A 57,671-nucleotide genomic window follows, 5' to 3' on the forward strand; every position below is an offset into this window, starting at 1 on the left:
AGCACGGATCTCCCAACCACACATGCTGATCCCTAAAGTGGCTTCCAAGCTCGGAGCACTCACTCGGACCCATCCTCAATTCGGCATTACCGCGCACCAGGAAGCGCTGTCGGCCAACCAGTTTGGACGGCCGACCAACGCCCGGGTCGCGACAAGAGCGTGTGCCGTCCTTTGTGGCAGTCCTTGTGCTGAGGGCAGCGTGAGCGGACCGAACTCCGTTGTCAGAGAACGGCAATCAGGCGGCCTCAGAATCGGACGTTGGTTTTTCCGGTCCCGATGACGATGTATTCATTCAGTGGATACAACGTCTCGCGCGGCCGACCCGAGGCTGTTTCGCCGACTGCGATCTCGTAGAGGTACTCGGCACCGTACTTCGCCTCCCTGTCAAACACATTCTGGCCGTATGAGAAGCGGCCGCTCCCGCTACCCTCGTCCTTCTCAATCTTGATCAGTGCAGTAACAAGGATCTTCGACGATGTCGAGCTGCCCGCATCGACACCTGCTCTCGAACCAATAACTCGTACCGCTTCCCGATTTCGGTGGCTGGCGCTGTCCCGCCCCCAGTGATGGAGTCCAGGCGGCCACTCGGCAGTTTGTTCAGACTTATGGGGCTGGCAGTCCAACCATCAGTACCGGACACGAAGGTCTCCATGGCAGATAGAAGAGGTGATACGTAGCACTATGGTCGATGATCTACGCGGCGTGCCGAGTTTCTGCAAGTCCCTCTCATCGGCAGTTGCGGACGTTCGGCCGGCCTTGGGATCGCCACGGCCGGTTGATCTTCCGCAGCGCCCTGCTGGCCGGTTCGGTCAGCGCGGTACGCGGCATTTCAGGACGTTCGTACGTGGGCAGCGCTTCTCACACCTCGGCGTCGGCCGTCCATCGCAGGCTGATGTCCGGCTTGGTTTAAAGCCGAAGAGTTTTGCCGAGGGTGTGATCGCGGAATTCGGTCCGAAGCCGTTCCCAACTTGAGGACTTCTCGACAGCCACCGTTCGCACACTGTCGAGTTCGAGATCAGCGAGCCGGTCATTGCCCACTCCCAAAATCAGGCGTACCTGGTCGTGGTCGGGGTGGATCTCCATCTCCACCCATGTATTTCCGCGCTGCAGGCGGAATATAGCAGCTGTGAACAGCCACAACTCCGCTTCGTAACTCGCATCGGAGTACGGACCCGACAACCCCTCGAGGTGCGGCCATCGAGGCTCGGCTTCGAACAGCCAGATGAGGTCAGTAAGGTCTGGCGGCGGATCCATGGTCATGGACATCTGATCCTACTGATGAAGCCGGCCGTGCATCGGGTGCAGATGGGCCGGACCGTTTCGCTCATCGGCAGTTCCGTGTGCTCGGCGGGTCTGGGATGGACGCCGCCACTTGAACTTCCAGCGCCCCACGCTGGCCGATTCGCCCAGCGCGGTCCGCGGCATAGAAAGACGGATGGAGTTGCATCGTCCATCCGAATACGGAGCTTGCTACTTTGTCGGGGTGGATGTTGTCGATGTTGTTCTCGTTGCTTTGCGGCTTCCGGTTTCAGACGAGGTAGCGCGCAAGTGGTGGAACGGCAAGGAGTCGGCGCTTGATGACATGATCATCGACTGCCCCCGTCTGTGGCTCGGCCAGTGCGATCTCCGCAGCGTGGGCGAACCATATCGGCATGACCCAGCAGGTCGGATTTCCGGCCTGCTGTTCCTCAGGGGCACTATTCAAGAATATCGTCTGCCGCAACTCGATATGCCACTGTCATCTGAAATCATGACAGCACTGCAACCTCGGCCAGACGATCTGCCCCTCAGCGTGGCTGCGGAGTCCGACGTCCGAGAGTTTCTGGACAACCATTCCGGCTGGTACCTAGTAACGGAGTAAGTGCCACGCCGAGATCAGAAGCCTTTGATCTCGGGCACATCCCAACTCGGCAAATCAGTGCGTTCGGTCGGCCTCGGATCGACACCGCCGGTTGATCATCCGGCGCACCGCGTTGGCTGGTTCGGTCAGCGCGGTCCGCGGCGATTTAGTGCGTTTGCGAGATCGACTGTCGGCCAGCGTGGGTGGAGACAGCGTCGTAGCGACGCGGGTGTTCGGCGGACGAGGAACCTGCATTTCTGCGGAATGCCTAGCTGACCGAACAGTCGAGGATCCGTCCGTCGACAGTGCCGATCAGCAGCCGCTCTGGCCTGGTGAGTGTGAGCGACAGAGGTACCGCGGGTTGGCCGGCGACTGCCAGGCGCTGCCGCCATCGCACGGTCCCGTCCGAGGTGCATAGGGCCACCAGCTCACCGGAATTCAAGGCGACGTAGACCGTGTTCTCGTCGCCGTCCAGGGCGGTGACGGGGACGTCGGCGGTGAATACCCACCGCACGGCTCCGTTCAGGCCGCTGCGCCGGACAACGAAAACGTTGCCGGGCAGCAGGCCGGCACCGTCGTACACAGCCCCGGCGTGTACCAAGTCCCGGTTCCCCGCACTGCCCACCTCGATGCCGGGTCCACCGAAGAGGTGCCCGGCCCGCTCGGTGTTCCACTCGAGGGGGAACAGCTCCCGCACCGGGGACTCACCGTAGCGACCGGCTGGGTCGACGGCAACGACGCGCTTGTCCTGCGATGGCTTGTCCTCCTTGCCCTGGAGGAGGAGCAGTTGCCTGCTGTGGCGGATCGGAAAAGGATGGTTGAAGAGGTCGAATCCCCCGAATGGCACGCGTATCTCGGGAGTTTCCCCGGCCGGGCCGATCAGCGCGAGCAAGCCCTTGCTCCGGTCCAGGTCCGTGGATCTCAGGGCGAGCCAGCCATCCTCGCGTGTAGTGAGTGTGACCGAAGAGTCCAGATGTAGGGAGGCGAGCACTGTCCCGTCCTCGAGCGACACTCGCACGACCAGCGGTGGCTCGGTGACCCGTTCCCTGCCGACCCAATGCCATCTCCGCCGGTCCAGGTTGACCCAGGCATCGAGTTGACCGACCCGGACCACGAGCTGTCGGCCGCCTTCCTCATCGCGGACGCGCCACTGCAGTCGCCCGTCGGGCAGCCATGATTCGGCCAGAACGCCTTCTGCACAGGCCAGCACCCGCCCGTCCTGCAACTCCTGGACATCCCACACTTGCCGGCGCGGTTCCCACGGCGTCCCGGTCAACGCGGCAAGCAACCCGATACCCCGACTGGCCGCCACTTCTGTTGCGGGGCGCTCGAACTCGACCCGCTGCCCGGCGAGCTCTTCACGCTGCACCGAACCGCCCGCGACATTGCTCCAGTCGAGCCGTTCCAGGACCGCGGAGAACGCATAGGAGTGCGCCGTGGCGTCGTAGTGGCCGTCAGGAAATTCGTCGGATGGAGCCACCACGACCTGCAAAGCTTGATCGCTGACCCATTCGACGTGCAGTACCTCGCGTGCCCCACGCTGCACCGAGGTCGCCTGTCCGGACCGTAGATCGAGGATCAGTAACTCGCCCTCGAAGGCGTATCCCCCGTCGTAGGCCCCGGTCCCCACGGCCACGATCGGCAAGATCGGGTGAAAGGCCATCGAATGTACCGGCCGCTGCGACTCCACCACCCACCGGCACCGAAGATCCTGCGCGCCATAGATTCCCACCCGGTACTGCCGCCACCGGTCATCGGCGGTCCCGCAACCGGACCACCCGAGATACCCCAGATCGCCGCCTACGGCGACAAGGCCACGCTCCTCGTCGACAACGACCGTCGAAGGCTCGCCAATCTCGGCGAAGGGCTGATCAACGAGTATGCGGCGAACGATCAACGAACCGGACATATAGCTATAGCTCCTAGGTATGCCGCAGCCGACGTCCTCGAGTGCGGTTTCGCTGATCCGCTTGCTCGGCGGATAGGTGTTGCCCGACATGGGCATTCGTCGGCGGCGACTCGGGCGTCGAGAGCCTGGACGGCTTTGTCACACTGGTCGCGGTCGAGCAGAAATGGGCCGAACGCGCCGTAGATATCGGCCGCGGGTTGCATACCCGCGCTGATCTCGAAGGTGTCGATGAGATCAGTCAGAGGATGATGGTGCCGATATCGGGGAAGGCCTGGAGAACACCCCCGCTTTGGGGTGGCCCTTCCGGGGGTCACCGGCTGCGGCGCACGGCGCCTTTCCCACGAGAAATGATCACGGCCCAACCGTAATCCGCGATTGCGCATCCCGCAAAAGCAGAACGCTTCAGATCTCAACGCGCCCGCGACTTGACACTGAAATGGAGCCGATATGGTGCGTCCGGCCGACTCCGGATCGGCAGTCTCAGCTGATCTTCCAGGTCCTGGGCTGGCCGGTTCGGTCAGCGCGGGTTGCGGCAGATGAGTGCGCGTCGGGAGCTTCGCTCTTGGGAACGTGTGACCGGTCGTGATTACCTTCCTTCACGAGGAGTACGGCAGTACGGGGAGGTTATGTGGCTGGATTCTCGGTCCGCATCACGAGGATGCCTGATAGCAAGGGGTTGCTCGGTGTACTCGATCCGAACGCCTACAACCCGTCGGTGAACGACCACCGAAACCGGCGATCTGTGTTGTCGCACTTCGATTCCGAGATGAGTCGGCGCAGCCTTCTGCTTTGGGCGACAAGCGCCGAGGATAGCTGGACTATCGATCTGTCGACCTCACCGGTGGATCCGGGTGCGTCGATCCAGATGCAAGCGCGAGGCCCGATCGTCGTGACAGATGGCAGGCTGGTTGTGGTCAACTCCGAGATGTTGGAGATCGTCGCCCAGTGCGAGGCGGACGTGACTGGGCCCCGATGGCGGGTCCACCGGTTATGCGAGTTGTGGCTGTTGCTCGAACTCGGTCGGTGACCATTGCTCACGGAATGCGTTGGGGCTGAGGAAGCCCAGGGATCCGTGTGGCTGGTAACCGTTGTACTCGATGCGCCAGTCCTCGGCAAGAACCTGCACCTCGGTCAGCGAATGAAACACCTCGCAGGTCAGGAATTCGTCGCGGAAACGCCCGTTGAACGACTCGCAGACACCGTTCTGCCACGGGGATCCCGGGTCGATGAACGAGGCATCGACACCGGTGAACCGACACCAGTCGGTCATCGCGTGCGCGGTCATCTCGGTACCGTTGTCCATGCGGATATGCGCCGGACTTCGACCGGTCGCCGCGATGATCTCGTCGAGCACCGAGATGAGCTGATCGGCGGTGCAGGAGCGGAATGCTCTGGTGGCCAGGGCTTCTCGCGTGAACTCGTCGACGATGTTGAGAAACCGGACCTGGCGTCCGTCGACGGTGACATCGACCTGAAAATCCAGCGCCCACATCTGATCCGGGAACGACGCCTTCAACCGCTGATTGCGACCGGGTCCGATGCGGCGTTTCTTGCGGACCCGGCTCGGTCTCTTCAAACCCTCCTCACGCCAGAGTCGTTGCGTCCGTTTATGGTTGGTGACAAGTCCGTCGCCGCGACACAACGCGTGCGCCTTGCGCCAACCCCACCGCGGATGCTTGCCCGAGATCACCCGCAGCCGAGCCCGCAACGCCTGTTCGATCTCGGCGACCGCCGGCCGACGGCGTTGCACCGACCGCGACTGCCCGACCACGCGGCATGCCCGCCGTTGCGACACCCGAAACCGTTGCTGCAGAACCACCACGGCCCTGCGGCGCCGATCCGGGCTCAAAAGTTTCCCCGGTTCACTTCCTTGAGCATGTCGATATCGAGGGCCTGCTCGGCGACCATCTTCTTCAGCCGCGCATTCTCACGCTCGAGCTCCTTGAGCCGTTTGGCGTCGTCGGACTTCATGCCGCCGTACTGGGCTTGCCAGCGATGCCAGGAAGCCTCGGAAATCTCGAGGTGCTTGCACACCTCCTCGATCGAGAACTTCTCCCCGATCAGCTTCTCGCCCTCACGCAGCTTGCGGATGATCTGCTCGGGAGTGTGTCGTCGTCGCGCCATGTCGTGAACCGTCCTCCTGCACCCATTCTGGTGCATCAGAACTCTCACAACCGCTGGACCTGCTCAAAGGGCTCCAGTCAGACGATCTATGGTTTGACTTGAACTGGCATGACAACGGGTTCGAATTGCCGAATGGTTCCTATGTCTGCACGGTCACACTGCTCGACAGCTCACCTGATCGCGCCGAAGCCGACAGCTATCACCTGCAGTTCATTCCAGGTAACGCTCCGGTCTGGCAAGAGCCCGCATGGTTCGAACGATGGCGCTGGTAGAAGCCGACACGCAACGACGGCGGTCGGCGTGGGCGTGCGTCGCCAAGGCTGAGATGATCTTGACGCGTTGATCTTCGAGCCTGCCGCGTGGCCGCTTCGAACCGTGCGGCTCGCGGTAAGAGGGGATGTCGGTTCCGGGGATTGTCTACTTCATCCCGAGGGCGCGGAAGAGCCGATCGTAGATCTCGCGGATCGCCTGCTGCTTGCGTGCGTTGTAGTCCATGACGTTGCCACCTCCGGGGATGGCGGCTCGTTTGGCGTCCTCGTAGAGCGCGCGATCTTCGGGGTGATCGCGCAGCCAGTCGCGGAACATGCGCAGTCGGATGGTCTCTGGACAGTGGGGACCGAACACGTGCAGGTTCACTCGAGGGTCGGCAAGCCGCAGGCACCGATGTTCGTGAAACGACGGTTCCCGGATAGTAAGGTAATAACCGAGGTGTTCGAGCGGGGGGACATATACGCTCTCCTGCCGTGAGTCGGCCACAGTGAGAACGATGTCGATGACATCTTTGGCGGCCAACCCCTCGACGGCAGTGGATCCGACGTGCTCGATATCCAGGACCGCATCACCGAGCGCTGCGCGGATGTCGCCGGCCAAGACCGAAAAACGGCGCGGCCACAGTGGGTCGTACGGGACGATCGTGATCGCTTCCGATGGGGGCGGCCCGTTGACCCAAGGGTTCTCGGTGGGGTCGGGCTCGCGGTGGCGGATGATCTCCTCGAATGTGGGCATCAGACAAAACCTAATGGCGTGGCGAGGGTTCCGACAAGAGTTCAGCCTTGGCGTGGACGCCGGGCGGGCGGCTTCGGCCGGGCGGGCTGCCGCGGGCTCAGCGCGCGTCAATATGGCGGCTGGTGAAAACCCGTCGAACTACCTTTAGATGGACCGAAATGGTGGGCGCCGTCGGGGATTGTCTCGGAGATTTGGTCGGGGGTGGGATGGGGGTGAATGGTTCACTATTGCAAGGGATTCTGGGTGGTGGGTGGGGCTGATACGGTGGCGGGGTAGGTGTGCTGGTAGTCGGGAGGTTGGGTCGGTATGGGTGCGGTCGGGGAAGTGAATCAGCGGTGGGTTCGGCGGTTCAATCCTGATCCGGGGGCGGGGATTCGGTTGGCTTGTTTGCCGCATGCGGGTGGGTCGGCTAGTTATTTCTTGCCGGTGGCTCGGGCGTTGGCGCCGGGGTGTGAGGTGTTGGCGGTGCAGTATCCGGGGCGGCAGGATCGGCGGTTGGAGCAGCCCTTTCAGAGTGTGGGCGAGCTTGCGGATGCTGTTGCCGAGCAGTTGTTGCCGTGGACGGATCGGCCGTTGGCCATTTTCGGGCACAGTCTTGGTGCGCTGGTGGGGTTCGAGGTTGCGGGGCGGTTGGCTGAAAAGGGTTGTGAGCCGGTGGCGCTCATTGTTTCTGGGCGGCGTGCACCGTCTCGGGTGCGGTCGGAGAATGTTCATACTCGAACCGACGCAGGGATTCTCGCGGAAGTGGACGCGCTCGGTGGTACTGATCCGGTAGCGCTGGCCGATCCTGAAATGCGGCAGCTGGTACTCGCCGCGTTGCGCGCCGATTACACCGCGGTGGAGACGTACCGCTACGTCGAGCGCACACCGTTGCGGATGCCGATTTCTGCGCATATCGGTGTGGATGATCCGCGGGTGACGTTGGATGAGGCGCAGGATTGGGCTCGGCACACCTCGGGCGGGTTCGAGTTGCAAGCCTATCCGGGTGGGCATTTCTATTTGAATACCGAGGCGGCTGCGGTGATCGCGAACCTGCGCCGCGTGTTGCGTGCGGCGCAGGCCGGGTCGTAGCGAACCGGATTCACGAAGCGCCGAGCCAGTTGTCGACGGCTCGGGCGACGATTTCGGCGTGCTCTTCCATCATGGTGAAGTGGTTGCCCTGGGCGTCGACGACGGTGTGGGGGAAGTCCCAGGTGGTGTGCCAGTCTTCGCCGTCGGGCCAGGGGCCGGTTGGTTCGCCGGCGCGGACCAGTAGTACGGGGGCGTTCATTTCGGCCAGTTTCCAGCTGGCGAGCAGTGGGGTGAACCAGGCGCCGGCGGTTACGCGGGAGTCGTCCATCGGTGTGTAGGCGCCCTCGCGTTCGAGGGTGCCGAGCATGAGGGCGTCGCTCCATGCCGCCATTACTGGGCTGTCGGGTGAGTAGGTGTCGATCAGTACCATGCGTTGCGGGCCTGCGCCCAGTTCTTCGAGCCGGCGGCAGATTTGGTTTGCCATGAGCCCGCCGGCGGAGTGTCCGACCAGTACGAAGGGTGCGCCGTCGGTGTGGCGCAGGATAGTTTCGGCTTGTAGGCGCACGCTGGCGTCGAGGTTCGCGGGTAGTAGTTCACCGGCGGCGTAGCCGGGGTTGACCAGTGCGTGTACGTCGCGGTGGCCGCGGAAGATCGACGCGAAGCGGGCGTACTCGTGCGCGCCGGACAGTGGGGAGAAGGTGCAGCAGCAGATCAGGCCGGGGCGGGTATCGCCCTGCGCGAGGCGGGTCATTCGAAGTGCGCCGCCGAATTCGGAGGGGTCTTCGAATTTGGGCCGGAATTTGGAGATTTCGACCAGGCTCATGGCGAATTCGGTGGCTTGTCCGACCCGGTTGGCGTCCTGCCAGAGCCGGCCCAGCATGCCACCGGATTGTGGTGTGGCGGTGGCTGTTCCGGTGAACGCGGCGAGCAGGTGCGCGGCGAGCTCGCCGGGTGTGGGGTGGTCGAAGGCCATGCTGGTGGCCAGTTCGAGGCCGGTGGCTTGTGATAGGCGGTCGCGCAATTCGACCGCTGAGAGCGAGCTCAGGCCCAGTTCCAGGAACTCGCGGTCTCGATCGACGGCTTCCGAGCCGTCGTGGCCGAGGACGAAAGCCGCGTGGGCGCGCACCAATTCGAGCATGACCTGTGCGGGTTCGGCCGTCTCGGCCAGTCGTTCGCGTAGCGCGTCGGGTGATTCGAGCGGTGTGGGCGCTGTGCTCGCCTGCACCGAAATGCGGCCTGTTCCAGCATCATCCGGCCAGTAGCGGCGGTGCTGGAAGGCATAGGTCGGCAGGTCGATGCGCCGGCCGCCGGAAAGCAGTTGCCGCCAGTCGATGCCGACGCCGCGGACGTGCAGCTGGGCCAGCGCGGTCATCACGGCCGCACTCTCGCCTCGATCCCGGCGCAGCAGCGGAACGAAGGCCGCCTCGGCAGCCGACGCCACGCAGTCGCGGCCCATTGCCGCCAGCACGGCATCGGGCCCGAGCTCGGCGAACGTGGACACGCCCAGACCGTGCAGCCGCCGGATGCCGTCGAGGAAGCGCACCGGCTCGCGCACGTGCCGCACCCAGTATTCGGCGTCGTAGGAGTCGATGAGTTCGCCGGTCAGGTTGGACACGATCGGGGTTCGAGGTTTCTGGTAGGTCAGCCCTGCGGCCACGCGCCGGAAGTCCGCGAGCATCGGTTCCATGCGCGCGGAGTGGAATGCGTGGGAGACGGTCAGCCGCTTGCCCTTCCGATCGCCGGCGATCTTCGCCACGGCTTCCTCGTCGCCGGACAGCACCACCGCTTGCGGTCCGTTGACCGCCGCGATGCTCACCCCGTCGATCAGCAGCGGCAGTATCTCCGCCTCCGAGGCGCGCACCGCCACCATGACCCCGCCCGCGGGCAGCGCACCCATCAACCGGCCGCGGGCGCTGACCAGCGTGCACGCGTCGGCCAGTGACAGCACGCCCGCGACGTGTGCGGCCGTGATCTCACCGATGGAGTGGCCGACCAGGAAGTCCGGCGTCACACCCCAGTGTTCGGCGAGCCGGAACACCGCCACTTCGATGGCGAACAGGCCCGCCTGGGTGAACGCGGTTTCGTCGAGAGGGCCGTCGTCGGCGAAGAGCACGTCCCGCAGCGAGCCGCCGGTCACGGTCGAGCGGTCGAATTCCCGGCACACCTCGTCGAGTGCGGCCGCGAATACCGGGAACAGTCGATACAGTTCGCGGCCCATGCCCGCGCGCTGTGCGCCCTGACCGGAGAACAGGAACGCGACCCGGCCCGGCCGGACCACACCGTCGACGAGATCGACCGCGGATTCACCGGCCGCCAGTGCGTCGAGGCCCGCCGCCAATCGTTCGGCGCTGTCGGCCACGATCACGCCCCGATACTCCAGCGCCGCACGCGAAGTCGCCAGCGAGTAGGCCAGATCGACAATGCGCCCAGTCGCGACCAGCGGCCGCAACTGCGCGGCCTGCGCCCGTAGCGCTTCGCGACTGCGCCCCGAAATCACCAGCGGCACCACATATCCCGAACCAGACACCGAATCCTCGGCTGTATCGGTGTCGGAGACCGCAGCGGGCGGGGCCTGTTCGAGGATGACGTGTGCGTTGGTACCGCTGATCCCCATGGACGACACCGCAGCCCGGCGGGGATTGCCCGTGTCGGGCCAGACGCGCGGCTCGGTCAGCAGTTCGACCGCGCCCGCCGACCAGTCGACATGCGGTGAGGGCTCGTCCAGATGCAGGATGCGCGCAAGGCGGCCATGTTGCAGGGCCAGCACGGTGGCGATCACGCCGGCGACCCCGGCGGCGGTCTGGCTGTGACCGATATAGGACTTGAGCGCACCCAGCAGGACCGGCCGGTCCCGGTGCTGTCCATAGGTGGCGAGCAGGGCCTGGGCCTCGATCGGATCGCCGAGACTGGTTCCGGTCCCGTGGGATTCGACCACGTCGATATCGGAAGCGGCCAGGCGCGCCGAAGCCAGTGCCTGACGGATCACGCGCTGCTGCGACAGTCCATTGGGCGCGGACAGGCCGTTGGATGCACCGTCCTGGTTCGCGGCGCTGCCACGCACCACCGCCAGCACCGGATGGCCGTGGCGGCGCGCGTCGGAAAGGCGTTCCAGCACGAGCATCCCCGCACCCTCGGACCAGCCGGTGCCGTCGGCCGCGGCGGAGAAGGGTTTACAACGCCCGTCCGCGGCCAGGCCGCCCTGCTGCGCGAATTCGACGAACAGGCCCGGTCCCGGCATCACCGAGACTCCCCCGGCCAACGCCAGCGTGCATTCCGAGCGCCGCAGTGCCGTGCACGCCAGGTGAATTGCGATCAGCGAGGAAGAGCAGGCGGTGTCCACGGTGAGGGCGGGCCCCTCCAAGCCGAGTGCGTAGGCGATCCGCCCGGACATGACGCTGGTGGTGTTGCCGGTGAGCAGGAACCCGCCGACGCCAGCGGGTTCCGCGGCGGCGAGGGTATCCAGGTACCCGCAGTAGGCGCCGCCGATGTACACCCCGACCTGGTCGCCGCGCAGACTGTCGGGTGCGATGCCGGCGCGTTCCAGCGCCTCCCAGGCCCCTTCGAGCAGCAGCCGTTGCTGGGGATCCATGGCGAGCGCCTCGCGCGGTGAGATCCCGAACAGGTCGGCGTCGAATTCGGCGACGTCGCTGAGGAATCCGCCTTCGAGGGTGCCGGAGTACTGTCCCTCGATCTCCCATCCGCGTTCGGCCGGGAAGGGTGCGATGGCGTCGCGGCCGTCCTGCAGCAGCTGCCACAGCTCTTCCGGAGAGGTCACCGATCCGGGTAGCCGGCAGCTCATTCCGATGATGGCGATGGGTTCGTCCGCGGCGTCGGTGAGGCGTTTGTTCTCCTGCCGCAGGGTTTCGTTGTCCAGCAGCGACGTCCGCAGCGCGTCGACGACTTCCTCGAATTCCGTGTTCACCGTTCAGTCCTTGTCGCGAGCCATGCGGATCAGCTCCCGCACGTCCATGGTCTTGATCGCTTCTCGCCGGTCCGCCTCGACCGGCGCGGGCGCGGCGGGGGTGTCCGGTTCCGCGAGTCGCAGTAGTGCCTCCATCAGTCCGGCCTGCCGGAACCGTTCCACCGGAATCGAACTGAGCACGCGGCGCAGCCGTGCTTCCTCGGAGTCGTCGGGCGTCTCGGGGAGCAGTGCACCGTGCAGGTAGCCCGAGAGTGCGGCGGGGGTCGGGTACTCGAACACCAGGGTTGCGGGCAGCCGCAGCCCGGTCGCGCGGGTCAATCGGTTGCGCAGTTCGACCGCGGTGAGCGAGTCGAAGCCCAGGTCCCGGAAGGCTCGGGTGGCGTCGATCGCCTCGGTGCCGTGGTGGCCGAGCACGGCGGCGACCTGGGTGCGTACCAGCTCGGTCAGTTCGTGATCGCGCGCGGCCGCCGGTAGTGCGGAAAGCCGTTGCCGTAGTCCGCCTGCCGCGTCGGTATCGGGTTCGGCGACCGGGTCCGGCGTGTCGAGGATGCGCCGGACTTCGGGCAGGTCGTCGAGCAGTGGCCTGCGCCGGGCGAGGGTGAACGCGGGAACGAATCGCTCCCAGTCGATGTCGGCGACGGCGAGGAAGGTCTCGTCGTGGTCGACCGCCTGCTGCAGCGCGGTGAGCGCGAGATCCGGTGCCATGCGCAGTATTCCGCGTCGCACCAGTCGCTCGCCCATCTCCCCGTCGGCCATGCCGTCGCCGTGCCAGGAGCCCCAGGCGACCGAGGTCGCCACCTCGCCGCGGGCGCGGCGATCGAGTGCGATCGCGTCGAGGTAGGCGTTGGCCGCGGCGTAGGCGGCCTGTCCCCACGCGCCCCACACACCCGCGTTCGAGGAGTAGAACACCAGCGCGTCGAGCGAGCCGGGTTCGATCAGGGCATCGAGGTTGGCCGCGCCGAGCGATTTCGCGGCGGCGATCGCGGCGAACTCGGCCAGATCCGATTCCGCGATGGGCGCCTGGGTTCCGATGCCCGCCGCGTGCACCACGGCGGTCACGGGGAATTCGGCGAGTAGCGCGGCCAGCGCGTCGCGGTCGGCGACATCGCAGGCGGCGAGGGTGACTTCGGCGCCGAGCAGCCGCAATTCCTCGGCCAGTGCACGCGCACCCGGCGCGTCCGCGCCGCGCCTGCCGGCCAGCACCAGATGCTCGGCTCCCCCGCCGGCCAGCCGACGGGCGGCCTGCGCACCGAGTCCGCCGGTACCGCCGGTGATGAGCACGGTGCCGCGCGGCTTCCACTCCCGTGTGGGGGGTTTCTCGCCGAGCGGGGCTCGCACCATGCGACGGCCGAAGCTGCCGGCGGCGCGGACCGCGGCCTGGTCCTCGTCGTCCCAGCCCGAGAGCAGTGCAACGACATTCGATGCGGCCTGCGGGTCGAGGTCGGCGGGCAGATCGATCAGACCGCCCCACAGCTCGGGGTGCTCGAGCGCGACGATTCGGCCGAATCCCCAGGTCTGAGCCTGGGTCGGACTGGTCAGCGGCTCGGATCCGGTGATCGAGACCGCACCGCTGGTCAGCAGCCACAACGGGACGCTCACACCGGCGTCCAGCAGCGCCTGCACGAGGGTGAAGGCCGTGGCCAAACCCTGTGGCACCGCCGGATATTCGGCGCTCGGCCGTTCGTCGAACGCCGTGGTCGACAGCACGCCGGTGAGTTCGGGCAGCTGTCGCAGCCGCTCGGCGAGGCTGCCGCGGTCGGTATCGGCGGTCGCCAGCTCGACCACCTCGGCGCCATGGTCTTTCAGCATGGCGATAAGCGCACCGGTGTGCGCATCGCCGATATCGCCGGTCGGGCCGACGACCAGCCAGGTGCCCGACAGTGCGGGAGCGGGCCTGCTGGACAGCGGCTTCCAGGTGATCCGATAGCGCCAGGAGTCGATCGTGCTCCGGTCGCGGCGTTCGCGCCGCCACGCCGACAGTGCGGGCAGCGCGTCCCCGAAGGAGCGATCGGCGTCCACCCGCAGTGTCGTGGCCAGTTCGCCGAGATCGCCGCGCTCGATCGCCTCCCAGAATTCGGCGTCGTCGGCGACGGCTTCGACCGGTGCCGGGGTCAGCCAGAATCGTTGCCGCTGGAAGGGATACGTCGGCAGGTCCACCCGCCGCGCGCCGGGGAACACCTTGTCCCATCGCACCGCGACACCGCCGGCGAAGGCCTCGCCCAGCGACGTCAGGAACCGTCGCAGTCCGCCTTCGTCACGGCGCAGTGATCCGACCACGAGGACATTCTCGGCTGTCTCCTGCACCGGCACCGTCAGTACCGGGTGGGCGGTCGTCTCGATGAACACGTCGTGCCCGTCGGCGATGAGCGCCCGGGTGGCCTGTTCGAAGTGGACGGTTTCCCGCAGGTTCCGGTACCAGTACTCGCCGTCGAGTTCCGCGGTGTCCATACCCTTCCCGGTGACCGCGGAGTAGAACGGGATATCGGAGGGGCGTGGCCGCACCGGCGCCAGCAGCTCGGCCAGCTCGGCCCGGATCGCCTCGACATGCGCCGAATGTGACGCGTAGTCGACCGGAACACGCCGTGCCCGAACCCCTTCCGCCTCGCAGCGCGCGAGCAGCGCGTCCAAGGCTTCGGGATCACCGGACACCACGACCGAATTCGGTCCGTTCACCGCCGCGAGGGACAGCTTGTCCCCCAGCCGGGGGCGAATATCGTCCGCCGACAGCGATACCGACATCATGCCGCCGCGCCCGGACAGTGCGAGCAGCGCCTTGCTGCGCAAGGCCACCACCCGCGCGCCATCGAGCAGCGATAGGCCACCGGAGACGACCGCGGCCGCAATCTCACCTTGCGAATGTCCCACGACCGCAGCCGGTTCGACACCGTAAGAGCGCCACAACTCCGCAAGCGACACCATTACGGCCCACAGCGCGGGCTGCACGATATCGACCCGCTCCAGCATCGCCTCATCCGCGAGCACGTCGAGCAGGGACCAATCGGCGAATTCCGCCAGCGCCGCGCCACACTCGTTCAATCGCTCGGCGAACACCGGCGAGGATTGCGCCAACTCCAGTGCCATGCCCGGCCATTGCGATCCCTGCCCCGGGAAAACGAACACGACCTTGCCACGGTCCGCGGCCACGCCTTCGATCACACCCGCGATCGGCTCACCCGCGGCGAGCGCCGTCAGCCCGGCCGCCAATTCGCCCCGGTCACCGCCGATGACGACAGCGCGGTGGGCGTGGCGAGTCCTGGTGGTGGCCAACGAGTATCCGATGTCGGCAGCATCGGCGTCCTCGGCCAGGGCGAGCAGCCGCTCGGCCTGCACGCGCAGCGCCTGCGCGGTCCGCGCCGTGACCACCCACGGAATCATCGCGACCGGCTCGGTCATCTCCGCCGAATCGCCGGCCTGCGCCGCCTGTTCCAGGATCACGTGCGCATTGGTGCCGCTCACGCCGAACGCCGACACCCCGGCCCGGCGCGGCCGCATGAGCTGCGGCCAGTCCCGGTTCTCGGTCAGCACTTCGACCTTGCCCGCCGACCAATCCACATGCGGGGTAGGCGCGTCCACGTGCAGCGTCTTCGGCATCACCCCGTGCTGGAGCGCGAGCACGGTCTTTATCACCCCGGCCACACCGGCGGCCGTCTGCGCATGCCCGATATTGGATTTCAGCGATCCGACCAGCAGCGGCTGTTCGCGATCCTGGCCGTAGGTCGCCAGCAACGCCTGCGCCTCGATGGGGTCACCCAGCGTGGTGCCGGTGCCGTGCGCCTCGACAACGTCGACATCGGCGGAGGTCAGTCCGGCAGCGGCGAGCGCATGGCGGATAACCCGTTGCTGGGATGGACCATTCGGTGCGGTCAGCCCATTGGAGGCGCCGTCCTGGTTCACCGCCGAGCCACGCATGACCGCCAGCACCTGATGCCCGTGGCGGCGCGCATCGGACAGCCGCTCCACCAGCAGCACGCCCACGCCCTCGGCCCAGCCCGCACCGTCGGCCGCCGCGGCGAACGCCTTGCAACGCCCGTCGGCCGCGAGCCCGCCTTGGCGGCTGAACTCCATGAACATGGCGGGACTGGCCATCACCTGCGAGCCACCGACCAGCGCCAGCGAGCATTCCCCGTTGCGCAGCGCCTGACCCGCCAGGTGCAGTGCCACCAGCGATGACGAGCAGGCCGTGTCGATGGTGACGGCCGGGCCTTCCAGCCCGTAGGCGTACGACAACCGCCCTGACATGACCGCGGACATGGTGCCGGTGAGGGCGTAGCCGTCGGCGTTCTCCGCCGCGCCGAGGCCGTATCCGGAGAACGCCGACCCGATGAACACGCCGGTCTCGGTGCCGCGCAAGGACTCCGGGTCGATGCCGCCGCGTTCGAATGCCTCCCAGGAGACTTCGAGCAGCAGCCGTTGCTGCGGGTCCATCGACAGGGCCTCGCGCGGGGAGATGCCGAAGAAGCCGGGATCGAAATCGGCGGCGTTGTACAGGAATCCGCCCTCGTAGGTCGTCGCGCGACCGGGTTCGGGTTCGTAGAGGTTGTCGATATCCCAGCCGCGGTCGGCGGGGAAGGCCGATACGGCGTCGCGGCCGTCGACGACCAGGCTCCACAGGTCTTCGGGCGAGGCGACGCCGCCCGGGAAGCGACAGCTCATGGCGATGATGGCGATCGGATCGTCGTCCACGGCCGAGGTCCGGGAGGACTGTGCGGCAACGGCTCCACCGACCGTCTCCGCACGCAGGTAGCGGGCGAGCGCGGCCGGTGTCGGATAGTCGAAGACCATGGTCGCGGGCAGTTTGAGCCCGGTCTGCGCGGCGAGCCGGTTGCGGAAGTCCACCGCCATCACCGAATCGAAGCCGATTTCGCTGAAGGCCCTCGCGGGTTCCACCGCGTGTGGTCCGTCATGTCCGAGCACGGCCGCGGCATGGGTGCGAACCAGATCCAGGACCTCGCGCAGCTGATCGTCCTTCGATTTGCCGGCCAGCCGGGCCGCGAGCGCGGGCCCCTCCGGGACGACGGTCTCCTCGGCCTGCCGGATCCGGCGGACCGCACCGGTGGATGTGGGCGCGAGCCAGAACCGTTCGCGCTGGAAAGCGTAGGTGGGCAAGTCGACAGGGACGGCGCCGGGCAGGACCGGCTCCCAGCGCACGGGCACGCCGCGGACGTACGCCTCGGCCAGTGAGAGCAGCATCCGCTCCATATCGCCGGCATCACGGCGCAGCGAACCGACCACGATCGCCTCGCTGTCGGCGGCGTCGAGGGTCTCCTGGATCGCAGCCGTCAGCACGGGATGCGCGCTCGTCTCGATGAAGGCGCGGTGCCCATCGGCGATGAGGGCGCGGGTGGCCTGTTCGAAACGCACTGTCTCGCGCAGGTTCCGGTACCAGTACTCGCCGCCCAGCTCGGCGGTGTCCATCGGCTCGCCGGTGACGGCCGAGTAGAACGGGATCTGCGAGGTGCGTGGCCGCACCGGAGCCAGTAGCCGCGCCAGGTCCGCGCGGATCGCCTCCACGTGCGCGGAATGCGAGGCATAGTCGACCGGAATCCGGCGCGCGCGAACTCCTTCCGCCTCACAGCGGGCGAGCAGTGCGTCCAGGGCCTGCGGATCACCAGATACGACAAGGGAATTCGGTCCGTTCACCGCGGCCAGCGACAGCCCCTCCCCCAGCGGTCCCAGCTCCTCCACGGAGCGGGCGACCGCCACCATGCCGCCGTGTCCGGCCAGCGCACCGATCGCCTTGCTGCGCAGGGCGACGACCCGGGCGCCGTCCTCGAGGGACAAGCCGCCCGCGACCACCGCGGCGGCAATCTCACCCTGCGAATGTCCCAGCACCGCAGCGGGTTCGACGCCGAAGGAGCGCCACAGCGCCGCCAGCGACACCATGACCGCCCACAGCGCGGGCTGCACCACATCGACCCGTTCGAGTGCCGCCTCGTCGGCGAGCACCTCCGACAGTCGCCAGTCGACGAATTCCGAGAGCGCGGTGGCGCATTCGTGCAACCGCTCCGCGAACACCGGCGAGGATTGCGCCAATTCCAGTGCCATGCCCGTCCATTGCGAGCCTTGGCCGGGGAAGACGAAGGCGACGCGGCCGACGGGACTTGCGACACCTTCGACTACCTGTGTGGCGGCGCCGCCGTCGGCGAGAGTCTGCAATCGGGTCAGCAGCCCCTCCCGGTCGCCGCCGAGCACGACGGCGCGATACGGGTGCGAGGCACGCGTCTGCACCAGCGACAACGCCACTTCCGCGGCACTGTGCTCGGGCCGATCGGCGAGGTGCGCATGCAGTTTCGCGGCCTGCGCCCGCAAGGCCCGCTCGCTGCCGCCCGACAGCACCCAGGGCAGCACCGTGACGCCCTGCGCAGGCACCGGACGCGACGAGGCCGCCCCGGACAGAACCAGCTCATGCGAGGCCTCGTCGGACAGAACCTGCTCGCGAGGGATCTGCTCGCGTCGCACTTCCTCGGGCGTGGCCTGCTCGAGGATGGTGTGGACATTGGTGCCGCTGATGCCGAAGGAGGAGACCGCGGCGCGGCGTAGACGTCCGGTCTCCGGCCATGCCGTCGACTCGGTGAGCAGATCGACCGCGCCGGTGGACCAATCCACCTGCGGTGAGGGCACATCCACGTGCAGGGTCTTGGGCAGCACGCCGTGCTGCAGTGCCAGCACCATCTTCATGACCCCGGCCACGCCGGCCGCGGACTGGGTGTGGCCGATGTTCGATTTGATCGAGCCCAGTAGCAGTGGGCGTTCGCGATCCTGTCCGTAGGTTGCGAGCAGGGCCTGTGCCTCGATGGGGTCGCCCAGCGCGGTGCCGGTGCCGTGCGCTTCCACCGCATCGATGTCCGACGTCGACAGTCCGGCATTGGCCAACGCCTGCCGGATCACCCGTTGCTGGGAGGGCCCGTTCGGCGCGGTCAGGCCATTGGAGGCGCCATCCTGGTTGACGGCGCTGCCTCGCACGACCGCGAGTACCCGATGCCCGTTGCGGCGGGCGTCGGAAAGTCGTTCCAGGACGAGGATTCCGGCGCCTTCGCCCCAGCCGGTGCCGTCGGCGGCGGCCGAGAACGCCTTGCAGCGGCCGTCCGCGGCCACTCCGCGCTGGCGCGAGAATTCCACGAAGATCCCCGGTGTCGCCATGACCGTGACGCCGCCGGCCAGTGCCATCGAGCATTCGTCGCGGCGCAGGGATTCACAGGCCAGGTGCAGCGCGACCAGTGAGGACGAGCATGCGGTGTCCACCGTCATGGCGGGCCCTTCCAGGCCCAGGACGTAGGCGACGCGTCCGGAGATCACGCTGCCCGTATTGCCGGTCAGCAGATAGCCTTCGACGCCTTCCGGTGCCGCGTCGACGCCCACGCCGTAGCCGGAGGCGGCGGCGCCGATGAATACGCCGGTGCGGCTGCCGCGTAGTTCGGCTGGGGAGATGCCCGCGCGTTCGAGGACTTCCCAGGAGGTCTCGAGCAGCAGTCGCTGCTGCGGGTCCATGGCCAGGGCTTCGCGTGGGGAGATGCCGAAGAAGCTCGCGTCGAATTCGGTGGCGCTGTCGACGAATCCGCCTTCGGTCGCGCCCGCGACAGCGGCGTCGACAGTCCAGCCGCGGTCGGGCGGGAAGGCCGCGATGGCGTCGCCGCCCTCGGCGAGCAGTCGCCACAGTTCTTCGGGCGAGTTGGCGCCGCCGGGGAATCGGCAGCTCATCGCGACGATGGCGATCGGTTCGTCGGCCACGGCCACGACCGGTGCGGGGGCCACGATTTCCTTTGTCGCCCCGAACAATTCGGTGCGCAGGAACTCTGCCAAAGCCTGCGGGGTCGGATGGTCGAACACCAAGGTCGCGGGCAACCGCAGCCCGGTGTCGGCGCTCAGGCGGTTGCGCAGTTCGACCGCGGTGAGTGAGTCGAAGCCCATGTCGCCGAAGGCTCGTGCGGGTTCGACGGCTCCGGCGCCGGTGTGGCCGAGCACGGTTGCGGTGTGGCCGGTCACCAGGTCCAGCAGGGCCTGCTGCCGCTGGGATTCGGTCATGGCGTGCAGTCGCTGGGCCAGGGTTGTTCCATCCCCGGTAACGGCTCCTACGCTGCGCCGCGCGGCCGGGCGTGCCAGTCCGCGTAGCAGCGGTGGCAGCGCGTCAGGGAGCCGTGCGGTGTCCAACCGGACGGGCACCAACGCGGGCTCGCCGAGTTCGCGTGCGGTGTCGAACAATGCGAGCGCCTCGGCCGTGGACAGCGGTCGGCTGCCGGCGCGCGCCATGCGGGCCAGGTCGGCGGCGCCGAGGTGTGCGGTGATGCCGCTGCGCTGCTCCCACATTCCCCAGGCCAGTGCGAGCCCGGGCAGGCCGGTGGCCCGGCGCTGCTGGGCCAGGGCGTCCAGGAAGGCGTTGGCGGCGGCGTAGTTCGCCTGCCCCGCATTGCCGAACACCCCTGCGGCAGAGGAGAACAGCACGAACTCCGCCAGGTCCAGGTCTCGTGTCAGCTCGTGCAGGTGCCATGCCGCGTCCGCCTTCGGCTGCAATACGGCATCGAGTTGCTGCGGGCTCATCGATCCGATCAGCGTGTCCTCGACGACACCGGCGGCGTGCACGACACCGGCCAGGTCGGGGATCGTGGCCAGCAGCCCGGCCACCGCCTCGCGATCGGCGAGATCGCAAGCCACGACGGTGACTTGCGCGCCCGCCTCGCCCAGTTCGGCGATCAGTTCGGTGGGTGCGATGCCGCGGCGGCCGGTCAGGACGAGTCGGCGGACCCCGTGTGCGGTCACCAGGTGCTCGGCGATCAAGCCGCCGAGTACTCCGGTGCCACCGGTGATCAGGACCGTTCCGTTCGCGAGCGATGCGGGCACGGTCAGGACGACCTTGCCGATGTGCCGGGCCTGGCTGACGTATCGGAAGGCGTCGCGCGCCTGTCCGATATCCCAGACGGTGACCGGAAGAGGCTTCAGCGCACCGGTTTCGAACAGTTCGACCAGTGCGGCGAGCATCTGCTGAATCCGCTGCGGGCCCGCTTCGATCAGATCGAACGCCTGGTAGGAGACCCCGCTGTGCGCCGCGGCAACCTCGTCCGCATCGCGGATGTCGGTCTTGCCGATCTCGAGGAAACGTCCACCGTGAGGCAGCAGACGCAGGGTGGCGTCGACGAATTCGCGCGCCAGCGAATCGACCACCACATCGATTCCGCGGCCCTCGGTGACCGCGAGGAACTGCGCCTCGAAGTCGAGGGTGCGCGAGGAGGCGATGTGGGAGTCCTCGATTCCCAGCTCGCGCAGTGCATCCCATTTGCCGGGCCCGGCCGTGCCGAACACCTCGGCGCCCAGGTGGCGCGCCAGTTGCACGGCGGCCATCCCGACGCCGCCCGCGGCCGCATGCACGAGCACTTTGGTACCGGCCCGTATTTCCGCGAGGTCGACGAGCCCGTAGTAGGCGGTGAGGAACACCAGTGTGGTCGATGCCCCCTGCGCGAACGTCCACCCCGCGGGCAGTTTCGTGATCAGTCGCCGATCGGCCACCGTCACCGGCCCGAAGGCCCCCGACAACAGACCCATCACACGATCACCGACCGCGAGATCGGTGACCCCGGGCCCGATTTCGATCACCACGCCCGCGCCTTCGAGCCCGAGCAGTCCGGCGTCGCCCGGGTACATGCCGAGCGCATTGAGCACGTCGCGGAAGTTCAATCCCGCGGCACGTACCGCAATGCGTACCTCCCCCGCGGCCAAGGGCGTCCGCGCGGCGGGATCGGCTACCAGGACGAGGTTTTCGAGAGTCCCCTGCCCCGCGATATCGAGCCGCCACGACGACTCGCCCGCCGGCGGCACCAGTACGTCCTGACGCGCCGCGCGCGTAAGACGCGGTGCGAAAACAGCTCCGGACCGGATAGCTACTTGCGGTTCCCCCGTTTCCGGCAGCGTCTGCACAATGACATCGCGTGCATTTGCCGCAATGGCATCGTGCGCATTCTGCGAAATGGCATCGCGTGCAGTGGATTCCTCCAGGTCGGCGAGCATGATCCGGCCGGGGTTCTCGGCCTGTGCCGCCCGCACCAGACCCCAGACCGCGGCGTGCGCGAGATCTGTGACCTGTTCGCCTGCTCGGGCTGCCATCGCGCCGCGAGTCAGCACGATGAGCCGGGCGTTCTCGGGCCGATCCTCGCCCAGCCAGCGCTGCATGGCTTCCAGCGTCCGTTGTGTCGCGGCATGTACGGCCTCGACGACCCCGTCCACTGTCGGGGGGCATTCGAACACGGTGATGTCGTAGTCCGAATTCGCGTGCGGGACGGGCACAGCGGTCCACTCGACTCGGAACAGCGCATCACGGTGCGGGGTCCGGCCGAGCTGTCCGGTGTCGACCGGGCGCACCGTCAGCGACTCGACGAAGGCCACCGGGTGGCCGGCCGCGTCGAACACGCGCAGCGACACCGCATCCCGTCCGGCGGGGGCGATGATCACCCGCAGCACGGTGGCCTCGGTGGCGTACAGGGACACTCCGGACCAGACGAACGGCAGGTGCGCGACGTCTTCGCGTTCGACGAATCCGCCGAGCGCGCTGGCATGCAATGCGGCATCCAGCAATGCGGGATGCATCCCGAAACCGGTGGCTTCGCCGACCGGCAGGGCCACCTCCGCGAATACCTCCGCGCCGACGCGCCAGGCTCCGCGCAATCCGCGGAACGCCGGACCGTAGCTCAGGCCCGCGTCGGCGAACGACGCATAGAGTTCGTCGATATCCGCGCCGTTCGCGGCGGGTGGCCAGTCTTGTTCGGTGCCTGCCGGCGGTGCCGGTTCGGCTTCGGGGGCAACGGTTCCGGCGGCGTGCCGGGTCCATGCGCCGTCGTCCTGGCGGGAGTACACCGACAGCGCGCGGTAGCCGGATTCGTCTGCGGCGCCGACGAGTACTTGCAACAGGATCTGCTCGCCCTCGGGCAGGACGAGCGGGGTCGCGAGGGTCAGTTCCGCGACGCGCGGACAGCCGAGCCGGTCCCCGGCGTGCAGGGCCAGTTCGAGGAATCCGGTGCCCGGGAAGACCACTGCCCCACCGACGACATGGTCGGCCAGCCACGGATGGGTGGCCGTGGACAGGCGGGCGGTGAACACCGCGCCGTCCGCGTCGGCCGGTTCGACGACCGCACCCAGCAAGGGGTGTTCCGGCGAGGTCAGTCCGGCCGCGGCGACATCGCCGGGCGCGAGGGTGGGCCAGTAGCGTTCGCGTTGGAAGGCGTAGGTGGGCAGGTCGATTCGCCGGGGATCGGGCACCGTGTGCAGCGCGGCCCAGTTCACCGGTACGCCGGTGACGTACAGCTGGGCGAGGCCGGTGAGGAGCGCTGATTGCTCGTCGCGATCCTTACGCAGCGCCGGGAGCGCGGGCACCTGCGTGGTTTCTTGCGCCATCGCGCACAGCACGCCGTCGGGGCCGAGCTCGAGCATGGCGCACACGCCTGCCTCGGCCAGGGTCTGTATGCCGTCGGCGAAGCGGACCGCCTCGCGCACGTGGCGGACCCAGTAGTCGGCGTCGAAGGACTCGATCACCGCGCCGGTCAGGTTGGACACCACCGGGATTCGCGGCACCGCATAGGTCAGGCCCGCAGCGACCTCGCGGAACTCGTCGAGCATCGGATCCATGCGCGGCGAGTGGAAGGCATGGCTCACCCGCAGGCGGGTGCTCTTGCGGTCGGCGAACCGTGCCACGACTTCCTCGACCGCGTCCTGGTCACCGGAGACGACCACCGAATTCGGCCCGTTGATCGCGGCGATGTTCACCCGCTGCGAAAGCACGGGCAGGACTTCGGCTTCGCTCGCCCGGATCGCGACCATCGCGCCACCGGCGGGCAGGTTCTGCATCAGCCTGCCGCGCACGGCGACCAGTGTGCAGGCATCGGCGAGGGACAGCACACCGGCGACATGGGCGGCGGCGAGTTCGCCGATGGAGTGTCCGGCGACGAAGTCCGGTGTGACGCCCCAGGATTCCAGCAGCCGGAACAGTGCGACCTCGACGGCGAACAGTGCGGGCTGGGTGTAGCCGGTCTGCTCGAGCAGGTCGGGTTCGGTCCGGATCACCTCGCGCAGCGGACGATCGAGGCCGGTATCGAACAGCGCGCAGATCTCGTCGAAGGCGGCGGCGAAGGCCGGGAATCGTTCGTAGAGTTCGTGACCCATGCCCGCGCGCTGTGCGCCCTGACCCGAGAACAAGAATGCCGAGGGTCCTTCCAGGGCGGTACCCCGGGCGATCTCCGACACCCCGTCGCTGCCGGCCAGTAGCACGGCGCGATGCGGGAACTGCGTGCGCTGCGACAACGTGTGCGCGATGTCGAAGGGCGACAGCGCGGCTCGCTGCGCCACGAAGGTCCGCAGCCGAGTCACCTGTTCCTGCAGCGCCTTCGGGCTCTTGGCCGACACCACCCACGGCACATCGGCGGCCGGGATGTCACGCGGGGGCTGATAGGTCTCGGGGAACTGTTCGAGGATGACGTGGGCGTTGGTGCCGCTGATGCCGAAGGAGGAGACACCGCCCCGGCGCGCCCGGTCGGTGGCGGGCCAGGCGCTCTGCTCGGTGAGCAGCTCCACCGCCCCCGCCGACCAGTCCACATGTGTCGAAGGCTGGTCCACGTGCAGGGTTTTCGGCAGCAGCCCGTGGCGCAGGGCCATGACCATCTTGATCACGCCGGCCACGCCCGCGGCGGCCTGGGTGTGGCCCAGGTTCGATTTGATCGAGCCCAGCCGCAGGGGACGCTCGCGATCCTGACCGTAGGTGGCCAGCAGCGCCTGCGCCTCGATGGGGTCGCCCAGCACGGTGCCGGTGCCGTGCGCCTCCACCGCGTCGACCTCGCCGGCGGTCAGGCCGGCGGCGGCCAGCGCCTGGCGGATCACGCGCTGCTGGGACGGCCCGTTGGGGGCGGTCAGACCGTTGGACGCGCCGTCCTGATTGACCGCCGAGCCGCGCACGACCGCGAGGATCCGGTGCCCGTTTCGTTGTGCGTCGGAGAGCCTTTCGAGCAGCAGCATGCCGACGCCCTCGGACCAGCCGGTGCCGTCGGCGGCCTCGGCGAAGGCCTTGCAGCGGCCGTCGGGGGCCAGCCCGCCCTGCCGGGAGAATTCGACGAACCCGGTCGGAGTCGACATCACCGTCACGCCACCGGCCAGGGCGAGCTCGCATTCACCCGAGCGCAGGGCCTGCCCGGCCAAATGCAGGGCCACCAGCGACGAGGAGCACGCGGTATCGACGGTGACGGCGGGACCTTCGAGCCCGAAGGCATAGGAGATGCGGCCCGAGAGCACGCTGGCCGTGAGACCGGTGGCGACATAGCCTTCCAGGTCTTCGCGTGCGTTGGACACCACGCCGACGTAGTCCTGGCCGTTGGTGCCCGCGTACACCCCGACGCGGCCGCGGCGCAGCGAGTCCGGGTCGATGCCGGCGCGTTCGAAGGTCTCCCACGTGGTTTCCAGCAGCAGCCGTTGCTGGGGGTCCATCGCGAGGGCTTCGCGCGGGGAGATGCCGAAGAAGTCGGCATCGAATTCCGTTGCGCCGTCCAGGAATGCGCCCGCGCGGGTGGCGAGGCGGCCGGCGGCGGACAGTCCGGTGATGTCCCATCCGCGGTCGGCGGGGAATTCGGAGACGGTGTCGCGGCCGGAGAGCAGCAGCTCCCACAGGTCTTCGGGGGATCCGATCCCGCCGGGGAAGCGGCAGGCCATGGCGATGATGGCGATGGGTTCCTCGGTGGCGGCCGGTGCGGGCCGATCCGTTGTTTCGGCGGTGCCGCCGAGGAATTCGGCCAGGGCGCGCGGGGTCGGGTAGTCGAAGACCGCGGTCGCCGACAGTCGTTGCCCGGTCGCGGCGACCAGTCGATTGCGCAGGTCGACCGAGGTCACCGAGTCGAATCCGAGGTCCTTGAACGCCTTTGCGGCCGGGATCGATTCGGCATCGGGGTAGCCGAGGACCGCCGCGACCTGCCGGCGGACCAGGTGCAGCAGTGATTGCGTCCCGAGCTGCGGCGCGGCGGCGGGTGCGGGGGTCGCGGCCGGGATGAGGTCGGCGAGCAGCGGGCTGGGCCGGGTGGCGGTGAACGCGACACCGAAACGGGCCCAGTCGATCTCGGCGACGGTCAGGGCGGTCTCACCGGCTTCGAGGGCTTGACGCAGGGCCGTGACGGCGAGTTCCGGGGAGATCTCGGGCACTCCGTGGCGGCGGGCGGTCTCGCCGATTCCGCTCTCGGCCATGCCGTCACCCGCCCAGGGTCCCCAGGCGATCGCGGTCGCCTGCAGGCCCAGCGAGCGGCGGTACTCCGCGAGGGCGTCCAGGTAGGCGTTGCCGGGTGCGTAGTTGCCCTGTCCGGGCGTCCCGACGACCCCGGCCAGGGACGAGAACAGCACGAAGGCAGACAGATTCCGCTCGGCGGTGAGTTCGTGCAGATCCCAGGCGGCCTGTGCCTTCACCCGCAGCACCCGGTCGGCCTGTTCGACGGTCAGGGCGTCGACCACGCCGTCGTCGAGCACCGCCGCGGTGTGCACCACCGCGTTCAGTGCGGGCAGTGTGGCGATCAGTTCGGCCAGTGCGGCACGGTCGGTCACGTCACACGCGAGCACGCGCACCTCGGCGCCCAGCGCGCGCAGTTCGGCCTCGAGTTCCGCGGCGCCGGGGGCTGCGGGTCCGCGTCGGCTCACCAGCACGATCTGTTCGGCGCCGTCGGCTGCCAGCCATCGGGCGGTGTGCGCGCCGAGTGCGCCGGTGCCGCCGGTCACCAGTACGGTTCCCGACGGTGTCCAGCCGTGAGAGCTGTTGGTGTCCAGGGCTGCCCGGGCCAGTCGGCGGCCGAGCACTCCGTTCGGTCGGACCGCGACCTGATCCTCGGACCCGCCGAGAACGTTGATCAGCCGGTCCACCGCGACCGTATCGAGGTGTTCGGGCAGATCCACCAGGCCGCCCCAGCGGTCCGGAAGTTCCAGTGCCGCAACCCGGCCCAGGCCCCACACCAGGGCCTGTTCCGGTCGCACCGTCTCCCCGGCGACGGCCACCGCGCCACGCGTCGCGCACCACAGCGGCGCGTCGATACCGGCCGCGCCCAGCGCGTGCACCAGCGTCAAGGTCATCGCGTAGCCGCGCGGTACTGCCGGATGATCCTGATGCGGGCTCGAATCCAGGGCCAGTAGCGACAGCACCGCGTCGACGCGGCCGATGCCGGAGAGCTTGTCGGTCACGGCGACCGCATCGTCGCCGGGCGCGAGACGCACGAGCACGACTCCGCGTTCGGACAGCGCATCGGTGAGTCCGGCGGCCGCCGCCCCGCCTTCGGACTCGGACGGCGGCGCGATCACCAGTAGGCTTCCCGCCCATGCCGACGCGGTATCGGGTACCGCCCGCCAGTCGATCCGATAGCGTTGCGCGTCCGCACCTCGATCGGCGGTCGGCTGTGCCAGCCAATATCGTTGCCGCTCGAACGGATACGTGGGCAGTTCCACCCGGCCGGTGCCGGGGAACAGCGCGGCCCAGTCGATCGGTACGCCACCGGCGAAGACCTCGCCCAATGCGGTGAGGAATCGCCGCAGATCGCCTTCGTCGCGGCGCAGCGAGCCGACGACGACCGCGTCCTCGGCCGCCTCCTGCAGCGGCGCGGTCAGTACCGGGTGCGCACTGGACTCGATGAACACCCGGTATCCGTCGGCGATCAATGCCTGTGTGGCGCGGTCGAATCGGACGGTTTGGCGGGTGTTGCGGTACCAGTACTCGGCGTCCATCTCGGTGGTGTCGAGCAGTGTGCCGGTGACCGTGGAATAGAGCGGGATCGTGCTCGGGCGCGGCTGCACCGGCGCCAGCCGGGTGGTCAGCTCTGCGCGCAGGGTATCGATCTGCGCCGAGTGCGCCGCATAGTCGACCGGGATGCGCCGGGCCCGAACGCCTTCGGCCTCACATCGCGTCAGCAGGGCGTCCAGGGCTTCGGGGGTTCCGGAGAGCACGACCGTGCCGGGGCCGTTCACCGCCGCCAGCGACAGGCCCGCGCCCAGCGGTCCCAGCTCGTCCGCGGCGCGGGCCACCGAGACCATTCCGCCCTTGCCCGACAGCGCCGCGAGCGCCTGCCCGCGCAGGGCCACCACGCGTGCGCCGTCGTCGAGGGTCAGCGCGCCCGCCACCACCGCGGCGGCGATCTCGCCTTGCGAATGTCCCACCACCGCAGCCGGTTCCACGCCGTGGGAGCGCCACAGCGCCGCGAGCGAGACCGCCACCGCCCACAGCGCCGCCTGCACCACGTCCACGCGTTCGAGCATCGCCGCGTCGCCGAGCACCTCGGGCAGCCGCCAGTCGACGAACGGCTCCAGTGCCCGCCCGCATTCGGCCAGCCGCTCCGCGAACACCGGTGCGGCGTCGGCCAATTCGAGCGCCATACCGGTCCACTGTGAGCCCTGACCGGGGAATACGAACACGACCTTGCCGCCGTCTGCGTGTACGCCCGGGCCCGTGGTGCCGTCGGCCACCGCCTGCAGCGCGGTCAGCAGCTCGTCACGATTCGCGCCCACGACCACCGCGCGACTGTCCAGCACCGACCGCGCAGTCAGCGCACGCCCGATGTCGACAGGGTCCAGATCCGGTGCGCCCGAGGCAAATACGCGCAGGTTCTCGGCCTGCGCGCGTAGCGCCGTCGCGGTCTTCGCCGACAGCACCCACGGCACGATCCCCGATGCGGGGCTCGGTGCGTGCGGCGCAGCCGGTTCCGGGTCGGCGGCCTGCTCGAGGATCACATGCGCATTGGTCCCGCTGACCCCGAAGGCCGAGATCCCGGCGCGGCGCGGCTCGTCGCGCTGGGGCCAGTCGCGGTTCTCGGTCAGCAGCTCGACGGCTCCGGCCGACCAATCCACCTGCGGCGAGGGTTCATCCACGTGCAGGGTCTTCGGCAGCACACCGTGGCGGATGGCCTGCACCATCTTGATCACGCCGGCGACGCCCGCCGCCGCTTGGGTGTGGCCGATATTCGACTTCAGCGAGCCCAGCCACAGGGGCCGATCGCGGTCGTGCCCGTAGGTCGCGAGCAGCGCCTGCGCCTCGATCGGGTCGCCCAGGGTGGTGCCGGTGCCGTGGGCCTCCACCGCGTCCACGTCCGCGGCCGACAGCCGGGCATTGGCCAGTGCGGTGCGGATGACTCGTTGCTGGGAGGGCCCGTTCGGTGCGGTCAGGCCATTCGACGCACCGTCCTGGTTGACCGCGGTGCCGCGTACGACCGCCAGCACCGGATGTCCGTTGCGCTGGGCGTCGGACAGCCGTTCGACCAGTAGCACGCCCGCGCCCTCGGCCCAGCCGGTCCCGTCCGCGGTCGCGGCGAACGCCTTGCAGCGCCCGTCCGCCGCGAGTCCGCCCTGGCGGGCGAACTCGGCGAACATCGCGGGGGTCGGCATGACCGTCACGCCGCCCACCAGCGCCAGCGAGGATTCGCCTTGCCGCAGTGAGTGACCGGCCAGATGCAAGGCCACCAGCGAGGAGGAACAGGCCGTGTCGATGGTGAGCGCGGGGCCTTCGAACCCGAAGACGTAGGAGATCCGCCCGGACAGCACGCTGGTCGCTCCGCCGGTGAGCGCGAATCCCGCGGTCTGTTCGGCTTCGGCGTACGCGCCGTATCCGGAGGCCGCCGCGCCCGCGAACACCCCGACCTGGCTGCCGCGCAGGGCGGCCGCGTCGATTCCGGCCCGCTCGAGGGCCTCCCACGCGAGCTCGAGCAGCAGGCGCTGCTGCGGGTCCATCGCGAGCGCCTCACGCGGGGAGATCCCGAAGAACGCCGCGTCGAATTCCGGTGCGTCGTAGAGGAATCCGCCGCGGCGCGGATAGCTCGGGTCGACCGGCCAGCCGCGGTCGGGCGGGAAGTCGCCGATGGCGTCCACGCCGTGTGCGGCCACTCGCCACAGGTCCTCGGGCGAGCGCACGCCGCCCGGGAAGCGGCAGCTCATGCCGATGATGGCGATCGGCTCCTGCTCCCGCGACTCGGCTTCGATGAGCCGCTGGCGGGTCTGCTGCAGATCCGCGGCGACCCTTTTGAGGTAGTCGCGGAGTTTGGCCTCGTTGCTGGTCTGCGCATTGCTCATCAAGACACCTGTAGGTCGTTGTCGATGAAGTCGAAAAGCTCGTCGTCGGTATCGGCGTCGATGCCGGGACCGGATTCGGCGGGCGCTTGCGCGCCACCCCATTTCACGAGCAGGGATTGCAGCCGGACGGTGATCTGGGCCCGCTCGGACTCGGAGGTCTCGAGGGCGGACAGCAGCTCGCCGAGCCGATCCATCTCGCGCAGCGCCACTGTCGCGGATGCGCCGCCGTCGGGGGCGAGCTCGGCACGCAGCAGGGCCGCTACCGCCGGTGCGGTCGGATGGTCGAATACCAGGGTCGCGGGCAGCCGTAAGCCGGTTGCCGCACCGAGGCGGTTGCGAAGTTCCACGGCGGTCAGTGAATCGAAGCCCAGGTCGCGGAACGAGCGATCCCGATCCACCGCGTCCGGGCTCGCGTAGCCGAGGACCGCGGCCATGTGGGTGGCTACGAGGTCGGTCAGGGTCCGTTCGGCATCGGCGGCCGATAGTCCGATCAGCTTGTCCCGCAGCGATTCCGCCGCCCCGGTCCCCGCCTCGGCGATCCGGCGTGCCGGAGTGCGGAACAGACCGCGCAGCAATGGATGTGGCTCGCCCTGTGTGCGCAGCGCGGCCGTATCCAGGTGCATCGGCGCCACGGCGGCGTGCCCGGATTGCCGCGCCGTGTCGAACAGGGCCAGTCCGTCGGTGGCGGACAGGGCGCGGATTCCGCCGCGCGACATGCGTTTGCGGTCGGCCTCGCCGAGCTCGCCGGTGATGGCGCTGCGCGCGTCCCACAGCCCCCATGCCAGCGAGGTGCCCGCCAGTCCCGCGGCCGCACGCTGCTGGGCCAGTGCGTCGAGGTAGGCGTTGGCCGCGGCGTAGTTGGCCTGTCCGGGGCCGCCGAAGAGTCCGGAGGCCGAGGAGTAGAGCACGAACTCGGCCAGGTCCAGGTGCCCGGTTTCCGCGTGCAGGTTCCAGGCGGCGTCGACCTTGGGCCGCAGCACGGTGTCGATCCGGTCGGGGGTCAGTGCCTCGAGCACCCCGTCGTCGATGACGCCGGCCGCGTGCACCACGCCGGTGAGCGGGTGATCGGCGGGAATCCCGGCGAGCAACCCACGCAGGGCCGCGCGGTCGGCGATATCGCAGGCCGCCGTGGTCACGTGCGCGCCGAGTGCGGTCAGCTCGGCCGCCGGCTCGGGTGCGGCGCCCCGGCGACTGGTCAGCAGCAGATGACGAATCCCGTGCTCGCTGACCAGATGCCGGGCCACCAGTCCGCCGAGGGTGCCGGTCGCGCCGGTGATCAGCACCGTTCCGTGCGGGTCCAGGGTGGCGGGGACGGTGAGGACGACCTTGCCGATATGGCGGGCGCGGCTGACGAACCGGAACGCCTCGGGTGCTTGCCTGACATCCCAGGTGGCGATCGGCAGCGGCTGCAGCACACCGGATTCGAACAGCCGCATCAGCTCGTGCAGCAGTTGCCGGATGCGGTCGGGGCCCGCGTCGAACAGTTCGAAGGACCGATAGTCCACCCCGGGATGGTTCGCCGCGACCTGCGCGGGATCGCGCACGTCGGTCTTGCCCATCTCGATGAACCGGCCACCGCGCGGCAGCAGGCGCAGCGAGGCGTCGACGAAGTCGCCGGCCAGCGCGTCGAGCACCACATCGACGCCGTGACCGTGTGTGCGCGTGAGGAATTCGTCGGCGAAGTCGAGACTGCGGGAGGAGGCGATGCGCTCATCGGTCAGTCCTCGGGCGCGCAGCGCATCCTGTTTCGGCGGACTCGCGGTGGCGAACACCTCCGCACCCCAATGCCGAGCCAGCTGTACAGCGGCCATGCCGACCCCGCCCGCGGCGGCGTGCACCAGCAGCGACTCACCCGCCTTCAGGTTCGCGAGATCACGCAGGGCGTAGTAGGCGGTGAGGAATACCACCGGCGCCGAGGCGCCTCGAGTGAACGACCAGCCGCTGGGCAGCTTCACGATCACCCGTTCGTCCGCGACCACGGTCGGGCCGAATGCCCAGGGAAGCAGCCCCAGCACGCGATCGCCGACAGCGAAATCGGTGACGCCGGAACCTACTTCGGTCACGATCCCGGCGCCTTCGACCCCGAGCGGTCCGGCGTCGCCGGGATACATGCCCAGGGCATTGAGGACGTCACGGAAATTCACACCGGCCGCGCGGACCGCGATGCGCACCTCGCCCGATTCCAGCGGCCGGGTCGCCTGCGGATGCGGCAACAATGCGAGGTTCTCCAGCGTGCCCTTGCCTGTACTGTCCAGCCGCCACGCGCGAACATCCTCGGGCGGGGTGAGAGTGCCGGTCGCCCTGGCCAATCGCGGTGTGAATACCGTCCCGGCGCGCACGGCGACCTGCGGTTCACCGCTGGCCAGGGCGACATCCAGGTCGGCGGGCGACTCCACATCGGCCAGCACGAACCTTCCCGGATGCTCGGACTGGGCCGAGCGCACCAGCCCCCACACCGCGGCTCCCGCGAGGTCGGCGGGGCGCTCGCCCGGTGCGGCGGCCACGGCATGGCGGGTCATCACCGCGAGCCGGGAGGCGGCGAATCGGTCGTCGGCGAGCCAGGATTGGAGCAGACCCAGCATCCGATGGGTGGCGGCGCGCACCGCGTCGGGGGTCTCCCCCGGCTCGGTGGCCACCACTACGACCTCCGGTACGGGATCCAGTGATTCCAATGCGGTCTCACCCAGTGCGACCCGATCTCCCGTCCACACACCGGGTTCGGCGACGCTCACCCAGTCGAGCTGCCACAGCGAATCACCGTGGCGGGGTTGACCGATTTGTTCCGGCGCCGCTGCTCGCAATACCAGCGAGTCGACCGACGCGACCGGCTTGCCGGTGCCGTCGGCCACCTGCAGTCCCAGGGTGTCCGGACCGGATCGGGTCAGGCGGACCCGCAGGGACTGTGCACCACCGGCATACAGGGAGATCCCGGTCCACGAGAACGGCAGCGCGCCGGTGTCTCCGGCGTCGTCGGCGAGGCCCAGCGCGTGCAGTGCCGAGTCCAGCAGGGCGGGGTGGATGCCGAATGCCTCGTCGTGGAAGTCCTGCGGGAGTTCGACTTCGGCGAAGATCTCGGCGCCGAGTTGCCAGGCCCTGCGCAAGCCCTGGAAGGAGGGGCCGTAGGCGAAGCCGCGTTCGGCGAACAGGTCGTAGCAGCCCGCCACGGCCAGCGCGTGCGCGCCCTCGGGCGGCCATACGCTGAGGTCGAAATCGGCTGTGCGGCTTTCGGCGCCGAGCATGCCGGTGGCATGGCGAGTCCATTCGGTCGAGCCGTCCACGGTGGAGTGGATCGACAGTGCGCGCCGGCCTTCCTCGTCCGCGGCGGCGACCGCGACCTGCAGTTGCACTCCCCCGCGTTCGGGCAGCAGCAGCGGGGCGGCGAGGGTGAGATCCTCGACGACCGGGCAGCCGACCTGATCGCCGGCGCGGATCGCCAACTCCACCAGCGCGGTTCCGGGCACCAGCACCGCGCCGAGCACCGCATGATCGGCCAGCCAGGGGTGGGTGTCCAGCGCGAGTCTGCCCGTCAGCAGCACGCCATCGGATTCGGGCAGCGCCACTGCTGCGCCGAGCAGTGGATGATCCGCCGCATCCAGGCCGGCGGCGGTGACGTCACCGGTGAGCGCGGCCTGCTTCGGCCAATAGTGCCGATGCTGGAAGGCATAGGTCGGCAGTTCCACCTGCCGGGCCGCGGGGAAGACAGTCGGCCAGTCCGCGCCGATGCCCCGCGCCACCAATCGTCCCAGCGCCGATATCGCGGCTTCGCTCTCGGGGCGGGCCTTGCGCAGCATCGGCACGAATGCGTTGCCGGGCAACAGGTCCGGGGCCGTGTCGGTGAGGCTGTCCGGGCCCAGCGCCGCGAGCGTGCCGTCCGGGCCGAGCTCGAGGAAGGTCCGTACGCCCTGCTCGGCCAGATATCGCACGCCGTCGGCGAATCGCACCGTCTCGCGGACGTGGCGCACCCAGTAGTCGGCGTCATAGCCGGAGACCGGGTGACCGGTCACGTTGGACACCACGGGGATTCGAGGCGGCGCATAGGTCAGTCCGGCTGCGATCCGCCGGAACTCGTCGAGCATGGGCTCCATGCGCGCCGAGTGGAAGGCGTGGGATACCTTCAGCCGCTTGGTTTTCCGCTCGCCGACCGCCGCTAGTACGGCGTCTTCGTCGCCGGACAGCACGATGGCGTTCGGCCCGTTGATCGCCGCGATGCTCACCGCGTCGGTGAGCGCCGGGCGGATCTCGGTCTCCGACGCCTGCACCGCGACCATCACGCCCCCGGCGGGCAGCGCCTGCATCAAGCGGCCCCGGGCGCGCACGAGGACGCACGCGTCCGCGAGTGACAGCGCACCGGCGACGTGTGCGGCGGCGATCTCCCCGATGGAATGCCCGAGCAGTAGATCCGGCCGCAGCCCCCAACTCTCCGCCAGCCGGAACAAGGCCACCTCGACCGCGAACAACCCGGTCTGGGTGTACTCGGTGCGATTCACCTGTTCGGGATCCTCACCCCAGACCACCTCGCGGACCGGCATTTCCAACCCAGCGCAGACCTCGTCGAAGGCCGCAGCGAAGACGGGGAATGCCTCGTACAGTTCGCGGCCCATTCCCAGTCGCTGTGCGCCCTGGCCCGAGAACAGGAACGCCAGTTTGCCTTTGACCACCGACCCGGTGATCGCGGGCGCGTCCAGCCCGGCGAGTAGTTCCTCGCGGGTGCGACCGATCACGACTGCGCGATGGCGGTGCGCGGTGCGTGTCGTCGCCAGTGACCATCCGATATCGGCCGGTTCCACCTCGGGCCGCGACCGCACGTACTCACTCAGCCGCGCCAGCTGCTGCCCCAGTGCCGCCTCGGACTTGGCCGAAACGATCCACGGCACCGGGGTTTTCGCTACCGGCCCGGATTCACGATCGGCGGGGTACTCCTCGAGGACGAGATGGGCATTGGTGCCGCTCACGCCGAAGGAGGAGATGCCCGCCCGCCGCGGACGATCCTCGGCGGCGGTCCATTCCCGCGCCTCGGTCAGCAGCGAGACCGCGCCCGCGGTCCAATCCACATGCGGGGAGGGCGCATCCACGTGCAGCGTCGGCGGCAGCACGCCGTGGCGCATGGCCTGGACCATCTTGATCACCCCGGCCACCCCCGCGGCAGCCTGGGTATGACCGATATTCGATTTGATCGACCCCAGCCACAGTGGCCGCTCGCGGTCCTGCCCATAGGTCGCCAGCAGCGCCTGCGCCTCGATCGGATCACCGAGCGTGGTGCCGGTGCCGTGTCCTTCGACCGCGTCCACCTCGGCGCTCGACAGGCCGGCATCGGCCAGCGCCTGGCGGATGACCCGTTGCTGCGCAGGCCCGTTCGGTGCGGTCAGCCCATTGGAGGCACCGTCCTGATTGATCGCCGATCCACGCAGCACGGCCAGGATCGGATGCCCGTTGCGGCGGGCGTCGGAGAGCCGCTCGACCACCAGCATGCCCGCGCCCTCACCCCAGCCGGTCCCATCCGCGGCCGCGGAGAACGCCTTGCACCGCCCGTCCGCGGACAGTCCGCGCTGGCGGGAGAATCCGATGAACACCCCCGGCGTCGACATCACGGTCACGCCGCCGGCCAAGGCCAGTGAGCATTCGCCCGACCGCAGCGACCGTGCCGCCCAATGCAATGCGACCAGTGAGGAGGAGCACGCGGTGTCGACGGTGATCGCCGGTCCCTCCAGCCCGAAGGTGTAGGCGACGCGGCCGGAGGCGATGCTGCCGCCGAATCCCATGGTGCCTTCGAAGTTGTCGGCGGCGCGTTCCACGACGGTCGCGTAGTCGCTGTACATGACGCCCGCGAAGACGCCGGTACTGCTGCCCCGCAAGGTGTCCGGGTCCAGTCCGGCCCGCTCGAACGCCTCGTGCGAGACCTCGAGCAGCAGCCGGTGCTGGGAGTCGGTGGCCATTGCCTCGCGCGGGGACATGCCGAAGAATTCGGGATCGAATTCGGCGGCCTCGTGCAGGAATCCGCCCTCTCGGGTGTACGAGGTGCCCAGCCGGTCGGGGTCCGGGTCGTGAAGCGCCTCGACATCCCAGCCGCGGTCGCGGGGGAATTCGGAGATGGCGTCGGTGCCCGAGGCGACCAGTTCCCACAGTTGATCGGGCGTGGCGACCCCGCCGGGATAGCGGCAGGCCATGCCGATGATGGCGATCGGTTCGTCGGCGGCGGTCGCGGTCGCGGCGGGTGCGGCGGTGTCGTCTTCGGCGCCGAACAGTTCGGTTCGCAGGAACCCGGCGAGGGCGGCCGCGGTCGGATAGTCGAAGACCAGGGTCGCGGGCAGGCGCAGTCCGGTGGCCGCGCTGAGCCGGTTGCGCAGGTCCACCGCGGTCAGTGAGTCGAAACCGATTTCGCTGAAGGCGCGTTCGGTGTCGACCGCGGTGGGGCTCGCATGTCCGAGGACCGCGGCGACGTGGGTGCTCACCAGCTCCAGCAGGGCAGGATCGCGTTCCGGTCCGGTCAGGCCCGCCAGTGGCGTAGCCGGCGCGGTGATCGTTTTGCGGCGGTTCGAGGTGCCGACGAGTCCGCGCAACAGGGGCGCGATCTCGCTGTCGTCGGTGCGGGCCCGCAGTCCGGCCAGGTCCAGCCGAAGCGCCACCAGCAGCGCGTCTTCGGCGGCGGTGCCGCTGTCGAAGAGCGCGAGTCCCTCGGCGGTCGACAGGGGCAGCACGCCACCGCGTGCCACCCGGGCCACATCGGCCTGCGCCAAATGCCCGGTCACGCCGCTGCGCTCGGCCCACAGACCCCAGGCCAGGGCGGTCGCCGCAAGCCCGCGCGCACGGCGGTGCTGGGCCAGTGCGTCCAGGAAGGCGTTGGCCGCGGCGTAGTTGGCTTGACCGCCGGTGCCGAAAACGCCTGCGCCGGAGGAGAACAGGACGAAGGCGGACAGGTTCAGATCCGCGGTCAGTTCGTGCAGGTGCCAGGCGGCATCGACTTTCGGCCGTAGGACCGCGTCGACCCGGTCGTGGGTCAGCGATTCCAGCACGCCGTCGTCGACGACACCGGCGGTGTGCACCACCGCGGTCAGCGGATGCGCGGCCGGGATGCGCGCCAGCAGCTCGGCGAGTGCGGCGCGATCGGCCACGTCGCAGGCCACGCCGGTCACGGTCACGTCCAGATCGGTGAGGTCGGGGGTGCGGCCGCTGCGGCTGGCCAGCAGCAGCCGCCGCACCCCGTGCTCGGTGACCAGGTGACGCGCGAGCAGACCCGCGAGAGTGCCACTGGCGCCGGTGATCAGGACGGTTCCGTCCGCCTGCCACGCGGGCGCCGCGCCCGCCACGGCCTTGGCCAGTCGGGGCACGAGCACTTCGCCCGCGCGGACCACGACCTGCGGCTGATCGGAGGCGATCGCCACGGCCACGCCGTCCGCGAAGTCCGCGGTGTCCACGTCGGCCAGCAGGAAGCGGCCCGGATGCTCGGATTGGGCCGAGCGCACCAGACCCCACACCGCCGCGGCCGCCGGATCCGCGACCTCGTCACCAGGCACCGCGGCGACCGCGCCGCTGGTCACCACCAGCAGCCGGGCCGTGACGGGCCGATCCGCGGCCAGCCACCCCTGCACGGCGTCCAGCGCCCGCCGCACCTGAATGTGGGTGGCGGCGGCCACATCTCCGGGCACGGGCTCGCAGGTGAACACCTCCACCTCGGTGCCGGCGCCCTGGTCCTCGGAGGCGCCGGCGGGCACCCAGTCGATGCGGAACAGTGAATCCTGGTGGCTGCTGAGCTGATTCGCCGCCACCGCACGCAACAGCAGCGAATCCACCGCGGCGACCGCCGTACCGGCGTCGTCGGCCATGGAGACCGCGACGCCGCCGTCCGCCCGGGGCGTGATCCGCACCCGCAGCGCGGTGGCGCCGGAGGCGTACAGGCTCACTCCGGTCCAGGCGAAAGGCAGATGCGCGCGCCCGTCCTCCGGGACGAAACCGCCCATGCCCAGCAGATGCAGGCCCGCGTCGGCCAGTGCCGGATGCACTCCGAAGCGCGCGCCGTCCGGCTCGGGCAATACGACCTCGCCGAACACCTCCTCGCCGCGCCGCCACGCCGCGCGCAGGCCGCGGAAGGCCGGGCCGTATCCCATGCCTACGCTCGCCAGTGCCGTGTACAGGTATTCCACGTCCTGTTCGATCGCGCCGGCGGGCGGCCATTCGGTGAGCGTGAACGGCGCCGCTGCCGTTGTGGCAGTGATGATTCCGGTGGCGTGGCGGGTCCAGTCGTCGTCGCGGCCCGAGTACACCGAGAGCGGGCGGCGCCCGGATTCGTCCGGCCCGCCGACTATCACCTGCAGGTCCACGCCGCCGCTCGCGGGTAGCGCGAGTGGGGCGGCCAGCGTCAGCTCCTCGAGCGTGGTGGCTCCCACCTGCGCGGCGGCCCGCAGGGCGAGTTCGACGAACGCGGTGCCGGCCAGCAGCGGGGTACCCATGGCCGTGTGATCGGCGAGCCAGGGATGCGTGCGCAGCGAGACGCGTCCGGTCAGCAGCACACCACCGGATTCGGGCAGCGATACCGCGGCGCCCAGCATCGGATGTTCGGCCGCGGCCAGCCCGGCGGCGGCCACGTCCGCGGGTGCGGTGACCGGATCGAGCCAGAACCGCTCGCGCTGGAAGGCATAGGTCGGCAGGTCCACTCGCCGTGCGCCGGTCCCGGCGAACAGGGCGGGCCACTCCGGGCCGCAGCCGCGCACATGCAGCGCCGCAACGGCTTCCAGGGCGGCGCGCGGTTCGGTGCGGTCCGGGCGCAGCAGCGGGGTGAATGCGGCGTCGGGCACGCAGTGCTGACCCATCGCGGTGAGGGTGCCGTCGGGTCCCAGTTCCAGGAAGGTGCGCACGCCCGCGTCGTCCAGGAAGCCCATGCCGTCGGCGAAGCGCACCGATTCCCGCACGTGGCGCACCCAGTATTCGGCGTCGAAGTCGGTGACCGGCGCACCGGTCACATTGGACACCAGCGGAATTCGGGGCGGCGCATACGACAGCCCCTGGGCGACGCGGCGGAACTCGTCCAGCATCGGCGCCATGCGCGCCGAGTGGAAGGCGTGAGAGACGTTGAGCCGCTTGGTTTTGCGGTCACCGGCGACCGCCAGCACCGCCTGCTCGTCACCGGACAGCACGACCGCGTCCGGGCCATTGATCGCGGCGATACTCACGCCCTCGACCAGCAGCGGCCGCATGTCGTCCGCGGAGGCGCGTACCGCCACCATCACGCCGCCGGCGGGCAGCGCCTGCATCAGTCGTCCGCGGGCCGCGACGAGTACACCGGCATCGGGCAGCGACATGACTCCGGCGACATGGGCCGCGGCGAGTTCGCCGATGGAGTGCCCGAGCAGGAAGTCCGGTCGCAGCCCCCAGCTCTCGGCCAGCCGGAACAGGGCCACCTCGAGCGCGAACAGTCCGGCCTGGGTGAACTCCGTCCGATCCAGCCGCTCGGCCTCGGTTCCCCAGATCACTTCCCGCACCGGCAGTTCCAGCGCCGCGCACACCTCGTCGAAGGCTTGCGCGAACACCGGGAACGTCTCGTACAGTTCACGGCCCATGCCCAGCCGTTGCGAGCCCTGGCCCGAGAACAGGAATCCCAGCTTGCCTTTGACCGGGCCGCCGAGCGCGCTCTCCCCTCCTGCCAGCGCACTCAGCTCCCGCGTCAATTCGTCGCGGTCCGCGGCCACCAGTACCGCGCGTCGCGTGTGCGCCGCGCGGGAGGTCGCCAGGGAGAAGGCGATATCGAGCGGGTCGGTGTCCGGATCGAGTCGCGCCCGCAGTCGTTCGGCCTGCTCGCGCACGGCGGCCTCGGATTTGCCGGACACCACGAACGGCAGCACGCCGATCCGCGTATCGGGCTCGGCGGCAGGGGTTTCCGTGGCCGGCGCCTGTTCGAGGATGGTGTGCGCATTGGTTCCGCTCACACCGAAGGAGGACACCGCGGCCCGGCGTGGACGGCCGGTCTGTGGCCACGGCGACTGCTCGGTCACGAGATCGATCGATCCAGCCGACCAGTCCACCTGCGGGGTCGGGGTGTCCGCGTGCAGGGTGCGGGGCACCAGGCCGTGGCGAATCGCCATGACCATCTTGATGATTCCGCCGACGCCGGCGGCGGCCTGGGTGTGCCCGATATTGGATTTCAGCGATCCCAGCAGCAGTGCGTGCCCGCCGATACGGTCCTGGCCGTAGGTCGCGAGCAGGGCCTGCGCTTCGATGGGATCACCGAGCACGGTGCCGGTGCCGTGCGCCTCCACCACGTCTATCTCCCCGGCGGCCAGCCGCGCGGAGGCCAGCGCCTGGCGGATCACGCGTTCCTGCGCGGGACCATTGGGCGCGGTGAGCCCGTTCGAGGCGCCGTCCTGGTTGACCGCGCTGCCGCGCACCACCGCCAGCACCGGATGCCCCAGCCGGCGTGCGTCGGAGAGTCGTTCCACCAGCAGCATGCCGACGCCCTCGGACCACCCCGTGCCGTCCGCACCCGCACCGAACGCCTTGCAGCGGCCGTCGGGGGCGAGTCCGCCCTGGCGGGAGAACTCGACGAACAGCCCGGGCGCCGACATCACGGTGACACCGCCGGCCAGTGCCAGCGAGCATTCCTCCTGCCACAGCGCCTGACACGCCCAGTGCAGCGCCACCAGCGAGGACGAGCAGGCGGTGTCGACGGTGACCGCCGGGCCCTCGAGCCCGAGGGTGTAGGCGACCCGTCCGGAGATGACGCTGGCCGCATTACCGGTCAGCGCATAGCCGTCGGCGTCCGCGTCGGGCTTGCCGGTGCCGTAGCTGGAACCGTTGGCCCCCACGAACACTCCGCAGCGCGCGCCGCGCAGCGTGTCGGGGTCGATCCCGGCCCGCTCGAACGCCTCCCACGAGGTTTCCAGCACCAGCCGCTGCTGGGGATCCATGGCCAGCGCTTCGCGCGGGCTGATGCCGAAGAACGCGGCATCGAATTCGGCGGCGCCGTAGAGGAATCCCCCCTGCCGGGTGTTGGAGGTGCCCGGGCGACCGTCCGGGTCGTAGAGCGCGTCGAGATCCCAGCCGCGATCGCGCGGGAATTCCGAGACCGCGTCCACCCCGTCGCTCACCAGTCGCCACAGCTGCTCGGGCGAGACGACCCCGCCCGGGAAACGGCAGCTCATGCCGACGATGGCGATGGGCTCCCGATTCGTCTCGGCCAGTTCCCGATTCAGCTTCCGTAGCCGCTCGGTCTCCTTGAGCGACGCGCGCAGCGCGTTGCGGAGCTGGTCGGTGTTCGCGGTCATTTTCTCTTCCACCTCAGGCATCCGTGTCCAGCGCCAGCCGGATGAGACTGTCGTCGTCCAACTCGTCGATCAGGCCGGTCGTCTCCGCCGGCGACGCCTCGGCGGCATCGGGGTCGGCCAGGCGCAACAGCACTTCCATCAGGCCCGCGTCCCGCAGCCGGGACAGCGGAATCTCGGCCAGCAGTCCGCGGATGCGGTCCTCGCCCGGATCGGCGCCGTTCGCGCTCGTGAACAACTCACCGAGCAGCCGGGCGGTGAGCGCGGCCAGGGTCGGGAAGTCGAACACCAGCGTGGCCGGCAGTCGCAGACCGGTCGCCCGGCTCAGACGTCCGCGCAGTTCCACCCCGGTGAGCGAGTCGAAGCCGAACTCCCGCAGCGGGCGATCCTCCGGCAGTTCCTCCGCGCCGGTGTAGCCGAGGACCGAAGCCGCTTGGGCACGGACGAATTCGAGCACCGCCTCGTACCGTTGCGGTTCGGGCAGGCCGGACAGCCGGCCGCGCAGCTCCGCGGATTCGCCGGGATCGGGCTCCTCGACGACCGGTTGACGCTGATGCAGCTCGGCGATGAGCGGGCTCGGGCGCGCGACGGTGAACGCGGGCGCGAATCGCTCCCAGTCGATCTCGGCCACCACCGCGGCCGCATCGTCCTGCCCGGCGACCTGCCGCAGCGCGGCGATCCCGAGGTCGGTCGCCATCGGCTCGACTCCGCGGCGGCGCAGCTGGTCCGCGGAGACACCCTCGGCGAGGGTGCCCTCCGCCCACGGTCCCCACGCGATCGAGACCGCGGCCGATCCGCGCTCGCGCCGGCGCCGCGCCACCGTCTCCAGCGCCGCGTTGGCCGCCGCGCCCGCCGCCTGGCCCGCACCGCCCCAGATCGCGGCGACCGAGGAGAACAGGACGAACGCGTCCAGGTCTCGATCGGCGAACACCTCGTCGAGGTGCACCGCGCCCGAAACCTTTGCGGCACAGACGTTCGCCAGCTGCTCGAGGGTGAGTTCGGCCAGTCCCGCCGCGGCGCTCACGCCCGCCGCGTGCACGACGGCCGTGATGGCGTTGCCACCGGATTCGACCTCGCGTACCAGTTCGGCCAGTGCGGCACGATCGGCCACATCGCAGGCCGCGAACGTCACTGCGACACCGAGTTCGGCGGCCAGCTCGGCCGCTCCCGGAGCGTCGGGTCCGCGGCGCGACACCAGCACCAGGTGTTCGGCGCCCGCGCCGGCCAGCCAGCGTGCGATCCGCGCACCCACCGCGCCCGTCCCGCCGGTGATCAGTACCGTGCCCCGCGGTCGCCACTCATTCGCGGATTGCCCACTGGGAGCGGGCACCAAGCGCCGCGCCGAGACACCGGAGGAGCGCACCGCGAGCTGGTCCTCGCCGGTGGCGCCGGACAGGATGCCCGCGAGCCGGGCCGCCGCACGCTCGTCCAGTGTTTCCGGGACATCGACGAGTCCGCCCCAGGCACGCGGAAACTCCAGCGCCGCAACCCGGCCCAGCGCCCACACCTGCGCCGGCCCGGCCTCGATCGTCCGATCCGACCGCCCGACCGCCACCGCGCCACGCGTAATGCACCACAGCGGCACGTCCAGCGGTGAATCCGCGAGGGCCGCAACCATTTCCAGCGTGCCGGTCAGTCCGCGCGCCAGCACCGGATGCACCGGATGCGGCCGGGTGTCCAGCGCCAGCAGCGACAGCAGCCCGGCGATTTCGGTGCCGTCGGCGAGGATGTCGCACAACCGATCCGGCGTGACGGTCACCGCTTTGGCGCCGTGCCGTTCGAGGGCGTCGCTGAATTCGGCGGCGTCGAGACCCTCCGGCGTCACCACCACCCAGGTGCCCGACATCGCGGGCGCACCGTCGGCGACCGGATGCCAGTCGACCCGGTAGCCCAAGGCATCGAGGGTAGAGCGGGTGCGCCGGCGGCTGCGCCACGCGGACAGCATCGGCAGCACCGCGCTCAGCGAGGAACGCGGGTCCGCCCCGTCGCTGCCGACGGCCGCCGCAAGCAGGTCCACGTCACCGCGGTCGACGGCATCCCAGAACGCGCCGTCGCTCTCCTGTGCCGCACCGCCCGGCTGCGGCGTGAGCCAATACCGTTTGCGCTGGAAGGCATAGGTGGGCAACTCCACCACGCGCCCCCCTGCGACGAGTCCGGCCCAATCCACCGCGAGACCTCGCACGTGCACCTCGCCCAGCGCGCCCAGCATGCGCGACAGTCCGCCGTCGTGGCGGCGCAGCGAACCGGTGACGAGCACCTCGGCGCCGCTGTCGTCGGCGATCTCCTGGATCGGGACAGTCAGCACCGGGTGCGGGCTCGCCTCGATGAACACCCGGTGCCCATCGGCCAGCAGTGCGCTCGCCGCGTCGGCGAATCGCACTGTCTCGCGCAGGTTCCGATACCAGTACGCGGCGTCCAGGGTCGCGGTGTCCAGGGTCGTGCCGGTCACCGTCGAGTAGAACGGCACCCGCGAGGACCGCGGTGTGATCGATGCCAGTGCCGAGAGCAGTTGCGCGCGCAGCCCTTCCACGTGCGCCGAGTGCGAGGCGACGCCGGCGGGAATGTGCCGGGTGTCGATATCGGGCAGGCTCGCGTGCAGTTCGCCGAGGGCCTCGGCGGCGCCGGAGACGATCACCCGCCGTGGCCCGTTCACGCCCCCGATCGCGAGCCGGTCGCCCCACGGCTCGATCAGTTCGCGCACCTGCTCCACCGGCAGCGGCACCGACAACAGACCGGTGGTCCCGGTCAGGGTCGTCAGCAACCGGCTGCGCAGCACCACGATCCGGGCGCCGTCCTCGAGGGACAGTGCGCCCGCCACGCAGGCGGCGGCCACCTCGCCTTGCGAATGGCCCACTACCGCGGCCGGTTCCACGCCGCAGGAACGCCACCATCCGGCGAGCGCGACCAGCACCGCCCACAGCACCGGCTGCAGGACGTCGAGGCGTTGCAGCGCGTCCTCGTCGGTGATCGCCTCCCGCAGCGACCATTCCACGAACGGGGCCAGCGCCCGTTCGCATTCGGCCAGCCGCTCGGCGAACACCGGTGACGAATCCGCCAGTGCCAGCGCCATTCCCGGCCACTGGGAGCCCTGCCCGGGGAAGACGAACACAACCTTGCCCGGTTCGCCGGCGCTACCGCGCACCACGGCGGGATCGGCCGCGCCGGTGGCCAGCGCGCTCGTCGCGGCCAGCAGCTCCGCCCGGCTCGCGCCGACCAGCACGGCCCGCTGCGAATACGCCGATCGGGTGGTGGCCAGTGACAGCGCGATATCGGCCGGGCGCAGCTCCGCATCGCCGAGGACCCGGGCACGCAGTCGATCCGCCTGGGCGCGCAGCGCCGCCTCGGTCCTGGCCGACAGCGGCCACGCCACCGCGTCCACGGTCGGCGTCTCGGTCGGCGCGGAAGGTGGCACCGAACCCGGTGTGGCCGTGCCGGTTTCCGCGGGCGCCTGCTCGAGAATCAGGTGGGCGTTGGTGCCGCTCAACCCGAACGAGGAGACTCCGGCCCGGCGCGGCACCTCCGACATCGGCCACGGCACATCGCCGGTGAGCAGTTCCACCGCACCGGCGGACCAGTCCACCTCCGGCGTCGGGCGATCGATGTGCAGCGATTTCGGCAGCGATTCGTGCCGCAGCGCGAGCACCATCTTGATCACGCCCGCCACACCCGCGGCGGCCTGGGTGTGCCCCAGATTCGACTTCACCGAGCCCAGCCACAGCGGCCGGTCCCGATCCTGGCCGTAGGTGGCCAGCACCGCCTGCGCCTCGATGGGGTCCCCGAGCCGGGTCCCGGTGCCGTGCGCCTCGACCACATCCACCTCGGCGGCGGACAGGCCCGCATGGGCCAGCGCCTGGCGGATGACCCGTTGCTGCGCAGGCCCGTTCGGCGCGGTCAGCCCATTGGACGCGCCGTCCTGGTTCACCGCGCTGCCACGCACCACCGCCAGCACCGGATGCCCGAGCCGGCGCGCGTCCGAGAGTCGCTCCACCAGGACCAGGCCCACGCCCTCGGAGAAGCCGGTGCCGTCTGCGGCCCCCGCGAACGCCTTGCAGCGACCGTCGGGTGCGAGTCCGCCCTGCTGGGAGAAGTCCTCGAAGGTCAGCTGGGTCGCCATCACGGTCACCCCGCCCGCGAGGGCCATGGAACATTCACCGCTGCGCAGCGATTGCGCGGCCAGATGCAGTGCGACCAGCGACGAGGAGCAGGCGGTGTCCACGGTGACGGCCGGGCCCTCGAGGCCGAAGGTGTAGGCGATGCGACCGGACATGACGCTGGTCGCCCCGCCGGTCAGCGCGTAACCGTCCGCGCCGCCGCCGTAGCCGTGCGCCCAGGTGCCGACGAAGACACCGATCCGGTTGCCCCGCACGGTCTCCGTGGCCAGGCCCGCACGGTCGAACGCCTCCTGCGAGGCCTCGAGCAGGATGCGCTGCTGCGGATCCATCGACAAGGCCTCGCGCGGTGAGATTCCGAAGAATTCGGCATCGAAATCCCCGGCGTCGTACAGGAATCCGCCCTCGGTGGCGGCCGAGCGGCCGGCCAGGTTCCAGCCGCGGTCGCGCGGCAGCGGCGACATCACGTCCGCGCCGTCGCACAGCGCCTGCCACAACTCCTCCGGTGAGCCGATGCCGCCGGGGAACCGGCAACTCATCGCCACGATGGCGATCGGATCGTCCGCACCGACCGGCGCCGGCGCCGCGAGCTCATCGACGGTGTCGGTCCCGACCAGCTCCGCGCGCAGATATCCCGCGACCGAGGCGGCACTGGGGTAGTCGAAGATCAGCGTCGCGGGCAGGCGCAGCCCGGTGTCCGCGCCCAGCCGGTTACGCAGCTCGACCGCGGTGAGGGAATCGAATCCGAGTTCGTTGAAGGCGCGCGCGGAATCGATCGACTCCGGCCCGGCATGACCGAGCACCACGGCCGCATGCGTGCGCACCAGCTCGACCAGGAACTCGTCGCGTTCCATCGGGTCCATCCCGCCCAGCCGCCGGGTCAGCGAGGCGTCCGGCGCGACGACCTCGGCCGCGCGACGCCGGGCCGGCGCCCGGACCAGCCCGGCGAGCAGCGGTGAGACCGGCGCGGCGAGCTTGGCGGTATCGAGGTGGAACGGCAGCAGCAACGCGGTGTCCGCACTCAGGGTGGCGTCGAACAGGGCCAGACCGTCGGTGGTGGACAACGGTTTCGAACCGCCGCGCGCCATGCGGGCCAGATCGGCCGCGTCGAGGTGTCCGGAGATGCCGCTGGGCTGCGCCCACAATCCCCAGGCCAGCGCGGTGGCGGGCAGTCCGCGGGCGCGGCGGTGCTGGGCCAGGGCGTCGAGCACCGAGTTCGCCGCGGCGTAATTGCCTTGTCCCGCACCGCCGAAGGTGGCCGCGATGGAGGAGAACAGCACGAACCGGGCCAGGTCCATTTCCCGGGTCAGCTCGTGCAGGTGCAGTGCGGCATCGGCTTTGGGCCCCAGCACCGTGTCGACGCGTTCGGGGGTGAGCGAGCCGACGGTGCCGTCGGCGACCGTTCCGGCGGCGTGCACCACGGCGGTCAGCGGGTGCGCGGCGGGCACCCCGGCCAGCAGTTGCTCGACCGCGTCGCGGTCGGCGACATCGCAGGCGGCCATGGTCACCTCGGCGCCCAGCGCCGAGAGTTCGGCTGCCAGTTCGGCATCCGTGCCACGGCGGCTCGCCAGCAGCAGGTGCCGCACGCCGTGTGCGGTGACCAGATGCCGGGCGACCAGCCGACCCAGTGCACCGGTCGCCCCGGTGACCAGGACGGTGCCCGCGGGATCCAAGGCGGCCGGGACGGTGAGCACGACCTTGCCGATATGGCGGGCCTGGCTCATGAACCGGAACGCGTCGCGGGCGCGGCGCACATCCCAGGCGGTCAGCGGCAGCGGCCGCAGTACGCCTTGTTCGAGCAGCCCGCGCACCTCGCGCAGCATCTGCTGGATGCGGTCGGGTCCGGCCTGGAACAGATCGAACGCGCGGTACTCGACCCCGGGGTGAGCGCGCGCGACCGCGTCCGCCTCGCGGACATCGGTCTTGCCCATCTCCAGGAAGCGGCCGCCGCGCGGCAGCAGTCGCAGCGACGCGTCGACGAATTCGCCTGCCAGCGAATCGAGCACGACATCGACGCCGTGACCGCCGGTGACCTCGCCGAACGACTGCTCGAAGTCGGTGGTCCGAGAGGAGGCGATATGGTCGCGGCCGATTCCGGCCGCGCGCAACGCATCCCACTTGCCGGGCGCGGCGGTACCGTACACCTCGGCGCCGAGGTGGCGCGCCAGCTGCAAGGCGGCCGTTCCGACGCCGCCGGCGGCCGCGTGCACCAGCACCGACTCCCCCGCCCGCAGCCCGCCGAGATCGACCAGCGCGTAGTAGGCGGTGAGGAAGACGACCGGGGCGGAGGCGGCTTCGGCGAAGGTCCAGCCTGCCGGAATGGTGGTGATCAGCCGCTGATCGGCGATGGCCACCGGCGCGAACGCACCGGTCAGCAGGCCCATCACCCGATCTCCCGGGGCCAGCCCGGTCACGCCCGGACCGACCTCGAGCACCACGCCCGCGCCTTCGAGCCCGAGGGCTTCGACCGCGCCGGGGTACATGCCGAGCGCGTTGAGCACGTCGCGGAAGTTCAATCCCGCCGCGCGCACCGCGATCCGGACCTGTCCGTGCGTCAGCGGCCGGGCCGCGGCGTCATTCGGGACCAGGGCGAGGTTCTCCAGTGTGCCGGGACCGGTGGTGTCCAGTCGCCATGCGGTGTCCGCGGGCGCCACCAGCGCGGGCTCGGCCCGGGTGAGCCGGGGTGCGAGCGGTGCGCCGGCGCGGATCGCGACCTGTGGTTCGCCCGCACCCAGGGCGGTGGCGAACGCTTGGGCGAAGCCTGCCGTGGAATCGGTGTCCGCCAGCAGGATTCGGTCCGGATTCTCCGATTGCGCCGACCTGAGCAATCCCCACACCGCGGCCCGCGCCGGATCCGGCACCCGGTCCCCGGCCGCCGCGGCGACCGCGCCGCGGGTGACGACCAGCAGCAGCGTCGTGCCGTCGGCGAGGCAGGCCTGCAAACGGTCCAATGTCGCGTGCAGGGAACCGAGTTCGGCGTGCGCGGCGACCCGATGCCCGGCAGCGGTCAGCTCGCCCGCGATCTCGGCAGCGCCGTCGGCGAGCACGGTCCAGCTCTCCTCGCGGATCGCCGGGCTTGCCGAGATCGGCGCCCAATCGATGGCGAACAGCGAGTTGCGCGGTGTCCCCGCGCGCGACAGCTGCTCGGCCGAAACCGCGCGCAGCACCAGGGATTCCACCTCGGCCACCGGCTGTCCGGCCGCATCGGCCACCACCAGGGTGTAGCCGTCGCCGGCGGCCGGGGTGAGCCGCACCCGCAGGGCGGTGGCGCCGGTGGCGTGCAGGGCGACCGACCGCCAGGAGAACGGCAGCCGGCCGATCTCGTCGGGCGCGGCGAAGCCGAGCGTGTGCAGGGCGGCGTCGAGCAGGGCCGGGTGTATCCCGAATCGTTCCCCGTCCAGGCCCTCCGGGAGCGCGACCTCGGCGAAGACCTCCGCACCGCGCCGCCAGGCGCCGCGCAGGCCGCGGAAGGCCGGGCCGTAGCCGAAACCGTCCGCGGCGACGCGCTCGTAGTAGCCGTCGAGCCCGATCGGCTCGGCGCCGGCCGGCGGCCATTCCTGCAGCGCGGCAGGACTGTTCGGTGCGCCGGTGGCCAGCACGCCTTCGGCGTGGCGCGTCCATGGTTCGTCGTCGGCCGCGGTGTCGGCGCGCGAGTACACGGTGACGCTACGTCGGCCGGTGTCGTCGGCCGCGCCGACCGTGACCCGCAGCGCGACGCCGCCGCGTTCGGGCAGCGGCAGCGGCGCTTGCAGGATCAATTCGTCGAGCAGGTCGCAGCCGACCTGGTCTCCGGCCTGTACGGCCAGCTCCACGAAGGCCGTGCCGGGCAGCAGCACCGTGCCCATGACCGTGTGATCGGCCAGCCAGGGCTGGGTTTCCAGGGACAGCCGCCCGCTCAGCACCACCCCGCCGGATTCCGGCAGCGCCATCACGGCGCCGAGCAGCGGGTGACCGGTCGCGCTCAGTCCGGCCGCGGTCATGTTCCCGCGCGCGGGCAGCGCGCTCGGCCAGAACCGGCGGCGCTGGAAGGCATAGGTCGGCAAATCGACCGTCGTGGCGCCGGAAAACAGTGGCGCCCAGTCGATATCGATACCGTGCACATGCAGCCGGGCGAGCGCGGTGAGCGCGGCCGATTCCTCTGGACGGTCCTTGCGCTGTAGTTCGACGAAGGTCGCGTCGGGCAGGCAGTCCTGTCCCATCGCGGTCAGTACGCCGTCGGGTCCGAGTTCGACGAAGGTCGTCGCGCCGAGGGCGGCCAGCCGCTGGATGCCGTCGGCGAAGCGCACGGCCTCGCGCACGTGGCGCACCCAGTATTCGGCGTCGTAGGCGCGTACGGGTTCGCCGGTCAGGTTGGACACCACCGGAATCCGCGGCGGCAGATAGGACAGCCCGGCCGCGATCTCGCGGAACTCGTCGAGCATCGGTGCCATGAGCGGTGAGTGGAAGGCGTGACTCACGCTCAGCCGCTTGGTCTTTCGATCGGCGAAGTGCGCCGCGACGGCGTCGACCGCGTGCGCCTCCCCCGAGACCACCACGGCGCGCGGTCCGTTGACCGCCGCGATGCTTGCTCCGCCGGACAATACGGGCAGGACTTCGGCCTCGGTGGCCTGGATGGCCACCATCGCACCGCCGACGGGCAGTCGCTGCATGAGCCGCCCGCGCGCGGCCACCAAGGTGCACGCGTCCTCGAGGGTCAGCGCTCCGGCGCAGTGCGCGGCGGCCAGTTCACCGATCGAGTGTCCGAGCAGGAATTCCGGTGTGAGGCCCCAGCTTCCGGCCAGGCGGAACAGCGCCACCTCCAGTGCGAACAGCCCGGCCTGGGTGTAGACGGTCCGGTCGATCAGCTCGCCACCGTCGAACACGATGTCGCGCAACGACTGTTCGAGGCGGTGATCCAGTTTGGCGCAGACCTCGTCGAAGGTCTCGGCGAATACCGGGAACCGCTCGTAGAGTTCCCGGCCCATCCCCGGCCGCTGGGATCCTTGCCCGGAGAACAGGAAGGCCACGCGCGCCTCATCGGCCGCGACGCCTGCGATCACCCCGGATGCGGGCGCGCCGTCGGCCAGGGCGTGCAGGCCCTGTGCGAGCTCCTCGCGGTTCGCCCCGAGTACCACGGCCCGCTGTTCGAGCGCGGCTCGCGTTGTCGCCAGCGACAATCCGACGGCGGCGAGATCGAGTTCGGGCGCGGTGTCGGTGAAGCTCAGCAGCCGGCGCGCTTGGGCGCGCAACGCGGTCACGCTGCGTGCCGACACCAGCCAGGGCGAGATTCCCGCGGTGGTGAGAGCAGCGGTAGCAGTGGTCGCGGTCACCTCCGGGGCTTCCTCGAGGATGACGTGTGCGTTGGTGCCGCTCACGCCGAAGGAGGACACGCCCGCGCGGCGCGGGCGGCCGTGGTCGGGCCAGGCGCGGGCCTCGGTGAGCAGTTCGACCGCGCCGGAGGTCCAGTCGATGAACGGCGACGGCTGCTCGCTGTGCAGGGTTCTGGGCAGTTCCCGATGACGCAGTGCGAGCACCATTTTGATGATCCCGGCGACGCCGGCCGCGGCCTGGGAGTGCCCGATGTTCGACTTGATGGAGCCGAGCAGCAATGGCGTGTCCCGGTCCTGCCCGTAAGTGGCGAGCAGGGCCTGGGCCTCGATCGGGTCGCCGAGGATGGTGCCGGTGCCGTGCGCCTCGACCGCGTCGACGTCGGCGGTGCTCAGCCCGGCATTGGCCAAGGCCTGGCGGATGACCCGTTGCTGCGCAGGCCCGTTCGGCGCGGTCAGACCGTTCGAAGCGCCGTCCTGATTGATCGCCGAGCCGCGCACGACGGCCAGCACCCGATGCCCGTTGCGGCGCGCGTCGGAGAGTCGTTCCACGAGCAGCATGCCCGCGCCCTCGGACCAGCCGGTGCCGTCGGCACCGGCGGAGAACGCCTTGCACCGTCCGTCCGCGGCCAGCCCGCGCTGGCGGGCGAACTCGGCGAAGATCTCCGGTGTGGACATGACGGTCGCACCGCCGGTCAAGGCGAGGGAACATTCACCGCGGCGCAGCGATTCGCTCGCCAGGTGCAGGGCGACCAGCGAGGACGAGCACGCGGTGTCGACCGTCAGCGCGGGTCCTTCGAGGCCGAAGGTGTAGGCGATGCGCCCGGACATCACGCTGGTGGCGCCGCCGGTCAGCGCGTAGCCCTCGGCTCCGGGCACCGGCTGTCCGCCGCCGTAGCCGGACGCGGCCGCGCCGATGAACACCCCGGCCCGCCCGCCGCGGATCGAGGTCGGATCGATGCCCGCGAATTCGAAGGCTTCCCAGGAGGTTTCGAGCAGCATGCGCTGCTGCGGGTCCATGGCCAGCGCCTCGCGCGGTGAGATCCCGAAGAACTCGGCGTCGAATTCGGGCATGTCGTGGACGAATCCGCCCTCGCGCGTGGTGGAGCTGCCGTCGGCGGCGGGGTCGTAGAGGTTCTCGATATCCCAGCCGCGGTCGGCCGGGAAGTCACCGATCGCGTCCACGCCCGCGGCGAGCAGCCGCCACAGCTGGTCGGGGGTGTGGACCTCGCCGGGGAATCGGCAGCTCATGCCGATGATCGCAATGGGTTCGTCGGAGGCGGCCGCCGCGGTGACCGGCGCGGCCGTGGCGCGCACGCCGAGCAGTTCGGCGGTCAGGTATCCGGCCAGCGCCGCGGCGGTCGGGTGATCGAAGATCAGGGTGGCCGGCAGGCTCAGCCCGGTCGCGGTGCCGAGGCGGTTGCGCAGTTCGACGGCGGTGAGCGAGTCGAATCCGATCTCGGTGAAGGCGCGCGTACCGGGGATGGCCTCGGGCGATTCGTGACCGAGTACGGCTGCGACGGTGGATCGCACCAGTTCGAGGACGGCTCGTTGCTGTTCGGCCGCGGTCATTCCGGCGAGCCGGCCCGCGAGCCCACCGGCTTCGGCCGGGGCCGTGACGGGTGCGGCGACGAGCTGCCCACCGCCGGTCTCGGGCGCGTCGAGCCAATACCGTTGCCGCTGGAACGCATACGTGGGCAGCGCGATGCGCCGGGCCCCGGATCCGGCGAACCGGCCGGCCCAGTCGACGGGGGCGCCGTGGGTGTAGGCCTGCGCGATCGAGGCCAGGAATTGGTCGTAGCCGCCCTGTTCGCGGCGCAGGGTGCCGGTCACCGCGGCCGGTTCGGCGTAGCCGTCCAGTGTTTCCTGCACGGCGGGCACGAGGACCGGATGCGGGCTGCATTCGACGAAGAGCCGATACCCGTCGTCGAACAGCCCGCGGATCGCGGTCTCGAATCGGACCTGCCGGCGCAGGTTTTCATACCAGTAGCGGGCGTCGAGGGTGGCCGTGTCGATCCACTGCCCGGTGGCGGTGGCGAAGAACGGCACCGCCGCGGCGCGGGGCGTGACCCCGTCCAGGGCCTCGAGCAGTTCGTCGCGGATCTGTTCGACCTGCACCGAGTGCGAGGCGTAGTCGACCGGTATCCGCCGGGTCCAGATGCCCTGTCCGGCACAGTGTTCGATCAGTTCGGCCATGGCGGCCGGTTCACCGGACACCACCACCGAGGTCGGTCCGTTGACCGCCGCGAGTTCGAGCCTGCCGTCCCATCGGGTCAGCAGGGTCTCGGCCGCGTCGGCGGTCAGGGCGAACGAGGCCATCGCACCGTGGCCGGCCAGGGCCGAGAGCGCGCGGCTGCGCAGGGCGACGATCTTGGCCGCATCCGCCAGGCTCAGGGCGCCGGCGACGCAGGCCGCCGCGATCTCGCCCTGGGAATGGCCTGCGACCGCGCCGGGCTCGATCCCGTGCGCGCGCCACAGTTCGGCCAGCGACACCATCACCGCGAACAGCACCGGCTGCACGACATCGACGCGCTCGAGCAGTGCGTTGTCGCGCAGCGCCGCCGACAGGTTCCAGTCGACGTACGGTGCCAGTGCGACAGCGCATTCGGCCATGCGCGCGGCGAAGATCGGGGACGAGTCCAGCAGTTGCACCGCCATGCCGGTCCACTGCCCGCCCTGACCGGGGAACAGGAACGCGATCCTGCCGCCGACGGTGGCGCCCGTAAGGACCCGCGCGCTCTGGTCTGCGCGGGACAGGGCCGCCAGGCCGTGGCGAAGTTCGTCGCCGTCGCGGCCGAGCACGACCGCGCGATGCTCGAGCGCGGAGCGGGAGATGGCAAGGGAGAAGCCGATATCCACCGCGAGCGCCGCGTTCGCAGACAGTGCTGTCTCGTTCGCAGGCAGCGCTGCCTCACTGGAGAGCGCGCCGTCCACTGCGCTGAGCAGTCGTGTGGCCTGGCCTTGCACGGCGTCGGCGGTCTTGCCCGACAGCACCCACGGAATCGGGTCCAGCGCGGCGCGGCCATCCGGATTCGCCGGTGCCACCACGTCTTCCGTCGTGGCGTGTTCGAGGATCACGTGTGCGTTGGTGCCGCTGATCCCGAAGGAGGAGACCGCCGCGCGGCGCGGTCGCCCGAGTTCGGGCCAGCGCACCGGCTCGGTGAGCAGCCGCACCGCGCCGGCGGTCCAGTCGACCTGGGTGCTGGGCGCGCTGACGTGCAGGGTCCGCGGCAGCGTGCCGTGCCGCATGGCCATGACCATCTTGATGATTCCGCCCACGCCCGCGGCGGCCTGGGCGTGGCCGATATTGGATTTCAAGGAACCCAGCCACAGCGGCTGTTCCCCGGACCGGTCCTGTCCGTAGGTGGCGAGCAGGGCCTGCGCCTCGATCGGATCGCCGAGAACGGTGCCGGTGCCGTGCGCCTCGACCGCGTCCACCTCGGCGGTGGACAACCCGGCATTGGCCAGCGCCTGGCGGATGACCCGTTGCTGCGCAGGACCGTTCGGTGCGGTCAGCCCGTTGGAGGCGCCGTCCTGATTGATCGCCGAGCCGCGGATGACCGCCAGCACGGGGTGCCCGTTGCGGCGCGCGTCGGAGAGTCGTTCCACCAACAGCATGCCCGCGCCTTCGGACCAGCCGGTGCCGTCGGCGTCGGCGGAGAAGGATTTGCTGCGCCCGTCGGGTGCGAGCGCGCGCTGCTTGCTGAACTCGACGAACACCACCGGTGTCGGCATGACGGTCACACCGCCCGCCAGTGCCATCGAGCATTCGCCGTTGCGCAACGCCTGGCAGGCCAGGTGCAGGGCGACCAGCGATGAGGAGCATGCGGTGTCCACACTGACCGCGGGGCCTTCGAGACCGAACAGGTAGGCCACCCGCCCGGAGGCGATGCTGGCCGAGCCGCCGGTGCCGATGTACCCCGACAGGGCTTCGGGCACGGTGTGCAGGCGCGAGAGGTAGTCGTGGTACATCACGCCGGCGAAGACGCCGGTGCGGCTGCCGCGCATCGTCTCCGGGGCGATGCCGGCGGATTCGAAGGCCTCCCAGGTGGTTTCGAGCAGTAGTCGCTGCTGCGGGTCCATGGCGGTCGCCTCGCGGGGGCTGATCCCGAAGAAGCCGGCGTCGAATTCCGCCGCGTCGTAGAGGAATCCGCCCTCCCGGACGTAGCTGGTGCCGGGCCGGTCGGGGTCCTCGCTGTATTCGACATGCCAGCCGCGGTCGGCCGGGAACGGCGCGACCGCGTCGGTGCCGGTGTCGACGAGACGCCAGAGCTCCTCCGGGCCGGTGACGCCGCCGGGGTAGCGGCAGCTCATGCCGACGATGGCGATGGGCTCGTCGGCGGCGTGCGCCGCGGCGGTGACGGGTGCGAGGGCGCGGTCCTCTCCGAGGAGTTCGGAGCGCAGCCACTGTGCCAGCGCGGCCGGTGTCGGGTGGTCGAAGACGAGGGTGGCGGGCAGGCGCAGACCGGTCCGCTCGGCGAGGCGATTGCGCAGTTCGACCGCGGTGAGGGAATCGAATCCGAAGTCGCGGAACGCCGTGCCCGCATCGATCTCGCCGGAGCCGGTGTGCCCGAGCACGATCGCGGCCTCGGCACGGACGAGATCGAGGACGATCCGGTCCTGTTCGGGTTCGGGCAGCCCGGAAAGGGTAGCGGTGAGCGAGGATTCGACGACCGCCCGCCGCGCAGGCGCGCGCACCAGGCCCTGCAGCATGGCGGGCAGGGACTCCGCCGCGGCCTGTGCGCGCAGTACGGACAGCTCCAGCCGCACCGGCGCGAGGACCGCTTCGGCGGTGGGCCACGCGGCGTCGAACAGTGCCAGGCCCTCCCCCGCCGACAGCGGCCGGGCGCCGATCCGGGCGATGCGGGCCGTGGCCGTGTCATCGAGATCGGCGGTCATTCCGCCGGTCTGCTCCCACGGCCCCCAGGCCAGCGAGGTGGCGGGCAGCCCGAGCGCGCGGCGATGCTGGGCGAGGGCGTCGAGGAAGGTATTGGCCGCGGCGTAGTTGCCCTGTCCCGGACCGCCCAGCACGCCGGCGACCGAGGAGAACAGCACGAACGCGGAAAGCTCACGGTCGCTGGTCGCTTCGTGCAGGTACAGGGCGGCGTCGAGCTTCGGGCGCAGCACGGTGTCGATGCGCTCGGGGGTGAGCGCGGTGACGACACCGTCGTCGAGCACGCCGGCGGTGTGGACCACGGCGGTCAGGTCGGTGTCGGCGAGCAGCGCCGCGACCGCGGCGCGATCGGCCAGATCGCAGGCCGCCGCGGTGACCTCGGCGCCGAGTCCGGTGAGTTCGGCGATCTGGTCCGCGTCCGGGCCGCGCCGGCTGACCAGCAGCAGTGTGCGCACGCCGTGGTCGGTGACGAGATGGCGGGCCAGCAGCCGGCCCAGCGATCCGGAGGCGCCGGTGATCAGCACCGTGCCCGCACCGAATCCGGGACGCTCCTCGGCCGGGGTTACCGGAACGAACCGGGGCACATGGACTTTCCCGCCCCGCAGCACGAATTGCGGCTCGCCGGTGGCCAGCGCGCCGCGCAACAGGTCCGGGGTCCGGCCGTCATGGTCGGCGAGGACGAAGCGGCCGGGATGCTCGCTCTGCGCGGACCGCACCAAACCCCACACCGGAGCGTGGACCAGGTCGGTGAGGTCCGGACCGGCCGCGCCCCGAGTCAGGAAGACCAGGGTGGATCCGGCGAATCGGTCGTTCTCCAGCCAGGTTCGAATCGCGTGCACCGCCTTGTGGGTCGCGGCGTGCGCGGCCTCCGCGGTCGCCTCGCCCGGTTCCGGCTCGAAGGCCAGGACCGTGAATTCGGCTGCGTGTTCACCGATTTCGTCCAGATCCCGGTGGATGTCGACGGTCTCCGCGATGGGATGCGGCTGGATCTGCGGCCAGTCGATCCGGAACAGCGAGCGCGGCCGGATCCGGGGGCGGCGGTCCAGGCCGTCCGCGGTCACGGGCCGCAGCATCAGCGCGCCGATCGAGGCGACCGGAGCCCCGGCGCCGTCGGCCAGCTCGAGCGCGACCGCATCCGCACCGGCCGGTGTCAGCCGGACCCGCAACGTCGACGTACCCACCGCCCGCAGCTCGATATTGTTCCAGGAGAAGGGAATTCGGCCCTGTTCCTCGTCGCGGCCGAGACCGAGGGTGTGCAGTGCGGCGTCCAGGAGTGCCGGATGCACACCGAAGCGTTCGGCTTGATCCGTATCGGGCAGGGTGACTTCGGCGAACAGTTCGTGGTCGCGGCGCCAGGCCGCGCGCAGCCCCTGGAAGGCCGGGCCGTAGTCGAATCCGAGGCCCGCGACCCAGTCGTAGTAGCCGTCCACGTCGAGTGGTTCGGCGCCGGCGGGCGGCCATTCGACCATCGCGGCCGATTGGGTGTATCCGCTGGTGCGCGTGGCCAGTACACCACTCGCGTGGCGCGTCCACGGTTCGTCCGCGTCGGTCTCGTCGGGTCGCGAATGGACGGTGAGCGGCCGTCGCCCGGCCTGGTCGGGCGCGCCGACCAGCAGTTGGACCGCCACGCCGCCGTGTTCGGGCAGGATGAGCGGGGCTTCGAGCGTCAGCTCCTCGAGCAGGTCGCAACCGGCCCGATCCGCGGCGTGCAGCGCGAGTTCGACGAATGCGGTGCCGGGCAGCAGGATCCGGCCCAGCACGACATGATCGGCCAGCCACGGATGCGTGCGCACGGACAGCCGGCCGGTGAGCAGCATCGAATCGGCGTCGGCGAGGGTAATGGTCGCGCCCAGCAGCGGATGCCCGGCCGCACCGAGGCCGGCGGCGGTGACATCGCCGGTGCCGGCAGGTGTTTCGATCCAGTACCGCTGTCGCTGCGCCGCGTACAGCGGCAGCTCCACCGCCCGCCCGGTGAGCATGGCGCTCCACGCGGGCCGGACGCCGTGCGCGAACAACCGTGCCACTGCCGTGGTGACGGCTTCGGCCTCGCCGCGGTCCCTGCGCAACGCGGGCGTCAGCACCGCGTCCGCGTCGGACACGGTGTCGCGGGCCATCGCGGTGAGGGTGCCGTCGGGTCCCAGTTCGAGGAACTTGGTGGCGCCCTGGGCGTGCAGATACCGGATGCCGTCGGCGAAGCGGACCGTGTGACGAACGTGGCGGACCCAGTAGTCCGCGTCGAAGGTGTCGACCGGTGCGC

11 protein-coding genes (1 of these 11 running past the window's edge) are annotated in these 57,671 nt (G+C 70.1%); 3 read left to right on the plus strand and 8 right to left on the minus strand.

Translation table 11 applies throughout. The features are described 5' to 3' along the window. Positions 1 to 906: 906 nt before the first annotated feature. Positions 907 to 1,260 carry a hypothetical protein gene (locus ACIP5Y_RS46825; RefSeq protein ID WP_400360306.1) on the minus strand — a complete coding sequence of 118 codons (354 nt, stop codon included), beginning with the start codon at positions 1,258 to 1,260 and terminating at the stop codon, positions 907 to 909. 112 nt (positions 1,261 to 1,372) lie between these two features. Between ACIP5Y_RS46825 and ACIP5Y_RS46830 the strand changes: the two genes are divergently transcribed. After that, on the plus strand, positions 1,373 to 1,861 hold the full coding sequence (locus tag ACIP5Y_RS46830; RefSeq protein WP_400360307.1) for a hypothetical protein: 489 nt from the start codon (positions 1,373 to 1,375) through the stop codon (positions 1,859 to 1,861). Between the two features lie 247 nt (positions 1,862 to 2,108). Here ACIP5Y_RS46830 and ACIP5Y_RS46835 read toward each other — a convergent pair whose 3' ends face one another. Beyond that, positions 2,109 to 3,839 (minus strand): hypothetical protein, encoded by a 1,731-nt coding sequence (locus ACIP5Y_RS46835; RefSeq protein ID WP_400360308.1) that lies wholly within the window; start codon positions 3,837 to 3,839, stop codon positions 2,109 to 2,111. Between the two features lie 568 nt (positions 3,840 to 4,407). On the opposite strand from ACIP5Y_RS46835, the gene ACIP5Y_RS46840 reads away from it, so the two are divergent. Then, entirely contained in the window at positions 4,408 to 4,776 is a 369-nt protein-coding gene (locus ACIP5Y_RS46840) for a hypothetical protein (RefSeq protein WP_400360309.1), read from the plus strand. Here the strand turns inward: ACIP5Y_RS46840 and ACIP5Y_RS46845 are convergent. Continuing rightward, a protein-coding gene (locus ACIP5Y_RS46845; RefSeq protein ID WP_400360310.1) for an IS3 family transposase occupies positions 4,738 to 5,873 on the minus strand; the annotation gives its coding sequence in 2 pieces (ribosomal slippage) (positions 4,738 to 5,609 and positions 5,609 to 5,873; 1,137 coding nt in all). The genes ACIP5Y_RS46840 and ACIP5Y_RS46845 overlap by 39 nt on opposite strands. 417 nt (positions 5,874 to 6,290) lie before the next feature. Beyond that, positions 6,291 to 6,878, minus strand: coding sequence for a GrpB family protein (locus ACIP5Y_RS46850; RefSeq protein ID WP_400360311.1), 588 nt, complete (start codon positions 6,876 to 6,878; stop codon positions 6,291 to 6,293). 306 nt (positions 6,879 to 7,184) lie between these two features. On the opposite strand from ACIP5Y_RS46850, the gene ACIP5Y_RS46855 reads away from it, so the two are divergent. Next, positions 7,185 to 7,949, plus strand: coding sequence for a thioesterase II family protein (locus tag ACIP5Y_RS46855; protein ID WP_400360312.1), 765 nt, complete (start codon positions 7,185 to 7,187; stop codon positions 7,947 to 7,949). A gap of 10 nt (positions 7,950 to 7,959) precedes the next feature. On the opposite strand, the gene ACIP5Y_RS46860 is transcribed toward ACIP5Y_RS46855, so the two are convergent. The 4 genes in view from ACIP5Y_RS46860 to ACIP5Y_RS46875 are tightly spaced (at most 13 nt apart) and all read right to left on the minus strand, a layout consistent with a single transcriptional unit that may run on beyond the window. Then, the gene (locus tag ACIP5Y_RS46860; RefSeq protein WP_400360313.1) at positions 7,960 to 11,811 is read right to left on the minus strand and encodes a type I polyketide synthase; all 3,852 of its coding nucleotides are present in this window, start codon (positions 11,809 to 11,811) and stop codon (positions 7,960 to 7,962) included. Positions 11,812 to 11,814: 3 nt separating this feature from the next. Then, positions 11,815 to 29,856 (minus strand): type I polyketide synthase, encoded by an 18,042-nt coding sequence (locus ACIP5Y_RS46865; protein WP_400360314.1) that lies wholly within the window; start codon positions 29,854 to 29,856, stop codon positions 11,815 to 11,817. Then, a complete protein-coding gene (locus tag ACIP5Y_RS46870) occupies positions 29,856 to 41,108 on the minus strand; it encodes an SDR family NAD(P)-dependent oxidoreductase (RefSeq protein ID WP_400360315.1) in 11,253 nt (3,750 codons plus the stop codon). The genes ACIP5Y_RS46865 and ACIP5Y_RS46870 overlap by 1 nt, the downstream gene beginning before the upstream one ends. A gap of 13 nt (positions 41,109 to 41,121) precedes the next feature. Further along, positions 41,122 to 57,671, minus strand: partial view of a type I polyketide synthase gene (locus ACIP5Y_RS46875; RefSeq protein WP_400360316.1) — the 3' portion only. Its footprint extends 2,326 nt past the window's final position; only the last 16,550 of its 18,876 coding nucleotides appear in the window; the start codon falls outside the window, past its right edge; it ends in the stop codon at positions 41,122 to 41,124.

This window comes from Nocardia sp. NPDC088792 (assembly GCF_044750615.1).
GTDB lineage: Bacteria > Actinomycetota > Actinomycetes > Mycobacteriales > Mycobacteriaceae > Nocardia.

Bases quoted from the DNA above. Each gene is read 5' to 3' on its own strand.
- ACIP5Y_RS46840 (WP_400360309.1), top strand. From the start codon at position 4,408: ATGCCTGATAGCAAGGGGTTGCTCGGTGTACTCGATCCGAACGCCTAC.
- ACIP5Y_RS46855 (WP_400360312.1), top strand. From the start codon at position 7,185: ATGGGTGCGGTCGGGGAAGTGAATCAGCGGTGGGTTCGGCGGTTCAAT.
- ACIP5Y_RS46850 (WP_400360311.1), bottom strand. From the start codon at position 6,878: ATGCCCACATTCGAGGAGATCATCCGCCACCGCGAGCCCGACCCCACC.
- ACIP5Y_RS46865 (WP_400360314.1), bottom strand. From the start codon at position 29,856: ATGAGCAATGCGCAGACCAGCAACGAGGCCAAACTCCGCGACTACCTC.
- ACIP5Y_RS46870 (WP_400360315.1), bottom strand. From the start codon at position 41,108: ATGACCGCGAACACCGACCAGCTCCGCAACGCGCTGCGCGCGTCGCTC.
- ACIP5Y_RS46835 (WP_400360308.1), bottom strand. From the start codon at position 3,839: ATGTCGGGCAACACCTATCCGCCGAGCAAGCGGATCAGCGAAACCGCA.
- ACIP5Y_RS46825 (WP_400360306.1), bottom strand. From the start codon at position 1,260: ATGACCATGGATCCGCCGCCAGACCTTACTGACCTCATCTGGCTGTTC.